Genomic DNA, 56,805 nt, shown 5'->3' with positions numbered 1-56,805 from the left:
GGCCCTCGGGGTCGACCAGGGCCTGGCAGTCCATGCGCTTCAAGCCGCGCACCAGGCACTCGGCCACGTCACAGTCGTCCGCGTGCGACTCGCCGATAGTCACCTGACAGGTGGGGCAGGTGCCGCGCAGCAGGTCGTGCACGGGTACCTCCGTGCTGGTCGGAAGGGCCGTCGCGCTGGCGGCGCGCACCGAGGGGGTGCGCGCCGCCGGCTGGTCGACCCGTGGGGTTCAGACTCACTCGTGGCCTTTGGCTGCGGGCTCCGCCGCGTCCAGGTCGGTCTCGGCGTCCAGGTCGGTCTCGGCGCACGGGTCCGGGTCGACCGACTCGGGCTCGACGTCGTGCTCGGGCAGGTGCACGTCGACGACCGCCCGCTCCTCGCCGTCCTCCTCGTACGCCAGGCGCTCGGCTTCCTCCTCTGCCTCGGCGCGCTTCCGCTCGGTCAGGTCGCCGAGGTTGCTCGGGTGCGCGACCAGCTTCCGCGGGTCGAGCTGGGCCAGGTACGGCGCGTTGTTTGCCGTCTTGGCTGCCGCTTTCTGGCGGCGGGCCTTCGTGGTTGCTGCCACTTCCCGTTTCTTTCCACGTGAACGTGTACGACTTTGGCCGTACATATTCATTGCATCAGTCAAGATCATCTGTCGTCCGTCCAGGAACGCGGCTGACCTGCGGATTTGCTCCGGACGGCGGTGCGGTCCACGATCGAACGCATGCCACTGCTGCGTAACCGCAGGCTCGAACAGCTCCTCGGCGGGCCGATCGACGAAACCCTGACCTACCAGCAGGTCAAGGGGCTCATCCCGGACACCACGGAGGGCCCTGACCTGGATTTCAAGCGCGACACCTACTCAGGCAGCGACCGGGACCGGAAGGCCGTCTGCGGCGACGTCGGCGCGCTGGCTAACGCGAACGGCGGGATCCTGATCCTTGGCATGGACGAGGACGACCAGGGCCGCGCCACCAACGACACTGGCGTCACCATCAGCGACGACGAGCGGCGCCGGCTCCGGCAGACCGTCGTAGCCAACGTGCATCCGACGCCGGCCTTCGATATCGTCCCAGTCGAGGATCCCGACCGGCGCGGTACCGGCTTCCTGGTCATCTGGGTCGCTCGGTCGACGACAGCACCACATGCATACGTCGCCCAAAACAAGTCGCTGCTCTATCCGAAGCGGATCGGCACCGAGACCGTCTGGCTGTCCGAGGCAGAGGTGGCCGAGGCATACCGGGCGCGGTTCGCCGGATTCAAGAACCGGATTGACGAGGCCGCCCGCATCGAAGTCGACCTTCTCCAACGTCTCGCGGCCGACGAGATGTTCCTGGTCGTCACCTTGGTCCCAGACCTGCCAGGCCGCTTTACCGTCGACGCCGCCGCGCTGAGCGCCTTTCAACTGAGCAATGCCCGACAGCCGCCAGCCGCATTCGGGATGCGAGTACGTAGCTTCGTGCGGTCCACCGTGCGGCATCGCCGCCTGGTCGGTGCCGCCACCCATGAAGCCAACAAGCCGTACTCGCGTGGTGCGTGCGAGCTGCACGAAAACGGGAGCGGCGTCTTCGCTACGGCAGTCGATTCGGGATTCTCGGAAAACCCGAACGGGCGTGGCAGCCTCGTGGACGGACCATCGCTCACCGTCGGCATCTGCGCGGCGCTGCGATTTCTTGCCCGCCACGCACGCGACCGCGCGGCCGCTGGTGGCCTCGCCACTATCCGAGCCACCCTCTGGCCGGTCACGCCCATCTACGAGGGCGGTCCGGTCCCCCCGGTCAAGTTGGTCTCCAGCGTTGGGGACCCAAACGAAGAACTCGGAACCCACACGCTGGCCGAGCGACCGGTCGCCGACATGGTCGCCGACATCGACGATCTCTGGGACGACGGTCCGGCACTGGTCGCGGCGACGTACCGGCTGGCCAGTGAGCTGTTTCAGGCGTTCGGCGCTCCCGAGGTGCCCGCGATCACACCGGACGGAGCCGTCCGCCTCAATTACTGGTATCCGGAGCAGCAGCGCTATATCGCCGAGTGGACCAAGGAGGCCGGCGTCGAGCTGCGCAGGGGGTAGCTCATCGAATCCCCATCTCTCTCGGCCCCGCAGATGTCCGGATCGGTTGACCGAGGGGCGACGCCACCACCGCCCGCCGGGACTCCTTCGACCGCAGGTACGTCACGCCGTGCACCAGGGCGTCCAGCCGGTCCGGAGAGTCGCCGGACTCCGGCGTCCAGGTCGTCAGCTGATTCTCCATCGCCGGAAACGCGCCGACGTGATGCACCCGCGGCGGGTCGACCTCGTACCGGGCGGCCACCGGGCTTGGCGCGCACCCGCTTCGACGCGCGGGCCTGCACCACATCCAGCGGCGGGTCGCCGCCAGGCAGCAGGCCCTCCTTCTGCTTGGCCACCTACGCATCGACGAGGATGTCCCGCATCCACGCCGACGAGCCCTCGTAGACCACCACGTCGGCGTCGACGTCCAGGTAGCACTGCCAGAACCGCCGGGCAGCAGCCATGCCGGCGATCTTCATGCTCCGGTCGGCCAACACGTAGTGCTCGCCATCCTCACCTCGGCCGACGGCCACGATGCCCGTCTCGTCACTCGTCTCCGACACGGTGTCCCCCGGGTCGACGCTGACGACGGTGCGGACCAACTTCGGCACGTCGTCCTTGTCGACGCGACCAGCCTCGATCCACGCCGACTTCCACAGCGCGCTCTCAACGTCGGTCAACAGCTCGGCGTCCAGCTCCTGCCAGCCGAGCCGGGTGCCGCCGTACTGCTCCAGCAGCTCCTCCAGCGCCTCCTGGCTGAGGTTCGCCGCGTTGTCCAGGGTCCGGCCTCGGGTGATGACCACGCGGGGCCGGCGGCTACGCGCCTTCTGCTTCGCCGCCCGGGCCAGCAGCTTCTTCACGTGCGGCCGCGGCTTTGGGGTCGTGCTGATGACCATGTGCGGGCTCTCGGCCTCGCGCATGCAGAACCAGAGCATGTCGAACACGCCCTGCGCCGTCTGCATGGGCCAGGCGGCGTACTCGTCGCACCACACGCCGTCGAAGTCGTAGCCGCGGAGCACGTCGGGATCCTGCGCGCTGAAGCCGCAGATGATCGCGCCGTTCTTGAACTCCAGTACGGCTCGCTCTTGTTGAACGTCTTCAAGTCCTTCGGCGGCACCACGGCCAGCAGGCCGGCACGCCGGGCCGTGAAGCAGACGTTGTACACCTCGCGGTGCGTCTTGGCGATCACCGCGTAGTGCTCGCCCGGCTTCGCCGTCGCCCACTTCCGGACCGTCTCGGCACCGGTGCGGGTCTTGCCGAAGCTACGGCCGGCCAGCAGCATCCAGATTCGGTACGCCCTGTTCGGCTCCAGCTGCTCAGGCCGGGCGTGCCGAGGCCAGTCGTACCGGACAAGGCCCTGGACCTCGGACACCTCGCGCGGGTAGGCGGCCAGCTCGGCGTCGCTCATCATCGCCGGGTGCGGGTAGGCCAGCAGCATCGTTAAGCGCCCGTTCCGCATCTCGGCCTCGCGGTCGCGCAGGTCAACGACCGCGCACCAGGCGAGCGCCAGCAGCACCGTGCACATCAGCGCCGGGCAGCCGAGGCCGGCGAGGCCGGCCCAGCGGACCGCCGCCCACAGCGTCAGGGCGGTCAGCGCGAACCAGCCCGACAGCAGCAGCCGCCACGCCCACGCCCGGCAGGTCAGCGTCCGCCGCTGCGCCCGCGTCGGACCGACACGTGCCCGGCCGACAGCCCGTTGGCTCGGCTTCATGTTCAGCGCCGCCCACGTCTGCGGGCCAACGCCGGGCCCGCCGGGTCGGTACGCCGGCTGCGCGGCGGTCAGCAGCCGCGTCGACCGCAGGCCCCGCCTCACCGCGCCACCGCGAGCACCACGGCGGCCGCGCCGGACGCGACGACCAGCAGCCCGCCGACGGCGATGCCCCACACGGCCCAGCGCGGCGCCCGCACCTGTTCGTCAGCCCTGTGTCGCCGGCTCACCAGCCGCATCCTCGTCGTCGCCTTCGTCGTCGGGGTCGTCGGGGTCGTCGGGGTCGCCCGCAGGCGCGGCCTGGCCGGCGCGGGCCACCGCCTCGGCCATCAGCGCCCGGAAGAAGTCGGCGCGCTGCTGCTCGCTCATCTGGTCGACCTCGGCGCGGATCGGGCCGCCGTCCGGGCCGGTGTGCGCGGTGGTCGAGTCGGGCAGGCCCAGCGCCAGGCGCTCGACGCGCGTCGACACTCCAGCCAGCGGGCGATGTCCCCGGGGCCGAGCTTCGACGGGTCGAGGTTCTGCAACCGGGTCACAAGCTTCGCTTGCAGCGCCGACGCGATCCGGGCATGCCGTCTGGCCATGTCGCGCCGGTGCTCGGCCAGGCCCTCGGTGTACAGCCGGTCCTCTTCGCGGTCCCACGTCCTCGCCCGCTGCACCCACCTCAAGGTGCTCGCCAGCTTGTGGAGGTAATCCCGGCTCTTGTTGACCTCGGTGGCGGCCTTGGCGACGGTGCGGGTGCGGCCCAGGTCGCGGTACAGCAGGAAGTACCCGTACGCCTTCTCGGGCTCTCGGCGCTGCCTGTCCCAGGGCAGGACCTCAGGCTCGCTCACGGTCACCTCCTCGTGCTGTCGTGCGTGGTGCGGGCGGCCCGGTCTGCGGGGAAGTCGGGCCGGGCCGCCCTGTCTCAGCGGTGTCCGGGGGCTCGTCCGCCAGGCATGGGAGGTCGGGCGATCGCCGCGTTGCCGTACATCAGGGCGTCGTCGAGGCTGGTCAGCACGAGGGACATCCCCCGGCCGGCGGGCAGGCTGCGCATCGCCTCGGCCATGAGCACCTTCACGGCGGTACGCCACGCCAGGTGGCGCTCGGCCTGCTCCAGGCTGTGCGGCGGGCGGTGGTCGCAGCGGCGGTCCAGCTCGTAGCGCTGCCGCTCGTCGAGGCCGGCGTACGGGACAGCGGAGTCGGACATCTCGTTCTCCATCGGGGGGTTCATTTCTTCGACTACGACTACGACGGTGGCCGCTGGGTCGGGCGGGACGCCTCCGGCGAGGAGCCCTTCGCCTCGGTGATCGCGGGAGTGCTGAGCGGTTGGAACCCCGAGCACGACGAGGTCGGCCAGCTGGTCGGCGGCACCCTGCACGTCGGCGACCGTGCAGTGCGGCTGGGACTGTGGGAGGGCGAGGTGATCTCGTACGCTGCCGGGCGTGGGTGACTTCCTCAAGACGACGCTGGCCCGGGTGCCGGACGGATTCGACCTGCCGGAGCCGCTGCGCCTGCTCTTCGCCTGGGTCGACGAGCAGGGTTTCGTGGTGAAAGGGCACGACGGGGATCTGTACGGCTCGTTGAGCGACAACGGCTGGGTGGGCACCTCGATCGAGTTGCGTGGCTACACCGCCGAGCAGACCCTGTCGTACGCACGGTCCTGGTTCGACGAGTCGGTCCCGGATGCGGCCGCACGGTTGTGGCCGTTCGCGCAGACCGGTGGCGAGGGTTCGATGGCCGCGCTGTGGCGCGACGGTCGAGGACAGGTGAGGATCGTTCATCTCGGTTCGGGCAGCGGCTCGATGATGACGTGTGTGCTCGCCGACGATGCGGTCGACTTTCTGCGGCTGCTGGCGATCGGTTACCGGGAGATCTGCTGGAACGAGGAGTTCAGCGCGCCGCCCGAGCCGTGGGACGCCGACCACGAGATCGTCAATGCGCCCTACCGGGACTGGCTGCACCGCACCTTCGGTGTCACCGCCCCGGCGACCGGGCTGGAGATCGTGGCGGAGCCCGCCGAGATGGGCGACGAGGACACCACGGACCCGTTTTGTCGCTGGGTCGACAATACGGAAGTCTGAGCCCGTCACCGGGTCAGGACGCCATGGCGATCGCCGGCTCCGAAACTCTTGCCGGAGCCAACTTCATGCAGAGGCAGATACGCGAGATGTGCAGAAGTTCCGCCGGCCAGGCGCTGGGGACGGCACGACGGCGGCGGATCGGCCACCAACGTCCGCCAACAATGAGTAACTGGTGGACGTGAGATGGCAGCACCCGGATCGCGGCAGGTGCGGATGTCAGCGGCGGCCAGGGCCCGGCGTGCGATAGTTGCGCGCGTGACGTTTCCGCTCGAAGCGCTGTCCGTTGCGGTTACGGCCCGTGCCGAGACTTGGGCGCGACTTGAGATGCACTGGCACGCTCGCCCGATCCAACCGAACTACGGCAAGCCGGTCGTGAGCGTCGACTTTGAGTCTTCGGCGTGGCTCGCTCAGGTCACGATCTGGCTCAGCGGCGAGGCGGACTTGGACACGGTCCGCCTGGCTGACGACAGGATCGTCAACAAGCACTACGAACTTACCGGCCACGACGATCTCGAAGTAATGCTCGACGAGTTCGTCGGTCTGCTCATCGGCGACAGGATTCCCGGCGCAGCATTCGTCGCCCAGTGGCCGGGAACGACTGCCTGACCGTGCGCGCCCGATGCACGCTCATCGGAATGTGCGGACACCGTTCTGCTGCCGCCGCGAGGCGTCAACGCTGACGCCTTCGGGTCCGCCGAAGAGTTCGCCAGCCTGAAAGGGCTGGTCATGCCGCCGCCCGTGGGATCGGTATCTCGAATGACAGAACCGGGCCCGCTCCACGGAGCACACCCGCAACTCCAAATCGATCCACAGCGCACCTACAGGCACGGCGTTAGACGACCCGAGACGCCGGCCGGCACCAGCCGTCCTGCGAACAGCGCCCCCTGACCACTTCGCCACTCACTGGGAGGTCACGCCGCACCACTCAGTCTCCATCAATGCAGGTCAAGGTCCATCGTCTCCGTCCGGCATCGCTGAGCGCTTCGGGCGCGGAGACCTCTTCGCCAACCTGCACCCAAATTGCTCCCAGTTGCAAGGCCCGGCCACCCAACGGCTCCTTACCGCCTTGAACTGCGCACACTCCACTGCCAGGCAACATAGAGCGTCGTCGACCGCCGTGCAGAACCGCAGAGCACTCCGCGGGAAACAGGACGCCGCACCGACTCTGACCTGCGGCAACGTGAAACCGCAGGTAGGGGCGGGTGCAGTTGAGCGCCGTTCGATGCCGTTGGACGCAGTTCACGGCCGTTCAGGGCAGCCCGCTGCTCCCAACCTGCTCCCCCAAACTGGGCTCGCACCGGACCGCCGACCGATCGTGAGCTCTGGCCCAGTGCTTTGGTTGGCGCCAGCGCTGGCTCCCGCAGCCGCATCGGTCGATCGGGGAGCACGCTCACGATCGACGCGCCTTGTCGGGCAGAACTCAGTCGGGGGTGCCTTCGATCTTGTCGGTCAAGTCGAGGATGTCAGGGACGGCACCCAGAACGGTGACCTCGACCAGGGCGCCATCGCGGCCGAACCGGCGGCGGCACTCGTCGTAGGGGTAGTCGGCGATCGGCACCCAGGATCGGCGTCCTCGCAAGGGGTGGTTCTTCTGCGTCACCGCCCCAGAGTTGAGCCGGCAGAGTTCGATCCGTGGGCCGTATCGCTCGACGAGGGCGCGGGTGTCGACGTGCAGGACAGGAATCCGCTGTCTACAAGCAGGACGACGCCGGTGTAGGTGTCGCCGTAGCTGATATCCGCCGAGACGGGCGCCACCGAGATGACCGGGGCGGGTGCCGCTTCCGCTCGGTCGACTGACAGGTAAACGGTCGCGCAACCGCAATGGCATCCACCGTCAACGGTGGCATGACGGGCCGAAGCCTTGATGCTCTAGGCCCGCAGGACGGATGATAGCCCTTCGATTTGCCGAACCAGCCATGGCTCCGTTAGGGGGCGCTCGAGCCTTTGCTGGCTGCGACCTCTACCTGGAGACTCAGATGTCTTATCTGTTCGAGGAGTTCTTTGGGTGATTTGGTGAGGTCAAGGTGGCGGGCATGGAGATGAACCTTGGCGATTGGAATCTGGTGGGTGCGGTGTTCGGGTGGTCCATGCGCGTAGATGAGCGTCGCCTCTGGCAGTCCGGTGGCGGTGGCGTAGGCGAGCAGTTGGTATAGGTCATCGCTATGCCCGGAACCGGTGTTCCGCTTGTACTTGACGTCGCCGACGAAGGAGCACTTACCACTGGGCCAGTAGCTGAGGTCAGGCTTAACCCGGACGCGGCGCAGCGCATCCAATGCCAGGGATGGGCAGTTGCCGCCCGAGGGAAATTGGGTGTCGCTGGCATGGAGTGCGTCGCGCAGGGCGGCGCGGACGAATGTCTCGAACAGGGCGGCCATGTCTATGGTCAAACTGGGAGTTTCGGTCGATCCGGCGGCGAGATCGGGGCTCTGCATCCGCAGCAACATCCGGGCAAGTTCTACGGCGGGTCGGTAGTGAAGGTTCAGCCGGGTCCAGGACACAGCGGGTATTGCGGCAGGGCGATACGTCAAGGCGGTGACGTTCTGCAGGCTATCAACGAGTCGGTGCAGTGAGCGGCGGAGGGCGTTGCCTCGTAGGGGCAGGTTGCCGACTTTGAGCGCTGCCGCGAGTAGCAGCTGGTTCTCGGTGATGTCCTCGTCGTGCTCGTCGAATCGGACGGCCAGCGGGACGTCTAGGCCGGGGCGAGTGCGGAGCTGTTCAGCTAGGTTGATGCGACCGCGGACGGTGGGCAGGTCGGCATCGACTGCGTGGTAGCTGGCGAGCATGCCTCGTCGGAGTGCCCGGTCGCAGAGCGTGGTGAACAGGGCGGCGACGCCGGGGACTAGATCCGCAGCTGCGGCGAGGGTGGCGTCGTCCTCGCGCCAGGCGCTGGGGTCGGCGGCGTAGCCGAGAAGGAACAGCACCCGGGAGATCGGGATCTTCGGTTCGACCAGGATGGTGGTGTCTCCCACCAGGGCAGCGCCGACGGTGTTGCCCGGTGTGATGTCGTAGCGGTCGGTGGTGCCGGATGTGGGCTGAATAGTTGCCCGCAGCACACTACGCAGGGCGTCGCGCTCGGGTGGGGTCAGAGCCAGGGCGTGGCTGGTGCTCCACTCACGAAGCCGGAGCATCTTCATTGGGGGCGTTCACCTCCGCCTGCAACAGGTCCAGGTCGAACTCGGCGAGCCGGTGCTCCTGGCCGTAGAAGTGATCTTCGAGAGTGGGTAGCACCGAGTGTTCCCAGGCCCGGCGAATCCAGGTCTCGTCCAGATCGTCTCGGATGAAATGGCTGGGTCCGATGGCCACCGTCGGGTCGTTGAGCAGTTTGTTCGCGCGGTCGACGGCAGCCGCCAACCAGGTCAGGTGCGGGTGGTTGCGGGCCAGGTAGCTGGCGAGCACCTGGGATACTGGCGTCTGATCAGCCCGGAAAGGCACGAAGTAGAAGCGGCGGCGTAGGGCGGTGTCCAGTAGAGCGATAGATCGGTCGGCGCTGTTCATGGTCCCGATGATGTGCAGGTTGGCCGGTAGCCGGAAGTCGTCGTGGGAGTACAGCAGCCGTGCCGGTTGGTCCCGGTACTCAAGCAGGAAGTACAGCTCACCGAACACGCGAGCAATGTTGCCTCGGTTGAGTTCATCGATGATCAGTACGTAGTCGTGGGTGCGGTCGCGGTCCGCGGCGCGGGCCATCTCCACCAGCGGGCCGTCGACAAGGTGAAAGCCGGGTTGGTCTGGGCGGGGGCGCAGCCCTTCGACAAAATCCTCGTAAGCGTAGGACGGGTGAAACTGGACCAGTCGGACCCGGGCTAGGTTGCCGGTCAGCCAAGCGGCGAGCCTCCGTGCCACGAAGGTCTTACCGGTGCCCGGTGGCCCGTAGAAGATGACCTGCCCCTTGTCGCGCAGAAGTTGAACCACTTCATCCAAGAACGGTTCGTCCAGGTGCAGGTCGTGTGCGAGATCTGCCAGGTCGATGGGGTTGTGCTCTGCGGCGGCCATAGCTTGGCCGGCGGCGGTGGTTTCGCTTCCGCCGTCTGTTGCGTGCCCGCTCTCTTCGATGGTGCTTGACTCTGGCGGGGGCTGCGTCCCCTTGCCGCTGCGCCAAGCGGTCAAAGCTTCCTGCTCGCTGGTAGTCCAGTCGGCGCTTGGCGGATAGTTGACCAAGGCCCACACGAGGCCCTCCGCGTCGAGCCGGTCCCGCAGCGCCAGCCCGCCCCTGCGCGCGATATCGCTGACCTGATCCAGGAAGTTGAGGAAGACCTCGTAACGCTCTCCCTCACTTGCCGTTGGTTGCGGCTTGGCGAAGCCGGCGAGCCGGTAGGCGGTATCTACCGTCGCGGCCCGCCATTGCGGAAAGACCTTGGGGTCAATGGAGCCGAGCAGGAACGAGGCGACGCTTAACCGGACTCCAGTGCCGTGCGCGGCCGTGTCCGGGACGTGGGCGAGGAACCGGTCGATGGCCGCCGGACCTGGGTCCCGCCACAGGTCGCGCAGTGCTTGGGCGGCCTGTTCCGGCTCGTCCGTTACCCACTGCATGAATGCCTGGTGCGCTTGGCGGGCAACCAAGTTCGAGTCCTTGCTGAAAGCGGTGCGCAGCAGGTCGGGCCAGTCCTCTGAAGCATCTCGTAGGGCGGCTGCGGCCTGACCGGTGCGTTCAGCCGCAGCAATTTTTTGCGGGCGCTCCATTTCCTCGAGATCTACGTGTTGACGCAGCCGTGTCGCCCACCGCCTGAACGTCTCCCACGGTTGCGTTGGCTCGGACCACTGCCACACGTAAGGGCTTCGGTATAGGTTGACCCACGGGGCACCGTCCCAGGTGATGTTCGGCTCCAGACCCGCTACCAGGCGCGCCATGCGTACCGGCTCGGGTGCGTCCGCCGGCCCAGCCAACCCCGGCCACTGGTCGAGAATGTCAGCACGATGGCCGCGGCTAACCACCGGAGGGAACACGTCCGGGAACAGCAGGTGTTCCAACGCATGACGCTGGATGAGCGCACCTTGGTCATCGACCTGATCGAGAACGGCCACGAACCGCTCCGGGTCTGTCAGCGCGATCCGCCGCTCGCCGTCGGAACGCTCCTTGAGGGCAGCCACGGCCTCAATGAGGTACCCGAACTGACGCCAGCGCCGCGAATTGAATGCCTGTCCGGGCCGCACGAGCCCGGCGTCCAGGGCGGACGCGAGGTCACGCGGAAGCGGGGCAGTGTCTGCGGCAAACCCTAGGACCCGATGCACGATCTCCCGCTTGCGGTAACCGCTCACGGCGTCGGCCCGGGCGATGAGAAGGTGCACGAAGAGCAGCTCAGCCGCCAGCTGCACCGCCGTAGCCGCCGACTTGCCGATCTGTCCGTGCAGCTTGGTGAGGAAGTCGTCCTTGCCTTCATCCGGCTGCTCAACGAAATCCCGGATCAAGACTTGGGCGTCCGCCAGACTAGATCCGGCTCGGTCGGCGAACAGCGAACGATCGTCCAGCAGGCAGCGATCTCGCCAGCTCGCGGCGGCCGTGTAGATGGGCTGAGCCGACGGGTAGGAAACGCGGGTCGCTGACATGGACCCATCCGATCGGAAGATCGGCCTGGGAGCAAGCACCGATCGGCGACTTTGCGAGTTACGGTTTGTAGTAGAGCTCGTACCTGAATTGCGTTGCCTGAAGCGCATCGTCGTTAGGCATCCAAGGGTCGTCGAGCCAGAGGTCGCCGCCGTGAACAGTCCAGGTCCCGTCAGCCCGCAGGGTCAGCTCAAGGTTATGAACGACGGCCAGGACCGTGCGGATGCCGTCTTCACGGGCGGCACGTACTTCACCGGCGGTGACGAAGACCGGGCTTGGGCCGCCGAGGGTGCCTTTGACCTCGACCCGGAGCTTTGGAGCGTGCTCCGGGCCGACCTCGTAGTCGTACGGGTGGTATGCCGATGTGTTCCGGATGCTGCGGCGGCTGTGTCCCTGGTTGATGAGCCACTGGTGGACCAGGGACATGGCCGCAAGCTCGACTTTGCGGCGCAGCAGTGGATCGTCGAGTCGGCCTTGCCCCCTCGTACCGGTACCGCGGACGCCAAGCGTGTCGGTCACACCCCAGCCGTTCCTGCCGATGCGGTGCGCGGGCGAGCGCGGCTGCATGATCCGCCGGACCGGTCGGTAGGTCCAGCCGAGGATCCACCCGGAGTCGGGGGCGTTGGTGGTGTATTCCATGTCTAGGAAGTCGGCCTTGGAAACGCCGAGACCCTGGATGAGTCGCGCGGCATGCTCGTGGTCGTCGTAGCGGTCCTTGACCACGTCGAGGACCTCGACCTCCCACGTCAGCATCCCGGCACTGGGGCCACCACCGCTGACGAGAACGACCCGGGTGCCAATGTCGAGTTGCTGGAAGGGCCGCAGACGCCGCTGCCACATGTTCCATTCGACTTCACGTTCGCTTACGTCCGGTTCGCCGCCGACGTTCCATGGCTGATGCTTAAGCAGGATCGCCATCGAATCACTGCCTCGCCCGCGTCCACAGCGCTACGTCCAAAACCCGCAGCGCCGGATCGTCGGCGGGCAGGTCGTCTAGAAGGCCACGTATCTGCTCGTCGCGCATCAGCTGCTGATAGATCTGCCAGTCCCGGCGGTAGGAGTACGGCCTCGGCATACCCAAGTACTGGCGGACCAGCCCGTCACGCACCGGTAGCAGCCAGGGACGCTTGCGGGCGGCCAACTTCACTGGCGCCACCCACGGGCCCGACCGTACGGCCCGCAAGTCCACGAACAGCCGCCGCAGCGTCTCGTAAAACCTGCCCGCCACGTCAAGCACGCCATCGTCGGCATCCTCCAGGTAAACATCCGTCGGCACCGCCCGCAGGTCCACGACAAGCTGTTCATCAGCCAGGACGCGCCGCGCAGCGCAGGCCCCGATGTCGGCGTTGAGCAGCGTCACGGCGAACAGGTCAGCAGCCGTCACCTCGGTCGGCACATTCGGGCCGATTGCCAGAAAGGAGCCGCCGGCGAAGTTGCCATCCGGGTCGTAATAGGCAGCGACACGCGATGCTGCGTCACCGGTCAGAGCATCCAGCGTCGCCGCACGGGCTCGGGCGAACTCGTCCACGCCGGCACGTTAGCGGATTCGTGCCGTTCAGAGCATTCGTTCATACGCCCGCTTCCCTGCCTCCGTTCGGTTGGCCGGAAGCTCAGCGAAGCAACGCTCTTCGTTCTCGTCGCTGTCCTCGTTCGGGTCGCTCTCGTCCTCCGCGTTGCTGGAGGCGCCGGTCTCGGCGTCCTGCCCGGTCGACGGATCGATGTCGTCGTTGATCGTGTTTGCGTCGTCCTCGTCGAGCCCTGCGGTGCGTTCGTCACTCAGCAGATCGGTCGGCTGGAGCAGGTCGCCGGTGTAGCTCGTGCTGGCGGCGGCGATGGCCGGGAAGCCGCCGAGCGAGAAGTGGAACATCGCTGTGCCGAGCCGGGTCTTGGCGTCGTCGCTGTACCGCAGCCAGTCCTCGGGGTCGGTGTCGAGCCTAGGCGTGCTGGTAGCTGCCTTCGACTCGCCGATCGGCGAGTCCGTGCCGCCGGCAGCCGGCAGGGCGATGCTGGCGCGAGCGGCGGCGAGCTGCCGGATCCCGCTCAGCCACCGGTCCGCCAGGCGCGCGTCGGTCAAGATCTCGACCGGTCCCTGCGAGTTGCCCCGCGGCTCGTCGCTCAGCCGGCGCATCGTCCGTTCCGGGAGCTCAACGTTCCCGCCGCCGGCAACCGGCTTGAGCAGGGCGGCCGCGGGCAGGTTGGGGCTCCCGGTGAGGGTCCAGCACGCACCGTCGTAGTCGATGGCCTCGACGAGCTTGCCATGCCGGTACGACCGATGCCGGTCCTCCACCACCTCGAGGCTGATGCCGAGGTCCTCGATCAGCCGTGCTATCGCGTTAGGCTGCACGACCGTGCGGTGGTCGGACTGTACCGCGAGCGTGACACGTGCCGGGGCGAGGCGCACCACTAGCTCTTGAATCGCCTCGGCCCGCTCATCGTGAAACGGTGCATAGAGCCGTAGGTGCTCCACGGACGTATCCGGAAGCTGGTCGACGATGGGAGCGTCCAACGTGTCTACCAGCCGGTGGCCCGTATCGACCAACTCGCCGCCGCTCAGCGCATCGAGCGCGGCTGCGGTGCGGCCAATCGCGTCCGCAGCAGGCGGGCTGATCGTGCAGAGCTCCACGACTCTACGCAGCCACTCGGCCGCGTCGAAAATCAGCCGGAGACACCTCTCCCGATCCGCTGCGGCGATCGTCCAGGTCTCGGCGTTGAGGTGCCAGCCACCGACCGACAGGTTGCCCGAGCCGATCGCCACCAGCGCCCGTGCGGGCCCCACGATGACAGTGAGCTTGGGGTGGACGGCGCTCCCGGCCGGGGTAACGGCGAGCCCGTGTACATAGCGGGTACCCGCATTCCGAGCGGCACGGGGTCCGGGTTGGACACCCGCAGGTCACCGACGACCGCCACGCGAGCGCCGGTCGCCTGGGTGACGCCGAGCACCGCCCGCTCGAAGAAGCCGAGATCCGCATTGAACGTGCAGAAAAGCGCCTCACGGGCCTGCCGATCGGCCTGCTTCTCCTCCGCAAAGACGTGCAGTTGGAGGCCGTTCAGCGCACCCTGTTTCTCCCCACCTGCTCCCCCGACGCTGGGCTCCTGAGCGGGCTGCCGCAGCCAGTAGACAAGGGAGCAAAGCTTCTGGAGAGCAGTTGGTAGCCAGTTGACTGCTGACGTCCGTTCGGCGAGTCGCACGCGACGCATTCTTGACGCGAGCTCTAATCAGCGTGGATCTTCTCAAGCAGCGTCTCGACGGCGCCGGCGCGGGTCAGCCGCTTGGACAGCTCGAGGCGCAGCTCTTCGGCTTTGGCGAAGGCGGCCACAGAGTCGAGCAGCACTCGCTCGACCGAGCGAGCCCACGTCTCGGCGTCTCGGCCGGTGTCACCGACCATCGGCACGACCCAGGGCGCCGCCCGCTCCGCGCCGAGCAGATCGATTAGCAGCTCACCCAGACCGCTCTTCTCGCTGATCAGAACCGGCGTGCCCGCGACGATGGCTTCTAGCCCGACCAGCCCGAAGCCCTCGGCGCGGGACGGCATGAGAAACAGGCTCGATCGTTGAAGATCTTCGGTAAGCCGCTCGGCCTCGGGCGTGTACATGCGTGGAACGACGGTGAGGTTGGTGTTGCCTGCCCACTTAGTCAATTGGGCCTGCATCCTTCCGCCACTGCCCGCTGGTGTGCCGCGGACCACTAGTTCAATCGGGCGCAACCGCTGGTCGTGCCGCCAACTGGCGACCTGACCGCACGCCCGCGCGGCGATATCCAGGCCCTTGAGATGCGCGTCCTCCATCCGCCCGAGCGTAAGTACAGCCATCGGCGTGCCGGCCGGCACCTTACGCGGGCGGGGATCGAGCAGGTCGAAACCTGGATTGAACAGCAGCGGCTCGTGATCGTCGTGGCCGGTGAAATAGCCGAGGAAGCGACCGTGCAGCCGCGGCCCAACGGCGACCACCCGGTCGGCGCTTCGGCCCAGCTGAAGCTCGATTCGGGTGCGGATCTCTGCGGCTTCGGCGACATCGTCGTCCCGGTCGAGCTTGAGAAATTCGATCTCGTCCGGGGCCATGTGGATGAAGTGGAGCTTCGTCGATCGGGGGAAGTAGTCCTCGCCCTGTACCAGCGCGGCCGGACCGGTGACCCGGCCGTGCCCGATGACGAGGGTCGGCACAACACCGTCGGGCAGTTCCGGTCGCCGGAAGAGCCGGTGCTCATCAGGGGCGCCGGCAACCGGCTTACGGCGGAGCAAAGTCACTCCCGCCTCACCGGCCTCGGCCACTTCCCTGTCGGTGGCGTCGAGCACCATGCAGAACACCCGGACCTCTTGATCGGCGAGGCCCAGGCACAGCTGCCGGTTCAAGGTGCTTAGTCCGCCGTGCCGCGAGTCCCACTCGGTGGCGACTATTAGGGCGACGCCCCGGTCCGGCTTTTTCGCCGACAGGGCCGGTACCCGGCGGGTCAGTAGATAGCGGCCGAACTCTCTGGAGAAGAGCGTCACGCGGTCGGCGCCCTGCTCCACCACCCCCGTGGCGATTAGATTCTGCGCCTCCATCGAGTCCGACATGGGGTCAGCACCGCGGGCAATCTCGATCAGCGCGGTTCTGCCGCTGCCGTCCGAGTCCGCGTCGATGTCATACAGCAGGCGGTCGTAGTAATCGCCGAAGTCCGCACGCTGCAACTCGTAGGCGTCCGCCACGTCTACGGCGCCAGTTTCCAGATATCGGTCGACGATCCGAGCGCACAGCGCGGAAAGCAGATACGGATGGCGGCCGACCATGTCGGTAATCTCCGCGGCCACACCGGACAAGTCGACGACGGGACGAGCCCGGCCGATCAGTTCGGCGGCCTCCCCGGCGGTGAACATGCCGACGTAACACCGCGTGCCGAGCACCCCGTCGAGCCGGGACCCACCGGCGGCGTCGGTCTCGATGTCGATCACCGCGCGGCGGGAGACGGTGATAAGCCCGACCGGATACTCGGGCTCGCTCGCCAGGGATCGGAGCAGTTGGAAGGCGGAGAGGTCGGCCAGAACGAAAGGCGCGCGGTCGAACTCGTCGAGCACGAGAAGCACATACTGGTGGTGGCGGCCAACCTCCTTGAAGAGGGCGGTTACCGCGTTACTCAGGTCGTACCAATCGCGGGCAGCTCGCACCGAGTCGACGACCGCAGCGAGGTCGGGAAGATCGGTGAGCTGCTCAGCGATCGACCGGAAAAAATCGAAGGCGGAGCCGTGGATGACGACGTTGATCCGCGCCACGGTCAAATCGGTGCGCTCCATCAGCCGCAGCGCGTGCAGCATCAGGCTGGTCTTGCCGGTCCGGAGGTTTCCGATGATGCTCAAGTTGCCTGGCCGTCCCGGCTCCTCCCACACCTCAGTCACCCGGCGAACCAGGGCGGGCCGGTCCACGAAATCCAATCCGGCCGCGGGGCGGCTGGCGAAGCGGTAGGGGTTAACGGACATCGGTACCTCTTCCGAAGTTCCGCCGGAGCCATTTCTCGTAAAGACCGACCACGATGCGGTCCTCTCCTGAGTCGACGGCGGCGAGCAGGCGGCGCGCCTCAGCGGCGTCCGCGACAGGTTCCAGGCTGTCGAAGTCAGCGGCGGTCATCTTGGCCAGCATCGCATCGGCGACCAGCGCAACGTCGGCCTCGGTGACCAGGGAGGCGCGCTGGTCATTCATGTAGTCGACAAGTCCGGCGCAGAGCCGTTGAACGTAGTACGGGCTACCACCGCTTAGCCGCAGGATGTCGTCAACCGCCCGGCCGCGGTATCGCGTCTCGCCGTCCGCCGCCCGGATCGGCCGCTGGACCAACGCGCGGGCGTCCTCCTCAGCTAGGTAGGTCACCCGTTCCAGACCGAACACGCCGAACGTGTTTGGGTCGTCCTTGATCAGTTGCTCCAGCTCGGACTGGCCGACGAGCACCAGGTGGAAGAGTTGGCGCTCAACGATAGCCTTGAATGCTTGCAGGAAGGACGCAGGGATTAGCCTCATCCTAATCCACTGCTCTAGGTATTGAAACTCATCCATCATCACCACCCAGGGCGGGCGACGCGGCTGGTCCAAGAAAATGCGGCTGAAGTCCTGGACCGGGTCGGGGCTGGCGATCAGCGATTGCCGGTCGAAGCCCTCGGGGATGAGCCGTGGCCCGTCGGTGACGGCCTGGTCGGCTCCAGTCAGAATCCGCCACAGCAGCACGCCGAGCAGCTTGTCGGTGCTCTGCTGCGGGGTGAGTTCGCCGAGGTTGCCGACATCGACGACCGACAGGCCGTCGTCTTCCGCGAGGCAGCGGCGCAGCTGCACCCGGATCGAGGATTTCCCGGTGCGCTTCCGGCCAAAGATCGCGATGCCCGCGCCGGGTGAGGCGACCTCGCGCAGCCGTTGCCGAATACGGGTGATCAGGTCGTCCCGGCCGTAGAACATCTGTGGGTCGTCGACCGGGCGCCCCAGGGCACCTGCCGCGAAGGGGTTTGGCTTGATCCGCTCGAAGCTTCGACTAATCGGGATCGTCAGGCGCTCGGTGAGCAGCTCAGTACCATTCCCGTGGGTCAGCGCGACGTCGATCTCGGCGGTATCCTGGTCGTCGCGGGTGTCCAGCCGGACGAGGATCGTCTCCGAGGTACCGCCGCGCAGGGGAGAGGACAGCTCGATCCGACTCTCCGGCACGTGGAAGAGTGCCGGGTCGGCGGTGACGTCCACCATCGCCAGCTCCATCGGGGCGCGGTCGTCTGCGTTGCCGATCCGGATCTGCACGGTCGCGACGCCGTCCCGAAAGCTCACGATCGGCAGCGCGGCGGTGATCTCGGGTTTCGGTGGGTGGCCGGCGGCCAACTCTCGGCGCTTCTCGCGGGCCAGTTCCTCGATGCGCTCGGCGGCTGGGTAGGCGAGCTGGGCGCCGAGCGCGGTCGGCGCAGCGCGAACCTCGGCCCTAGCCGCGCCAGCGAGACGCTCAGCCTTGCGCAACGCCGCGTCCTTCTCGTCGAAGTGCCACTCGTTGAGCGCCGTGCGAAAAACAGCAATGGCCTCGGCGAGGTCGTCCAGGCTATCGGTGGCCGCAGTGTTCAGCCGGTAGTCCGAGAGCAAGTCCTCCGCCTCCCGGAGCGACTCCGGGTCGGCTTCGAGCCGGTCAAGGATGGTGAGCTGGTGGATGAGGCGCCGACGATCGCGGCGCCACCGCTCGATGACCCTCGCCCAATCGTCACTCGCGCCACGGCGGGTGCCAAGAAAGGCGCGGGCCTTGGTGGCGAGCTGCTTGTCGGCGCGGATCGTGTCGAGGATGAGCCGTGCCGCCGCCTCGCTCGTCGCAAGCAGTGGCACAATCTCCTCCAAGCCGGCGGTGCTCACCCCGCCTACCAGCGCCCGCAGGGCCGAGCCGACCAGGCCCATCCCTTTGTGCTGCTGAGGGACTCCCAGGTAGACGAGCACGGCGAACTTAACGTCCGTGTCTCTCGGCTCGCCAGCGCCGATCTCTCGCAGCGCGGCGAGGCACAGTTCGCGAGTGGACTCGTTACTTTGTCCACGCATGGCTAGGGCCAGCGCGATCAGCGCGTTGAATCGATGCCGCCGGGCTTGTTCCTCCCGCCCGGACTTGGCGTATCGCTCGGCCGCCCCGAACTGGGCCGCCGCCTCTGCCTTCCACCGCTCGGCATTGCTGGTTCGCCGAGCGCGATCAAGCAGCGTGTCGAGCCCGTCGTCAACGCCGAGCAGCAAGGGCTGATCGCCGCGTTCACCGAGCGTCCGCTCTACAAACGCCGTCAGCAGGGCCGGTCCGCCGGACGTGTCCGTCTCGGTGATCAAACGCCGATTCTCCCTGAGGGAGTGGCGCAGGCGGTCGGCCCGCACGCTGTTGACCATCGACAAATCCACATCAGGCCCGAGAGGTCCGTCGAGATCCAGCCGCTTCTGCACCCATCTCATGTCGGTGGCGAGGGCCTCGGCGTCGCCTCCGCGGCCGGCTTCGAGGAGATGCCAGATCAGGTGCTCACGGATGTACGGCACCGACGGCAGGAGCTCCCACCATGCGACGCCGTGAAAGGATTCCGAGACAGCTTCGAGGAAGCGCCGATTCAGGTGCCTCAGCGCCTCGGCGTCGAGGCGCCCACGAAGGTGGCTACGCACAACGTCGTTTAGGACAAGGTCGCCGTCGCCGTGCAAAGCAAGTAGACCCAAATCGGCCAGCCGCGTGGAGAGGCGGCGAGCCGCGAATTCGCCGAGATTGCCGGTCTTACGCCACAGAGTCGCGGCCATGGTGAATGGAGTGATGTCGTCCTCGGGAAAGATTGCCAGCTCGAGGAACCGCTTCTGGTCGTCGGCTCCGAGCAGATCTAGGCCAGCCTCGATGGTCTCGGCGATGGATTGGCTCCGCGCGACTGGGCTAGCGAAGTCCAAGCCCGCAGGGCCGTGTCGCTGAAGCCGCTCGAGAAGAAGTTCAACGGCCCGAGCGGCGTCGACTCCGGACGCGGTGCTCTGCAGCAACGCCCGGTTCAGCAGATGAAGAAGCAATGGCCAGCCACCGGTACGCGACATCAGCTGGCCGATCAGGTCGTCCGGCAGGTTCGGAAGATTGTTAGTGAGCAGCTGGCGCGCCTGGAGGATCGACAATCCATCGATTTGTACGATGGTGTAGTCCTCTCCGGCGACTGAGGCAACCCTCGTCGTCACCAACCGGGCCGAGCTGCCCGCCACAGGGAAGGCGGCCAGCTGGTCGTCGAACCACACGTCGTCGAGGACCAGCAGACGGCGGGGACTCTCGCTGAGCAACGCCGCAAGTTGCGCCGAAGCCTGCTCGAGATCGTTGGTGAACGGATACGCTCGGCCGGGAGCAATCCGCTGGGTCAGATCTTTTACCAGTTGCAGCAGAGCTGGGCCTCGGGCGTCCCTGCCAACGGTGATCCAATACACCCGTCCGTGGAACCGGCGAAGCAGCCGACGATCCGAGACCACCAGCCGGGCGATCGTCGTCTTGCCGAATCCGCCAGCGCCGTTTGCGACAACCGTCGCCGGGTAACGACGCACCAATGCGTCAACAATGAGTGCCACCTCTTCGGGCCGATCCACCAGCCCCTGACCCTGGCGCAGCTGCACAGGCAGGCGGTTGGCCAACCTGGCGTCGTACGTCCTCTGAGCCCGCCGTAGCAGCAGCGAAGTCGCGACCGTGGCTAGCGTAGAGCCGACCACCCACCACCACGGGATCGCCTGGAGAGAGATCGGCAGCCACGACGGCATACTCCCAGCAGCCAAGTTGATCGCCAGGGCAGCGGCCGCAGTGAAGAACATGGACAGGAGCAAATAGGCGATCCCTGCTTGATAACACCGCCGCCGCATGATCAGCTTTATCCTCTTTCAACGAAGGACCACCCATCAAACCGCATCGGCCGCCCTACGTCATCAGCCGATCGAGTGGATGGCGCGGCCGATAGCGCGGAATCGCTCGGACGAGGCAGAACGATGCCCGGACGTGCGCTCGCGCCCTTCCAATTCCGGGTAGCACCGACCAGGCACATAGACAAGTGAGCTGGGCATCGACGCGCAGCGTCTTCATCGGTTACTTCTGCCGAACAGCTTATTTTTATCAGCGCCACTGCCGCGCGTCAGTTGGTGATGGGTGTGGGTCAATGCTAGGGCGCAAACGACGGGTCCGATCAGACCGGGTCTCCGACTCATTCGCAAAGCACGCACCCCTCCCGCTCGGCCCAGGTCTCGCGGTCGAGATCACCTGGTTTGAGCAGGTTCTGGCCGAGCTCTACTCGCGCGGTGACCCGGAATGTCCACAGTGCCTCGGCGAATCGGTGGTACACGTCGTGGAACTCGCGGGTGGACAGCATGACGCCAGACCTAACTGCGTTGCGGATATCGATCAGCCTGCCAAAGGCCGCCTCGCCTGCCGTAACCAGGGCCGGGCTTGCTGACATGAGCAGGCGTTCCCGCACGCCGTACAGGCCGGACTCATGCACGGCGTACGACGCCGCAGTCTTTCGGTCGGCATCGCCGGGTTGAACGCGGGCGACGTCCCGCAGGGCAGCATGAGCAGCGTCGAGGGCCAGGGTGAAGTCGATGTACGTGTTGAGGCGGTCCGTCTCCCGATCCCGGCCGCGCTGAGCGCGATCGTTGCGTGCACCAGACAAAAGCGCGCCGCCCAGGGCGATGACCGCGCCTAGCGCGGTACTGGCGAACGGAATCCAGTTAGTGTCGGCCATGCCCGCATCATCGCCTACGAGCGACTTAGAGGGCGTTTCACATTTGGTTCGGGCGGGTGCGTTGAAGGTGCGCCGTTGTGGGCGGGTGGAGGGTGTTCCTCGAGTCAGGCGGTGCAGCATGGCGAGGTCGGACAGGTGGGCTGCGGGGGCTGGCGCCCGGCACCTGATCGATGACTTCGCTGGCGCCCGCGACATCCTCCTCGGCCCGGAGCCCGATAACGACCCGGTGCCGCTCCGATTTCTTCACCCCCGACGCGCTGGCCACACCCTGAATGAGCGTGGCAGCAAGCGCCCACTCGATCTGGAAACTCACCCCCATGCGGCCGATCGACCTCAGGCAGCGGTGTACTTGAAGCCAGGGTCCGATCGCTTGACGAATGCCTCGGCCTGCTCGCCGACGCCGACGCCGGCGGCGGGGCCGTCTGCCGTCATGCCTGTCACCTGCTGGGTCGCCGTGTAGAGGCGTCCAGCCTCCTCGGCGCTCGTCAACGAGGAGGCTTCGACAAGTAGGTTCGCCCGGTGGTCGCCCGCGGTGCGCATCTCGAACAGGCACGATGAGCCCTGCCGCGCCAGCGGCAGCTTCGGATCGGTACGAGTGACCCTCACCGATAGATCCGCCAGGGGCGCAAAGTTGGTGCGCCGGCACAGGTCGAGGTTGGTGGCGTCGTACACGGAGTCAACAGCGAGTGACGGGCTACTCGTGGCGGGAGCACCAACGATCGGCGACGTGGTGACGGCACGCGGCCTCGCTGATCCGCCGTCGTCACACCCTCCGGTAACCGCGAGCGTTATCAGAAGGCCGACAACCAGCGCCCGATTGCGGACCGAGCTTCCACGCCGTGGACCATACCGTCAGCTGCGCCAGGCAATTGCCCGTGCTGGTTGCCCTTATCGTCGAGGCATGCCCCGCGAGACCAATGAATCTGTCGCTCACTCCCGCGTCATCACCGCAGCGGCGGTTCTGCAGCAACTGGTCGATTTACGCGCCTACCCTCACCGGCATCTTGCGGTGGTCGCCTACGCCGCTGGCGGAGACAGCATCAGCCAGGCCCTCGCCGCCGCCGACTACCTCGGCCACACAGGATGGGAACTCGTCACCGTGACGCAGTTTGGGGGCGGCAGGACGCTGCAGGCGATTATGCGACGCAGGTGAGCCAGCAGGGCAAGGACAGCGCACCCGGCTCTTCGGCCGTCGCGAGCAGCCCGGCACCGAGTGCGGATCCACGACTTATTTGGGTGTTATCGCGGATTGTCTTCTTGGGCCAGCGCTGCCGCAGCCGGAATGCGGATCCTCGGCTTCAGAGATCATCGGGCCACCAGTGTGGGTCGAGGCTTTTGCCGTGGCCTCGAGGGCATCGCCCGTAACCGGTGCTGGAGACGTTCCAGCGGTGGTAGCAGTACGGGGCGTCGCACTGGCCGCAGAATCCGGCGTCGTCGTAGAAGCCCGCGGAGGTTACGGCGGCGTAGCGGTACGGCTGGGCAAAGGCGTCAGCGATTTGTTGTGCCTCTGCCAGGTCCACCGGTCGGCCGGAGCCGTTGCCCGCCACGGTCCCGGAAAACAGCAGCCACCATTGCTGGCCGCCGTGACGCTGTCGTGCGGCGGTGTAGGCGTCGCGCTGCGGCGGTGACCACCGCTGCCAGTCCCCAGGTTGGGAGGTGGGTGCGACGAGTTCGACGTGGGCTGCCGGTCGCCCACACACCGCGCACGGTGGTTCCGCGACGAGGGCCTGAAGCATGACTCTCATCCTCCCCTGTTCGGTTAGGCGACCACGCGCAGTCGTCGGACCGTATCGCCGGCACGGTCGGGCTGGGTGGTTTCCCATCGACGTTGCAGCGCGTCGACGACGGCGGCGATCATCGGCTCGGTGACGTGGCTGTAGATACCCCGCACACCGGGCAGGCGGTGACCGAGGCGGCGGGCTTGGGCGATCTCGGGGATGCCGTCCTCGATGAGCCACGTCTTGTGAGTGTGACGCAGGTCGTGGAAGTGCATGCCGGGCAGGACCGGTGGCATGCCCCGTCCTGGTTTGCCGACGACGGCAGGCGTCCAGGCGCGGCGGTTGAAGTTGGAGCACCGCTAATGGTGACCGCGGGCCCCGGGGAACACGATGTCGTGGGGTTGTTCGGCGAGGTGGACGGCGAGCAGGGTGGTCAGGAAGCGGGGCAGCCGGATGTGGCGCACGGAGTCGTTGGTCTTGGGTGGGCCGAGGAACAGCTTGCCTTCGACCTCGTGCAGGGCGCCGACGTCGGGGTGGACGTGGATGCTGCCGGTGGTGAGGTCGACGTTGTCGCGGGTGAGGCCGGTGAGTTCTCCCCACCGCATGCCGGTGTAGGCGGCGGTGAGGATGAGCAGCCCGTCGCTGCGGCGGGCTTGGCGGGCGACGATCGCGACGACCTGCTCGGCGGTGGCATGCGGTCGCTCAGCGCGGATGCCTTTCGGGATGCGGATTCCTCGGCAGGGGTTGAAGGGCAGACGTCGGTCTTCGACGGCTTCTTGAAGGACCATCGACAGGACCATGATCACGTCGGCGACCGATCGTGGTGACAGGTGTCTGCCGAGGGTGACGGCGAGGGTTTTGACGTGTTGGCGGCGGATGTCGACCAGGGGCAGCGGGCCGAGGGCGGGCAGGATGTGCAGCCGTAGGTGACTGCGGTAGGCGGCCCAGGTGGCGGGGCCCGCTTGGTGAGTTGTTTCCCAGATCGGGACCCAGTCGGCGAGGGGATGCGTCCGCCGCGGGGGTCGATGTAGGTGTCGCGGGCCGCTTCGACGTCGATCTCCTTGGCGCGGATGACGGCGTCGGCGCGCAGGTCGTGGGATGAGTCGGTGGTGACGGTGCCGTCGGGCATGCGCAGGCGGACGCGGTATCGGATGCCGCGTTTTTCTACCCAGGCCATGGTGTGCTCTCCCTCCGGTCGGTGTCGGGGATGGTGATTGACGCGTGGCTGTCGGGGTGGGGCAAGTCGCCGGTGGGGTGCCGGCGTCGTCGGGTACCGCGCCGACCGGTGGGGGGTTGTGCGGCGGCGGCGATGATGGCGGCGAGGTCGGCGGATGAGAAGCGCAGGTGTTTGCCGAGGAAGGTGCAAGGAATCTGGCGGCGGCCCGCGCGTCGGCGCAGCCATGACTCCGGGACGCGTAGTCGGGCGGCGGCCTCGGCTGGGGTGTAGAGCTGCGGGTCCTGCTCGTCGTGGCCGGCGGTGCTGCGGTCGAGGGTGGGGGCGGCCGGCGGTGGTCGGCGTCGGGCTCGGGGCAGGTTGGCAGGCATGGGTGGACTCCCGGACGTCGTAGTTTCTGGCGACTGGACACCGGTGGTGGCTCGTCGCGGACGGTGTGTGGATGCGCCCGCGACGAGCCACCGTGGGCTGGCAGTGGCTAGGTGTGCTGGCAGAGCAGCAGTCGCAGGGCGGTCGCCGCTTGGGCGGGGACGACGCCGTTGCCGAGGACCCGCAGTGCGGTGGTGCGGGGCAGCCCGAGGGCGGGGTCGGTGACCCAGTGCTCGGGCAGGCCCATGAGCCATTCCACGAACGGCGGCGCGAGGACGGGTTTGCCGTGCCGGCCGGTTTGCGTGGGTTCGGGTGCGGGGCGGCCGAGCAGCAGCTCCCAGCGGGCGACCGCAGGGGCGTAGCCGCCCCACCGCTGCTCGTCGGGCTGTCCGAGTGCGGCGATGGTGGTGCGCAGGTCCGCGCCGCCGTCGCCGTGGCGCCCAGGGCCGCGCCCGTCGGACGCGCGCGGGGTGGGCAGGATCCGGGCCGGGACCCGTACCGCCGCGGAGGGGAGGGTGAGGTCTCCGTGCGAGCCGCGCTGCCCTGGGCAGCCCTTTTCGCCGTCGGTGGCCCTCGGGGTGGGCAGCAGTACCTCAGACAGCGGGGGCCGGAAGCCGGCGCCCGCGCGTCGTCCGGGCGTGCCGGTGTCGCTCGCCCTGGGGGTGGGCAGTAGCCGTGCGCCGTCGGGGCGCGTGTGCCCGTGCTGACCGGTGCTAGCAAGGCGCTCTGCGGTGGTGGGTAGGAGGCCGTGGGTGGAGCCCGACGGTTCGATGAGGTCGGGCAGGCCGTGCTGGTGGCCGGGTCCTTTGCCGTCACGCGCGCATGGTGTCGGCAGCGTCCGCACCTCCACCGGGTCGTGGGGTGGGTGCGGCCAGCAGGAACAGCCGGTCGCGGCGGTGGGTGGCGCCGATGTCGGACGCGCGTAGGCATAGCCAGCGCGTGTCGTACCCGATCTTGGCCAGGTCGGCTTCGACGACGTCGAAGCCTCGCCGCAGGAGGGCGGCGACGTTCTCCACGAACACGAGCGGCGGTCGAAGGACGCGAACGGCGTCGGCGATCGAACTCCAGAGGCTGGAGTGCGTCCCGGTGATGCCGGCGCGCTTGCCGGCGTTGGAGATGTCCTGGCACGGGAACCCGGCGGTGAGGACGTCGACGGGCTCGACGCGGGTCCAGTCGACGGTGCGGATGTCTCCGAGGTTGGGCACAGCGGGCCAGTGTTGGGCGCAGACGGTGCGGGCGTGCCGGTCGGTTTCGGCGTACCAGGTGACATGGCCGCCGAGCACCAGCTCGACGGCCATGTCGAGGCCGCCGTAGCCGGTGCACAGCGATCCGATGCGGGGGGCGGTGGTGTGGGCAATGCTCACGTCACCTCCCCGCGCCCGGCCTCGCCTGTCACCGGCTCGCCGTGTGGGCAGGACCAGGGGCCGCAGCCAGGCGCTTGTGTGGGTTGCGGACGTGGACGCAGATGTACTTTGTCGAGTGGCACTCGCTGCCGCTGCAGGAAGAATTGGCCGCGCGATGGGTGTCCGTCCGCGGTGGCCCGGGCGGAGCCGTTGCGGATGGACCGGTCGAAGGCGACGGCGTCCGCCCACTCCCGCGGGCTGTGCTCGCGCAGGGTGAACCAGAAGCCGTCGTCGTGGAACGGGCACGTTATTGCGAGTTTCCGGTAACGATCGGCAGGCGGGCGAGCTGCAGCGCCCCGGCGAGCCCGGCATTGAGAATTGAGTGCCTGCCGTAGGAGCGGCACTCGTACTCTCTCTGGGTGAGCGAGAGCAATGACTACGTGAGGCTGCGAGAAACTTTCAACGAGGACGCTGAACGGTATGACCGTGCGCGGCCCCGGTACCCGGCACAGATGTTCGATGATCTCGCTGCGGCCGGCGTAGCGCCCGGTGCAAGGGTGTTGGAGATCGGCTGTGGCACCGGGCAGGCGACCGTGCCGCTGGCGGAACGGGGCTACCGGATCGTGGCCGTCGAGTTGGGCGCAGACATGGCTGCTGTGGCTCGGCGAAACCTTGCCGGCTCCGACTCGGTGGAGGTGGTGACGGCAGCGTTCGAGGAGTGGCCCTTGCCTGCGGAACCGTTCGACGTGGTGCTCTCCGCGACGGCGTTTCACTGGATCGATCCGGCCGTGCGGGTGTCGAAGTCTGCTGACGCCTTGCGTCTCGGTGGTCTGCTGGCCACCGTGGGAACCCGCCACATCGCCGGTGGCACCTGGACCGAGGCGTTCTTCGTTGAGATTCAGAAGCTTTACGAGCGCTTCGATCCGTCGACCCCACCGGGTCTGCGTCTTGAAGGTGCTCCAGACATTCCGGAGGACGATCGGGAGCTGACCTCGTCGGAGCGGTTCGGGCCTGCGAGCTTCTACCGATACGAGTGGGAGTTGCCGTACTCGACAGCGGACTACCTGGATCTGCTGTTGACCTACTCCGGCCACCGTGCCTTGCCGGACGCGCAGCGAAGCGCATTGCTGAACTCCATCGCGCGGCTCATCGACGTCAACTACGGGGGCCAAGTCGTCAAGCGCTACCTGACTGAGCTGAGGCTCGCCGAACGTGTCCGGTGAATCGCTTCTGTCGGTAGCGGTCGTCGGATTATTCAGCAGAGTGCACGTGCATTCGGCCGAGTCCTGGTTGAACGGCGACGAAGACGCCCCGTGCACTTCGCCTTGTTCGGCTGCGCGGGGCGCCCAAGTTTCTGTGGGTCGCGGTCTGGTCATGGAGACCCCTTCCGAAGGCTCGTAGCCCAGTCGGGGCCGCACCTCAGCCTTGATGGGTTTGATCTTGTATTCGGAGGTGCACTGTCGGCGGGCCATACCTCGCTCACCGTTCGGGCCGAGGGTGAACAGGGGCATGGAGGCGAACCGGTGGCGTGGGTCGAGCGCATCAGCTGGGATGTCACCGGCGCTGACGCGCACCACCTCGATTCCGGCCTGCTCGGCGATGCAGGTCAGGCGGTCCAGGTGCCGGTAGACCGCCGCCGGCTCCCAGGAGGTGTCGGCGAAGATCGCCGCTTCGAACCCGGGGATCGTGCCCTGGGCGGCGAGCAGCAGGAGCGTGCAGCTCTGCACGTCGGCGCCCAGGGACAGGTAGCGGTGAGTGGGTGGCCTCACGCGACCACCCCGGATCCGTCCTCAGGCGTGTGCGTCTTGGTGAAGATCAGAACGTCTTCGTGGGCGATGAGGTGCATCGGCACCCCGGACGTGCGGGCCTTGCGGACCTGTTGGAGTTGGAAGAACGACGGGCGGGCGACGAGCTGCCCGTGACGGACGGCGGCGAGGAGGGCGACGCACCGCTCGGTCGGCACGAGTCCGGCGCGCAGGCCGGCGGCGATGACGGCGCTGGGCAGGTCGACCAGTTCGCCGCGTTTGCGCCAGGGGCGGGCGGTGACCACGACGGCGCCGCCGGGTCGTAGCAGGGTGGCGCAGCCGCGCAGGATCTCAGCGAAGCCGTCGGTGAGGCCGGTCAGGTCGCGGTAGGCGAGGTTGCCCTTGTCTTCGCCGTCGTTGTACCGGTCGTCGTACTTGACGACCCCGTGTTCGCCGGGGCGGACGAGGCCGTGGACGGTGGGCCCGTACGGCGGTGAGGTGACCACGAGCGCCACCTGTCCGGTGAGGGCCTTCGGCACCAGCGACATCAGTCGGGTCGCGTCGCCGCGGATGACGGATGCGCGTCCGCTGGCGCCCTGGTCGTGGGCGTGGCGGATGTTGGCGTCGGCGATGTTCGACCATTGCGGCTCGTATTCGATGCCGAAGGCGTCGCGGCCGGCGTGGGCGGCCTCGACCAGGGTGGTGCCGATGCCGCACATCGGGTCCAGGACCAGATCGCCGGGCTGGGTGTAGGCGGCGATCGCGTGGGCGGCGATCGCGGGCAGCATCCGGGCGGGATGCTTGACCGATTCCGGCACGTACCGGCCGCGTCGCTGGACGGGGCCGGTCGACTGGGCGGTGGCCCAGACGGACAGGCCCTCAGGATTGGCGCGGTGGCGGCCTTCGTACTCGCGGTGCCGGCCCGGGTAGTCCTCGCCCACTGCGGAGCTGTTGGTGTCCGGCTCGCTCGCGCCGGAAGATCCTGCAGTGGTGTGCTCAGCCACGGCGCTCACCGCCGTCGCGGCCACGGCGCCGTCCCACCCTAGGCGCTGGAGTCGAGTGCGGGGTGAAGACCATCAGGTCGGCGTGCACCCGCAGGTGGGCGACCGACCACTGCTCGGGGTTAGCGTGGGCCAGGGTGAGCAGTTCCTCGCCCGGGCCGTGGTAGTAGATGAACTGGTCGCCGTCGGTGTCGGCCTCGACGGCGACGATGTGCTGCAGGTAGCCCAGTCCCGCCGCGGAGGCGGCGGCCACGAGCGGCCCGAAGTCCTCCGGCGTGGGCTGCGTGCCGGCGGGGACGCCGACGACGAGGACGAGGCAGCCGCCGGGGCGCAGCAGCCGCGCGCAGGCAGCGAGGAGCCAGGCGAGGCGGACCCGGGCGGTCGTGCCGGCCTCCTGCAGCGGCCAGGTAGCGACCGCCAGGCTGATAGCCGCGTCCAGCGGGCCGTCGTCGGGCGCCCGGACGACCGGGGCGTCGGCGCCGGGCAGGTCGGGGTCGGTGAGGTCGTCGCCGAACCAGTCGATCAGCGCGGGCGGGTCCTGCGCGTCACCGGCCTCCGGCTCGCCGGGCCCGATGAGCGGGCTGGTTGCGGTCGTGGGCGCCGGCGGGCCGGCGATGGCGGGTCCGATGACCAGGCTGGAGCTGTCGGTGAACCAGGCGCGGTGGTGCTGGCGACCGCCCTGGGCGCAGATCGGAGCCAGGACATGGTCGGTGGTGAGGTCGACCACCGCTTCCCCGGGCCGGCTGTAGGCGGCGACGAGGCGGTAGGCCAGACGGGTGGGCAGGCTGGTGCGCGGGTCGGCGTCGGTCCGGGCCGTGCGCCAGACCGTGATCGGTACCGGCGGGTCACCGGCGATCAGGTCGATGAGAGTGGAGTCGGCCGGCTCGCTGTGGTCGGCCTGCTGGTGTGGCGGCGGCGTGTGCTCGCTCATGTGCTGTCGGCTCCGCGCCGCGCCGTGAAGCGCTGACATCTCCAAACCGCGCTTTGTGAGCCTCGGCGAACACTTGCCGAACCCACAACCGCTCACAACGCCTGACCCGGCAGCGGCCTATTCCGATGTTCGTCGTCCTGTCTGGTGCGCGCGACGTAACGGCAGCCATCCGCAGGCGCCCTACCGCGACGGGACCGGCTTCGTCCCTACCCACTTCTGTCAGTGACGCTGGGTCACTGACAGCAGGCGCTGACGGTGCCGACGTCGGTCAAGAAGGACGCTTCGAGCGTCGAGGTGGACATGAGCGTTGACCGGCGCTGTGAGACATGGCCGAGCGTAGTGCTCCGGGCCGTTGTCATCGGCGCGGTGCCGCCTGTCACAGGGTGCGGGATGTCCAGCGGTGACAGCGCGCCCGCCACTGTCATGGGTACGTCGGCAGTCCGCGCGGGCCGTCCCCGACGAGCGGTGACAGTGGCGCTGTGAGCCAAGACGGTTGTCACAGCGGGACGGGCAAGTCTCCTGTGAGGTCGTCCGCGCCGTCTCGCGGGTTCCGACGTGAGCCTGTGCCACCAGCTCCGAACAGCGCGGTCACAGGCTCTGTCAGGGTGTCACAGGGCAGTTCAAGCGACCTTTGTCAGACTCTTAGCCAACGATCAGCGGCCATGGCGCGCCGTGCGGGCGGGCCACTGACAGAGGCGCGGGTCGAGGGCGACGAACAGCGCCCTGAGCGGCTCTGTCAGGACCTTGTGAGCCCTCTGTGGCGCAATCGATGCCACCGATCGCCGTGACAACGCCGGCGACGGCACTCGCATCCTTTCGGTGTCACAGGAGTGTTGACATGAGCGCGTCCGACGCTACGAACTGGCCGACTTCCGCCCTCGACGCGGCAGCGACCGCCTACGCCGCGCTGACCTGCGACCCGGCGCCGCTGGCTCTCGACTGCACGGCGTTCTTCTCCGACGCGCGTCTGCCGCAGCCGGTGATGCCGCTGCCCGCGCTGCGGGACTGGCTGTTGCGACACCCCCGCGCCTACACGGCGCGTGACGAGGTGTGGCGGGAGCTGATCCGACGCGCCCGGCTCGACGGGCCGCACTGGGTCGTCGCCGCGGTCGGCATGGCGATGCCGGCGCTGCAGCAATACGCGGCGCACTTGTGTGAGGGCTACACCGGTGACCCTGCGGATATCGACGCCGAGATCCTGACCGGTTTCCTGACCGCGCTCCGCGATCGGGCGGACCTGACCAAACCCGCGCCGTACGCGAGCCTGTGCAAGGCGGCGTGGCGAGCCGGGCGGGACCTGCGGCTGCAGCAGCATGAGTACCTGCCGGTGCAGAACATCGAGCACCTCGTTTCCGGCTCCCGCACCCCGCCGGCGCCGTACGGGCATCCGGACCTCCTGGTCCGCCGCGCGGTGACCCTCGGGATCCTCGACCCCGAGGACGAGCAGCCCTACATCGACGTGCGGCTCGGTCGACGGGCGATCGAGCCCATCGCCGCAAGGAATGGCGTCAGCGTCGACGCCCTGCGCATGCGGCTGTCCCGCATCGACAGCCGCGTCGCCGAGGCCCTCGCGGACGGGCTGCTGACCGGGATCGCGTCGCCGGAGACCACGGCGCGACTGCGGCAACAGGCCGAGCAGCGCGGCGGTCGTCGCGCAGGACGTGCCGCGGCCGCCCGCCGCGAAGCCGCCCGCCAGCACGCTGCGGCAGCAGCCGCCTGACAACCAACCGGCACGGCTGTGGCCCGACATACCACGTCGGGCCACAGCCGTTTCCGCGTGCCGAGCGCCCGTCCCAGCAGAGCTGTTCCGGAGGCAGCGCGCTGCACTGGCAGAAGAGAACCGACGCAGAATTGCCAGCCGACCTGCCCCGCCGGCACGTTTTGCGGCGCAGGCGCCGCTTAGCCGTCCCCCTCCGCTCCGACGATCAGAACCTCTCCGCCATCGTCCTAAGTGCCCTGGAACGGGCGAACCGATGCGGCCTTGTCAAGAACTGTGAGCCCCAGCGGCACTCACACCGCTCGAACACAGCCCGTTCCGATCCGGCTGTGAGTCCTCGCCCGCAGGCAACGCCGTCGACAGTGAAAGGCCCTGACCTGCCCTGTGAGCCCTGCCTGGACCGGGTGAGCGCGGCAAGTGTTCGCCAGGGCTCACAAATCCTGGTTTGGGGGTGCGGGACTTTCAGCGAGCCATACCGCTCGCCGGTCCCGCCCGCCGCCGGGCGACACGAGCAGCCGCGATCCGCGCGCCTCGGGTGCCGCGCCAATTGATGCGCTGACACCACATTGATGACCGCAACCCACCCCTGAGGGAGGACGAGCTCCCCCCGGGGCTCACGCGGTTCGTGGCGCTGCTCGCCTGCGCCCGGCGGCGGTCCCATCGGACCGCTTCGAGCAATTGCCGCCCCCGGTCACACGTCTTTGTGGCCGGAGCGGCGGGAGGTGAACGCAATGTCCCGCACCCCACAGCACACACTCCGATTCCCGCGACTCGTTCGTCTCGCACTCCGTGCGGCCGTACCGCTGGTCGGCGTCGGCCTGTCACTCGCCGTCCCGGCCGCCGCGTACGCCGATCCGGGCGGCGCCGTCTACCTGGCGGCGAACTCCCTGCCGGTGGTGATCGCCAACCTGCAGGCCTGGGTCATGGGCATCCTGGCCGCCATCGCGACCCTCTTCCTCGTCCTGTCCGGCGTGTACTGGGCCACCGCCGGTGGTGACCCGTCGCAGGTCGAGAAAGCCAAGCTCGCCCTGCGCAACGCGTTGGTCGGCTATGGCCTGGCCGTTCTGGCCCCGATCTTGCTGCAGGTCGTCCAGGGCATCGTCGGGGGTTGACGTCGTGGGATGGGTCCTCGACCAGGTTCTTGATTGGCTCACCACGGCGATCCTGGCCTGCCTCAACGCGATCTTCGACCTCATCACCAGCATTCTGCTCACCACACCGAAGGTCACCGTGCTGCCGCAGGTGCAGGCGCTCACCGGCCGGTCGGTCTGGATCGTGGACACCGTCTTCGTGTTGGCGTTCGTCGCCGCCGGCGTGCTCGTCATGGTCGCCGGCGGCGACGAACAATCCCGCTACACGGTCAAGGACCTCCTCCCGAGACTGGTCGTCGGGTCCACCGCCGCGCACTTCTCCCAGTTGGCCTGCGACCAGCTCATCGATGTGGCCAACGCCCTGACCGCGGCGATCAGCGAGGGCGGCTACGACGGCGACGGCGCGTTCACCGCGATCCGCACCCACCTCGCGGCGGCACAGGACCGCACCGTCCCGCTGTTGTTCCTGATCCTGATCCTGCTCATCACCGTCCTGGTCGTGACGGCGGCGTTTCAGCTGATCGGCCGGTTCGTGGCGCTGCTGGTGATGACGAGCATCGCGCCGCTGGCGCTGGCCTGCCACGCGCTGCCGCAGACCGACGGTCTCGCGCGGCTGTGGTGGCGCGCCTACGCCGGATGCCTGGCGATCCCCGTGGCGCAGGCGTTCTTCCTCACCGCGGGGCAGCAGACACTGCTCGACCCGGTGACCATGCTGCCCGTGTTCGGCCTGCCCGTCGACCCGGGCGGCACGCTGAACCTCCTGGTCGTGGTGGTGCTGCTCTGGACCACCGTCAAGATCCCCACACTGTTGGCCCGCTGGGCGGGCCAGACCGGACGTGGCACGAGCACGATGCTCGGCGCGGTGGTCCGCGTCGTCGTGGTGCAGCAGCTCGCCCGCACCGTCCCCGGCCTGAACACCCTTCGGAGGACCATCAAATGACCCGGCCTGATCCCGAAGCGCCGTTGAGGGCGCGGATGCCCGCCGACGTGGACGCCCCCGACAAGGTCGCCTACGGGCTGACGTTCCACCAGCTGGCGATCGTCGCCGTCGGCGCGCTCTGCTTCTACGCCGCGTGGCGCACGCTGCGCGATGTCGTGCCGGCGCCGGTGTTCATCGGTGCTGGTGTGGTGCTCGGCGGGCTGGTTTTCGGCCTGGCGCTGGGCCGCCGCGACGGCCTGTCCATGGATGTGTGGCTGCTGCACGCGATCCGCCACACCCGCATCCCCCGGTCGCTGTCCACCGCCACCGTCGCGGCGGATACCGGGTCTCCGGATTGGGTCGACACGCCCCAGAGCGGCCGGGTGCCGCTGCCGGCGCCGCTGCGGCTGCCCGCCGACGCCATCGACGACGACGGGGAGATTAGCCTCGGTGGCGCGCGGGCGGCGATCGTCGGCACCACCACGGTGAACCTCGCGCTGCGCACACCGGGCGAGCAGGCGGCCCTGATCGAGGGGTGGGGTCGGTGGCTCAACAGCCTGTCGACGCCGACGCAGATCGTCGTGTCCGCGCAACCGGTTGACCTGGCCTCCCACAGCCGGGCTCTCGCCGCGGCCGTGGACGCCCAGCCGCATCCGCGGCTGCGTGCGGCGTGCGCTGATCACGCGGAGTTCCTCGGCGACCTGGCCGCCCGCCGGGACCCGCTGCGTCGGCAGGTCCTGGTCGTGACCCGCGCGGCGGCCGGCGAGCGCCCGCATGCCGCGCGGCGGCGAGCCGATGACACGGTGCGGGCGTTGGCCGGCCTCGGCGTCAGCCCGCGGGTGCTGGACGGCTCGGCGGTCACTGCCGCTCTGGCCGGCGCCGCCGACCCGTACCGGCCGCCGCGGCCGGGCGGCCTGGCCGCGCCGGACACCGTCATCACCGCGGCCGCCCCCACCCGCAGGACAAGGAGCCAACGATGATCAGGAAGAGACTATTCGGCGACGACAAGGCGCAGTCGCAGCCGGACTCGCTGGCGTCGGCGGTCGCGCCAGCCACGGTCGAGGTCACACCCCGGTGGCTGCGCGTGGGCGACGGCTTCGCCGCCACCCTCGTCGTGACCGGATACCCGGCCGAGGTCGGCCCAGCGTGGCTGGAGCCGCTGCTGTCCTGGCCGGGCCGGCTCGACCTCGCATTGCACATCGAGCCGCTGCCGGCCCCGATCGCCGCCGACCGGCTCCGAAGACAACGAGCACGGCTGGAGTCCTCCCGGCGGGCCGACTCCGAACGCGGCAAGCTCGCCGACCCCTACGTCGACGCCGCCGCCCACGACGCCGGTGACCTGGCCGAGCGGCTGGCCCGAGGGGCGGCGAAGCTGTTCCGCGTCGGCCTGTACCTGACCGTGCACGCCCGCACCGAAGACGAACTCCTGCAGGCGTGCGCGCAGGTCCGGGCCGCCGCCGCGTCCACCCTGCTGGAGGTGCAGCCCGCGACGTGGCGGCAGCTTGCCGGCTGGACCAGCACCCTGCCCCTCGCCTGCGATGGGCTGCGGATGCTGCGCACCATGGACACCCAGGCGCTCGCGGCCGCGTTTCCGCTGTCGAGCCCGGACCTGCCCGCTCCGCTGCCCGGTGACCCGCCGGCCACCGGCGGTGTGCTCTACGGGATCAACCCCGCCAGTTCGGGGATTGTCTGGTGGGACCGCTGGACGCAGGAGAACCACAACTCGATCGTCCTGGCCCGCTCCGGGGCTGGGAAGTCGTACTTCGTGAAGCTGGAGATCCTGCGCAACCTCTACCAGGGTGTGCAGGTCGCGGTGGTGGACCCCGAGGACGAGTACCTGCGACTGGCCGACGCGGTCGGCGGCAGCATCGTCCGGTTGGGCCTGCCCGGCGTGAAGATCAACCCCCTGGACCTGCCGGTCGATGACCGGCGTCCGGACACGTTGACCCGCCGCGCTCTGTTCCTGCACACGCTCATCAGCGTGCTGCTCGGCCACCAGCCGCCACCGGCGGAGCGAGCCGCACTGGACCGGGCCATTCTCGCCGTCTACCGGGCCGCCGGGATCACCGCCGACCCGGCCACGCACCACCGGCCCGCGCCGCTGCTGCGCGACCTGGCCGCCACGCTACGCGCCGACGACGACCCGGCCGCCGCGACGCTGGCCGCCCGGCTCGCACCGTGGGTGCAGGGCAGCTTCGCCGACCTGTTCGACGCACCCACCACCCAGGCACCGGTCGGACACCTGGTCGTGTGGTCGCTGCGGCATTTGCCCGATGAACTGCGCACCGTCGGCACCCTGCTCGCGCTGGACTCGATCTGGCGCACCGTCGACGCCCCACAACGCCCGTCGCGGCGGCGGCTTGTGGTGGTCGACGAGGCGTGGCTGCTGATGCGAGACGGCGAAGGCGCCCGCTTCCTGTTCCGCATGTCGAAGGCGGCACGTAAGCGCAACGCCGGGCTGACCGTCATCACCCAGGACGCCGCCGACGTGCTGGGCACCGATCTCGGCCAGGCAGTGGTGTCCAACGCCTCCACCCAGGTGCTGCTGCGGCAGGCGCCGCAGGCCATCGACGCCGTCGGCGAGGCGTTCGGGCTCACCGACGGTGAGCGGCGGCTGCTGCTCTCGACTCGCCGCGGCCAAGGGCTGCTGATCTCCGGGGCGAGCAGGACCAGCTTCGAGTCGATCGCCTCCGATGCGGAGCACGCCCTGTGCACCACTGACTCGGTCGAACTGGCCGACCTCGACGAGGAGGGCGATCTGTGACACTGCCGACCGAAGCCCTCGGCTCAGCGCTCGTGTCACCGGCACCGAGCCCCACCAGCGGGCCGGGCGCCGGCCCCATCCCGCCCCCTACCGGAGCAGCGGACGCGCTGCTTGACGCGGCCGTGTGGGCCACACAGCGGCCGTGGCTGGCGGCGGTCGCCGCCGGCGGGCTGATCGTGTGGATCGCGGCCCGCAACCTGGTCGAGATCGGGCGGCACCGCCACCACGCCCGCGGCGCGCGCCTCGTGACGATCGCGCCGCCGCCGGAGGTCGACCCGCACAGCGCGCCAGCGTTGTGGGCGAACCTGGCAGGCGTGCTGACCCCGTCACGGCGGCGGCACCTGCTCCACGGCGCCCCGCACGTGGTGTGGCAGTACACGTGGTCCGGACGGCAACTACTGATCTCGATCTGGGTTCCCGGCACCGTCCCTCCGGGGGCGGTCGAGGCTGCGGTGCGGGCGGCGTGGCCCAGCTCGGCCACCACCACCGACGACAACCCGCCGCCGCCGATCCCCCTGGACGCCCATCCCGCAGCCGGTGGGCACCTGCTGCCCGTGTACGCGGAGTGGCTGCCGCTGGCCACCGACCATGACACCGACCCGCTGCGCCCGCTGATGGCCGCCGGCGCGCAGCTCAAACCCAGCGAGTACGCCTGCGTGCAGATCCTCGCCCGCCCGGCCACACCCCGGCGGGTAACGCGGGTCCGCCGCGCGGCCGGGCGGCTCCGGGCCGGCACCACCGCCGTACCGACGATCAACCCGGCCGCGCCGGTGCTGTGGCTGCTGGACGCGTTCCTGCCCGGCAGCGGCAACACCGGCCGCGCTACGGTGCCCGCGTCCCGTCGGGATCCCACCGTGGAGCGCGACGTCCGGGCGATCCTGGACAAGACGGCGCACCCGCTGTGGCAGACCGGCATCCGGTACGCCGTCGCCACCACCAACCGGCGCGGCGGCGCTGACCCGAACGGCCGGTTGCAGGGCATCGCCGACACTCTCGCCTCGGCGTTCGCCATCCACACCGGCCGTAACCGGCTCACCCACCGCACCCGGATGCCCGCACCGGTGGCCGTCCTCGCCGCCCGGCGGCTCGGCCCCGGATTCCTCACCTCCGCCCCGGAACTCGCCGCCCTCGCCGCGTTGCCGCAGGACCTTGCCGTGCCCGGTCTCGACCGGGCGCGGGCCGCGTCCATGCCGGCGCCGGTCGCCGTCCCCGGCGGCGGACGTGGGGTGAAGATGCTCGGCGACGCCGAAATCGGTGGCCACAGTGCCGGCCTGTCGGTGGCGGACGCGAGGTATCACATGCATGTGATCGGTTCCACGGGCTCCGGCAAGACCACCCTGCTGGTCAACATGGCCCTCGACGACATCAAGGCCGGCCGCGGCACCGTCGTCATCGACCCGCACGGCGACCTCGTCCTGGACATCCTCGACCGGCTCCCCGCAGGCGTCGCCGACCGCGTCGTGCTCTTCGACCCCGACCAGGACAACCCGCCGACGCTGAATCCCCTCGAAGGCGACGACCCCGACCTGGTCGTCGACAACCTCGTGTCGATCTTCGGGAATATCTTCGCCAAGGCGTGGGGACCTCGGATGGATGACGTCATGCGGGTGGCCTGCCTGACCCTGCTGCGCCACAACAACGTCACCCTGCAACACATCCCACCGCTGCTCAACAGCCCCCAGTTCCGCTCGGCGATGACGGTGGACCTGGACGACCCGGCCGGGCTCAGCGGCTTCTGGCAGTGGTACGACAGCCTCAACGACAGCCTCCGCTCGCAGGTCATCGGACCGGTCCTCGCCCGGCTGCGCGCGTTCCTGCTGCGCGACTTCGTCAAACGCACCATGCGCTACCCCCGCTCGAGCTTCGACATGGGCCGCGTCCTCGACGGCGGCGTGCTACTCGTCCGCATCCCCAAGGGAGTGCTCGGCGAGGACACCAGCCGGCTACTCGGCTCCCTGCTCCTCGCCCAGGTATGGCAAGCCACCACCGCCCGCGCCGGCGTCGAACCCGACCGGCGCCGCGACGCGACCCTGATCATCGACGAGGCCCAGAACTTCCTGACCCTGGCCAACTCCCTGGACACGATGCTCGCCGAAGCCCGCAAGTACCGGCTGTCACTCGTACTCGCCCACCAGGACCTGGCCCAGTTCCCCCGCGACCTGCTCGCCGCAGCGTCGGCCAACGCCCGCAACAAGATCTACTTCACCGTCGCGCCGGAAGACGCGAAAGTCCTGTCCCGGCACACCCTGCCGGAACTGGGCGAGCACGACCTCGCCCACCTCGACGCATACACCGCCGCCGCGCGGCTGGTCGTCAACGGCCGCCAAACCCCGGCGTTCACGATGAAGACCCGGCCGCCGAAGCCGATCGTCGGAGAGGCGACCGCCATCCGCCAGGCCGCCGCCGCAGCGGTACCGAGCCAGGACACCAGCGCCGTCGACGACCTCGTCGAACGGCTCAGCCGCAGACCCGACGACCGTCGACCCCGTCCGAAGAGCGACCGGGCCTGAGGAGTCTCTGTCAGACGGTGGCGTTGCCCGGGTCGCGCACCGGCTCGCCACCGGGATCGTCACCGGTGACCGCCGAGCATCCGCAGCACAGTGCTGACCTGGGCTGTCAGTGCCGCACACACCCCGTGACAGGCCCTCCGCACCGACCTCCCTCGTCCCAGACACCCCTCCCGATCGGGAGGGGAACCCCATCCTGCCCAGGAGCAACCGTCGTGTACTCCCGTGTACCCCCCGCCTCCCGCAACCCCGATCCCCTAGCCGTCTTCGGTCGCATCGTCCCCCGCGACCACGCCCTCCTGACCCTGCTCGCCGAGCACTACCTGCTGTCCACCGACCAAATCACCAGCGCCCTATTCGACACCCGGCGCACCGCCCAACGACGGCTGACGATCCTGCACCGCCTCGACGTGCTGCACCGATTCGGCCGCAGCGGCGCCCACGGCCGCTATGGATCACTGCTCTACACCCTCGGCCCCGTCGGACTGCAGCTACACCCAACCGTCTACCACGACCCCACCGGCACCAGCGGCAAAACGCCGCGCAGCTCCCTGGAACGCGCCAAGCGGATCGCCGCCAGCGGCCAGGTCAACCACCTGCTCGGCGTCAACCAGTTCTTCACCGACCTCATCGCCACCGCCCGCCACACACCCGACGCCCAATTGTCGCGCTGGTGGTCTGAACAGCACGCCACCACCGTCTACGCCCAAGCGGGCATCCGCCCCGACGGGCACGGCGTCTGGACCGTCGGCGACACCTCGACCGGCTTCTTCCTCGAACACGATAACGACACCGAAAACCTCGCCCGGGTCGTGGCCAAACTGCGCGGCTACGAACGCCTCACCACCTTCGGACCCCGCTACCCCGTGCTGTTCTGGGTCCCCAGCCGGCGCCGCCAGGCCAGCCTCCTCGCAGTGCTCGCCGGACTGCGCACCGCCAGCCCGATCGCCACCGCCATCCACGGCCCCGACCCGGCCGGTCGGGTGTGGACCCTCGTCTCGGACCCCGCCCACCGGCGATACCTGCACGAGCTGCCCTGCGACCACGGCCCCGACACGGTCACCAACCCGCAGCGCTTCGATGACCTGTAGAGACTCACACCGCAGGCCAGTTGTGGGCTACCACCGATAGGTGGCACCTCCCATCCGGCGTTCGCACCTCATCACACCGGCGAACCCGTCACGCCCGCTCAGCAATAGGCAAAAGGTGCCGTAACCGGACCTCACTCGAACCGGACTGCACAGGGGGCGAGACATACCGGGACAGCAAGACCACCAGTGCGTCATGAAGTTCGACAACGGCCTTTAGCACCAGGCGTGCGTCCCGAAACGCGCCCTTCCCGCGGTGAGACACGTTCGAACGAACTTGGTAGTAGTACCGAGCGGCACCGGTGAAGTCCTGCTTGAACGTGACCTTGTCAGAGGGGTCTCGGCTGTCCACAACACTGCCGGGCTCCGCGTTCACGGTCCGGAGCGCGTCTTGAAACGCGAGGTCGCTGTCCAACCGACAAACGCGAGGCCAGGGATCTAGCGCTGGCCCGTAGCGGAGCGCCGTGTACCGTTCGACGGCGCTCCACAGCAAGAGGTAGGACGCTTGGAGGCGGAAGTGCTGGCGCCAGAGATCGGGGGCATCCGATTGCGCCGGCACGCCATTCGGCGCCGCCTCCAACACAAGCCTTCGAACCTCGGCCAGTCCCTCACTAAGCACTGGATCGTGACTGACCGACCATTCGTGTACTGGATCTCCAGAAACTCCGCTCTGCAGCTTGGCACCAGCGGAAACGTTGGCATCGGTGCTCCGGCCATCTTCAGTCATGGCTTTGGTGGTCCTCCACCTGTACTGGGTACCTGGCTCAAAGCTGGCCACGATCTGCCAGGCCTCATCGACCTTGCCCGTAGGAAAGTAGAGAAGAGAGCCGTGGACATGCCCGGTAGCCGAGGGATCCAACAACGGCAGGCCGTCACGCATTCTGATCACACCGGCTGCGGTGGCCTCAACGTGCCAGCTGACGAGTGGCTCGATCAGACTGAACGCTAGCTCGCCCGGCCTCAGCAAACCATAGGTAAACAGCGGCAGATCTCGATCCTGCGGCGACCCGAGCGATGGCATTCAGCGATTATCTCTCGTGGTACCAAGCGTCTGGGGCCCAGGAATGTCCGTGGAACGATCGGCGCGTCAACGGGCAACCGACAAGCCCGGTCGACACACGGCCGCCTTCAGTCAGCACCTCCGGCAGGCCACCTGTCGTCGACGTCTGTCAGCAAACAGGATCATCTGTGAGCGCCGTGAAGGCTCACAGCGTCCGCGCCGAGGACGGCTGCCGTGAGCCGGAGTGTCTCACAGCGCAGGTCAATCCCACTTTCCGGCGATCAACTCGTCGGATCGGCCTGACAGAACGGGCCGCTACCGTTCACGGCACAACACCCCCTCATAATCTCCACCCCGGTCCGGTCCCACCTCGGTACCACCGCCGCACCTACCGGTGCGCCTCGCCCACCCGCCCCTTCCGGGGCCGGTCGGCGCCGCGCCGCGCGGCGACCCCAGGTCGCACCGCACCAACCCGCACCCGCACCTCTTCCGCAACCGATTCACCCACCCAGTGGGCCGGTCATCTCCGCGCGCCCTAACGCGCCCACCCCCAAGGAGGACCACTCATGCCTAAGAACCCGACCCGGAAAGCAACCTCGCCTGCTGTCACATTGACGGCGACGATCCGCACCATGATCGTCTGTGTGCCGGGCGACCTGCCCCGCGAGTCGCTGACCGCACACCAGCTCGACCGCAACTTCGGTGTGCAGGGCACGTTGTCGCCCCGTTTCTGGGCCAGCCCCGCCCTGCGCCTGTGGCAGCGCGGCCAGATGTTCGGACTGCGCAAGGGCCGCCCGGCCTACTGCGCCGGCGGACCAGCGCGACTGCTCGACCTGACCGGTATGCGCCAAGCCGCCGGTGTCGGGGCGGGCATCCGCCACCAACTGTTCAGCCGCGCGGTGCACGGCACCCGCAACGCCACTGCGTGGCACGTCTACGAGGCCCGCCACCTGGCGGACCCGCAGCAGTACCCGTGGGACACGGCCGTCGCGGACTTCACCCATCAGCCCCGGGTCAACGCCATCCGGATGCACAACGCCGCCACCTACGGCGCCGGGCAGATCCGCCTCAGCGAACTGGAGATGTACCAGGCCGGCTGCATGGCCTACCAGCACCACAGCGCCCTGACCGCCCTGGCGGGCGACGCGCTGATCACCGCCGAAGGGGCGAAGCTGGCCCCGGCCAGCGACGCCATGGCCGACCGGGTGACCTACCTCGAACAGGCCAACCGGCTGCTCGACGCCATCGACCCCGACCAGCGACTGCTCGCGGTCGCGCTCTGACGGAGCCCGCCAAGAAGGAGAACACGCCCGACGGGCCCGCCATGTTCCCGCCCGACGAGGTCGAGCGCCTCGCCGCCACCTGCGTCCGCGCCCCGCGACGCAGCGCCGCGAACCCCTAACCATCCACGCGCACCTCACCGCGCAGCTTCGGGTCGCCGAGCACTGGCGCACCACCCTGCTCACCATCCTGGCGACCGGCTCACGGTGTCGGCAGATACCCGCGAGCCGCCGCATCTCGCCCCGGCGTGCCAGCCGCCCCTGGCAGGGGCGCTGACTGCGCTGCCGGCCAGCGAGAGGGCCGCCCTTTCCCTCTTGCGCGCCGGCGAGCGCCGGCACCAACCCCTACGCACCGCCCCGAGCCGTCGGCGACCAGGCCCGGGTCGCCGTCATCACCCTGTCTGAAGGGACACCGCTACATGATTCACCTTCCGATCTGCCCCGTCTGCGATGAGCCGGTGGCAGACCAACCCGCCACGCACTGGACCAACGCCTACCGCGGGGGCATCCCGTGGTGGCATCTGGCGGACAACAGCCCCATCTGCGCGGCTGCCGACGGCCAACACTCCCAGCCGGCGCTCGTCGCCGACCCGCTTCCGGTCGACAGTCAGACCAACACCTGGCTCGACGAGATGAGCCGCCTGTTCGCCGTCGACGGTCCCTACGAACCCGCCCGACTGGGTAGCGCCATCACCGCCGCCGAGCACCTCAGCCGCTGGCTGCACACGGCCACCGGCCCGTTCAGCGCGCTGCTCACCCTGCCGGCACCCTCCGACGTCGCATCCCTGATCGGGCACCTACACCGCAGCACCCGGCTGCTCGCCCGGGTGCACGCACAGACCGGCTCCTATCTCCTCGACCAGGCCCGCCAGGCACACCTCACCAGCCTCGGTGACAGCGAAGGGCGCAGCGAGGTCATCGACGCCGTCGAAGACATCCGCGCATGGTTGCAGGACGCGGCCGACTGGCTCGCCCAGTCGGCGCAGGCATCAGGGGTCGCTTGGTCCAGCGCCCGCACGGTCACGGCCACGAGCCACCCCGGCGCCTCCCCCACCGCTTGCGGTACCGACCGGCAGGAGGGCCAGCGGTGACGACGCCTGACTACACGCCGCGTCAGGGCAGCACAGCCGTCTTCTCCGGTCGGTGGCTGCGCTACGAACCGGTGCCTGGCTTCCACCGCTATCACGAGGGCTACCTCGCGACGGTGACCGGTTGGTGGAACGGCAGCTTCGAGCTCACCCTCGACCACGAGGCCGTGACCGCCCTTACCCAGACGTTCAGCGCGATGGCCACCTACGTCGGCGGTGACTGGCGCACCGTCGGCTTCGACGGACACACCCTCACCATCGCCCGTCCGGTGTCCCTCGGCGGCGGCGTCCACCTCGTCGAGCCCACCGGCGGGCGGTACCGGATCGGCTGGGGCCTGCCGTGGTTACCGGTCGAGCCGAGTCGCTGCGACCACGTCTTCGGCCAGCCATAGCCCCACCGCCCACAGCACGGGGCCTGGCAGGTTCCGCCCGAGCGTCGACGGCATCCCGAGATCCGGTCAGCGCACTTGATTACGAGGCGCTGTCGAAGCGTGGATCAGTGCACGCCCCCATCCCGGCAGACGCAACAGCAGGCACAGGGAGGACTCATGGACAAGACGACCGACCAGACCGGAGTGCCAAGCGCCCTCGACAAGGTCGCCGCCGCTCTGGCAGCACTTGGCCAGGACACGGCCGCCGCGATTGCGCAGCGCGCCGGCGTCGGCTACTCGACGGCCACCAAACGACTTCGCACCCTGGCAGAAGCAGGCCAGGCCGAACCGTTGCGCGCCGACGACGGCCGCACGCTCTGGCGGCACCTGCCGAACCCGGCGACCAACACCGACAGCGGCGACCCGCCGGCGACCACGACCGACGCCAGGCGCGACCCGCCCCCCGCACTGACGAACGACAACGGCGACGAGGCTCACGCACCGGACGAGGCCCCCGGACCGGCAGAGGCGGCGAACACCGCCATGGCGGCGAGCCCGGACGACGAGTCGACCAGTCTCCAGCCGGACGGCGGACGCCCACCAGCGCCGGACAGCGACGTGAGCCGGCCAGCCCTACAGGACCCACCCGCCAAGCCGGACCACGTCCCCGACGCACCGACCACAACGGAGGCGAGCGAGGCTTCCCCGGCCGACGCCGAGAATCCGCCCGCGGCCGACGCGTCTGGTCAGACAGAACCCGGGCCCAGTCTGGACCCGACAGACAGCGACGAACCCATTGCGCCCAGCAGGCCGTCCGAGGCACCGAGCGCGTCAGGTGGCGGGAAGCCGCGCCGGTCCAAGGGCAGCCTGCGCGGGGCCATCCTCGACGTCCTCGAAGCCCATCCCGGGCAGCCGTTCAAGACCAGCGAACTGTGCAAGGCCATCGACCAGGCGAACGAGGGCACCGACTCGGCCAAGGCCAGCGCGGGCGCGGTCGTCAACGCCGTGCACAAGCTCGTCGCCGACGGTGTCGCCGTTCAGGTCGCCGAGAGGCCAGCGACGTTCCAACTCGCCCCGGCAACCACCTAGCAGACCCCTTACCGCTGGTAGCCCGGGGCGGGCGTCGAACTTGGCGGAACCACGCCCGCCCCGGTGCTCCTTAACAGACAAGGAGCGACGTCAAGTGTGTCACCTGAGCTCGTACCTCACGGCGGCCGGCGGAGTCCTCGCCGGTCTCGCCGTCGCCGCGGCACTGTTCTCCCGGCAGCGGCACATCATTCACCATCAGCGGCAGGCGTTGGCTGCCCGCGACCGTGACCGGTCCTACTGGCACCGGCTGGCCACGCACAACGACACGAGCGACCTGCCGAACCGGCGGGCCCTGTGGAACAACCTTGAGGCCACGTTCTCGCTCGGGGAACCGCTCGGGCTCGTCCTCATCGACCTGGATCGGTTCAAGCAGGTCAACGACACCTACGGCCATGAGCACGGCAATGACCTGCTGCGCGAGGTCGGGCGCCGCCTGAGGGCCCTCGGGCCGTCGGTAGCCCTGGCCGCGCATCTCGCCGGTGACGAGTTCGCCCTCGTCGTGCACGGCGACGACGGCGAGGTCGAGATTGCCGCCGAGGCCGCCCACCGGCGCATCTCGGAGCTCCCGTACGAGATCGCCGGGCAGCAGGTGATCGTCACCGCCAGCGTCGGCTACGCGCTCGCCGAGCCGGACATGCTGCCCCGCGACCTCCTGCACGCGGCCGACCAGGCCATGTACCTGGCCAAACGCATACGTTGCGGCGTCCGCGCCCACGACCCGGACCACGCCACGCCGCCGGGAGCCGTCATCCGCTACCGCGACCTGCGCTAACACGCCCCCGGCGCCAACCGCACCACGTCCCCGCACGCACCAGAAGCCCCGCAGGCCGATCCGGCCTGCGGGGCTTCGCGTATGTCAAGGAGCCCGATCCCCGTGATGTCCTTTCACACCGTCCACACCCTGACCGGCTGCCTGCTGCACCTTGAGGCCAGCGCCGACCTGCTCGGCTGGGGCCGCCCGCCGCTCCTGCTGCTTGTCCAGGACCGGCCGGCCCCAACCGCACTGCACGGCACGAGACGCCAGATCCGCGCCGTGCACCTACCGCTCAACGACACCCGGATGGGCCGCTACCGCGCCGGACTCGCCGACCTCCTGCCGGACCTCGCCACCGCGCTCGACAGCAACCAGCCGGTCGCCCGGCCCACCCTCGCGGCCTGCGTCGACATCGGCCTGATCACGAACCTCCTCGCCGAGCCCACCCCCGGACTGCGCCTGCTGGCCTGGGCCGTCTGCTACGAGGACGTCCTCGTCGAGTCCGACGACCTGCACGAGATCCGCCGCGTTGACGCGGTCGACGTCGACGGCCGCGGCTACCGGATCACGAGGCTGCGGGGCGAACCGCACCCCGTGGTCCGCGTTGACGACCACGTCGACCACGACGCAGCGGCCACTCGCTCCGCACTGGCGCGTCTCGTCCAGACCACCAGCAGTCCCGGCCGAATCACGCCGGCGGCCTCCTGACGGCCGCCGTTGCCCCGCCGGAGTGCGGGGTTCCGACCTCACCCGCGCCCCGCACACCGTGCCCTACGGCACCACCCCAGGCAGACGACTTGACCTTCATCGAGAGAGAAGCGTCGATCAATCAGGTCATTGTCCGGGGCGGCCATCAGGCATAACACGACCGGCCCCGACCGGACGGTGACCCCTGCCCACAACAGCGACGGAAGGTCACCCGCCATGTCTGACCGCAGCCGAACCCGACCGTCCCACCGCGCTCTCCTCCCCCGTGACGTCACCGACCCCCTGCTGTGGCGGCTGGCCGTGGACGTCCTCACCGCCCACCAACCCGGACCCGGCAACCGGTGCGCCAACCTGCAGTGCGCCGACCAGAGCGGGCCGTGTTCGGCCGCAAGGCAGGCACAACGGGCGATGCGCGCCGCGCGAGCCACACAACCGCCACAGCCGGCACCCACTCGTGAACCCACACCACAACGGCCGGCCCGCGACTCCCTCGGATTCGTCGGCTGGTTCGCCAACGGTCTCGCCGCCGCTGCCACGCATTTACTGCCGCGGGTCCCGCAGCGGCTTCCCCGCCGCGTCCCCGGCGCGACCCTGACCGCCGCCTACGCCGCGTAGCCGCGCCCACACGCAACGACCAAACGCCGCCCGGCCCGAACCAAGGAACCTCACGACCTTCGACCGCGTGGCCCACCACGGCCGCGCGGTCATCGCCGTACCCGAACAAGCCGCACGACGAGGAGACACGACCCGTGGGAACCATTTGCTACGTCAGCGCCATCGATCCCGCCCAGCCGAACACCGTCCACGCCCGCTACGTCCACTTCGACGGCTACCCCCTGGCGCTCATCGCGCAACTACGCAGCATCTGGGCCACCACCGCCCGCCGCGAGACCCAAGCCCTCATCGACGCGGTCCTCGCCCACGACTGGTACTACCTCGGATCCGACGTCACCCCCGACACCCGGTCGTTGCCCCACCAGCACCCCGTCGGCGGTGTCGGCGTGACGTTCGACGACACCGAGCCGGAGCCCGCCACCGTCTTCCCGCTCAGCCGCGCCGGTGACCTCGACGCCTCGTGGATCTACGTGATCAGCCCGGCCGACGACACCGTCACCGTGCACACCGGCGACGGCGATCCGGTCGGTGTCCACAGCCTCGGCTAGCCGGCAACCAGGAGGACCAGTCATGCCCGGCCACGCCTCTCCCCTCGTCCAGCGCCACTTGACGCCTTGCCGCGCTCCCTACCTCACCTATCCCCTCGGCCGCTGGGGGCCGACGTGAAGCTCCGATCTCTGGTGTCAGTCGCGGTGGCGCTCGTCGCCGTGTTCATCCTCTGCGCCGGTGGGCTCGGCGGATTCCTCGCCGGCGGCTCGGCCACCGCCGGATGCGTCCCTATGGTCACCTCTCTCGGGTCCACGTCAGACAGCACGGCGTCGCCAACCGGGCCGCCGATCCTGTGGCCGGCGATCGGTGACTGGGACAGCGACCAGGTCGGCAACGCCGCTGCGACCGTCACCACCGGCGCTCGCCTCGGGCTACCAGCGCGCGGCTGGGTGATCGCGGTCGCCACCGCCATGCAGGAGAGCAGCCTGCGGAACCTGGCCGGCGGCGACCGGGATTCGGTCGGGTTGTTCCAGCAGCGCCCCAGCCAAGGGTGGGGCACTCCCGCTCAGCTTCAGGACCCCGTCTACGCGTCGGAGAAGTTCTTCGACGAGCTGGCCACGATCCGCGGCTGGCAGGCGATGCCGCTCACCGAGGCCGCCCAGGCCGTGCAGGTCAGTGCCTTCCCCGACGCCTACGCGATATGGGAGGGACCGGCCACCCAGCTGGTCGCCGCGATCGCCGACACCGCCGGCCTACCCACCGACGGCCTGGCCGGGTGCGGGGCCACCGGTCCGTGGACGCAGCCGGTCCTCGCCCCTGTCGGGTCGGGCTTTCGTAGCTTGGAGCGGCCCGGTCACGACGGCGTCGACCTCGGCGCTTCGCGCGGCACCATCATCCGCGCCGCGTCCGCCGGGACCGTCCGCACCGTGCGCTGCAACGCCGTCTACGCCGACACCGGCGCCGATTGGGGCTGTGACCGCGACGGCGACCCCGCTCGCACGCGCGGGTGCGGCTGGTACGTCGACATCGACCACGCTGGCGGCCTGCTCAGCCGCTACTGCCACATGGACCAACTCCCGATGGTGACGGTCGGGCAGCCGGTCGCCGTCGGGCAGCCCGTCGGCGTCGTCGGCTCCACCGGCCACAGCTCCGGCCCGCACCTGCATTACGAGGTGCACCACAACGGCGATGCCAGTCCGAACGGCGCGATCGACCCGGTGCCCTTCATGGCCGCTCAGAACGTCCCGCTTGGGCGGGCAGACGGTGATGGGGCGCCGATCAGGGGCGGTCGTGCAGGAACCATGCGTCGCCTCGGGTAAGGGCGATCGCGAGTTGCCACTGTTCGCATTGCAAGCTGCCACCGACGGCCATCAGTTGCCCGGCGAGCTCCCACGCCTGCGGGCCGGGCTGCGGGCGGCGTTGCGCGGTGAGCTGCAGCATGGTTCCCCAGGCGGCGATGAGGGCGGCGCCCCATCGCTGATCCCACTGCCACATGGCCGCTGCCAACGCTGGAATGCCGTTGTCGCGGGCGGCTCCGAAGTAGGGCACCCAGGCGGGGGCCAGCCACTGCGACGTCGTGGGCAGCAGCACCAGCTGCTCCTCGGGCCAGGTGTGCCATCGGGCGGTGCCGACGAGGTATTCGCACCCGCTGAAGGCTCGGGAGGCGAGCTCCGGCTCGGCGAGGAGGGTGTCATAGGTCCACCGCTGTAGAGCTGTCGCGGTGGTGGGCAGGGCCAGCTGCTCGAGAGCCGAGGCCGCCATGTCGTCACCCAGAAACGCCCGAACATAGCGTTCCACGTCTCCGTGGTCCTGGGCGTCCTCGCGGCCGTATCGCTGATACACCGACCACGGATCCAGTGTCCGAGCCACCCGGTCCAGTTCGGCGAGCTCATCAGCATCCGGTTCGTGGTCGAGGTCGCCCGGCAACGTGAAGACGGGCCAGCGACCGGTAGCCGGCGTGGCCGCATGAGCAGCCTGCCACGCATCGAGTAGCCGAGCAGGATCGACCTGCTCCACCAGGAAGGTGCCGCCGAGCCGTTCGCCCACGGGGTGGCCCTGAAGAGCAGTCCCCCGCAGGGCAGCCGCGATGTCGCTGGCGTCGTCCATCCGTGCAGCCATACGAGCACGGTAATTCCCTGCACCGACATGCCCGCCTCAGCCGCAGCCTTCTGTCACCGGAGGTGGCCGCTGGGAGGAACACCGCGCGGTTCGAGTACTGCGGTCATCCGCGACGGCCGCGAGCAGTACCGGCGGGTCCATGCCATCCAAGTCCGGCGGTCGTCCCACCCGGGACGACCGCGTAACCCCACGTCCTTTGAGGAGGAGATGCACGTGAGCACACCCGCGCTGATCGGTGTGGCCGCGTTTCGCGGCAGGTACACCGCCCGGTCCATCCAGCTCGGCGAGGACCCGGAGGTCCTGATGCCGCTGCTGCGCCGGATCTGGACCGACACGTTCGGCCGCGACACCGTGGCCATGGCCGCCGCGCTGCTGGCCCGCAACTGGTGGAGCCTCGCCGTCAACCCCAAGCCCCGGCGATGGCACCGACAGCCGCCCGTAGCGGGGCTGGGCTACCCGGCCGTCACCGGAAACGGCACCATCCGGCAGGGCTCGCTGCGGGAGGACCTCGACGGGTTCGACGAGTGGATGTACCTGCTGCGCCCCGACCAGCGGCTGCTGGTGGTGTACGAGGCGACGGTCCACGGCCGCTGGCTGCGGCACAGCGTCCACCACCTCGACCCGATCGAGGACCTGTTCGTCACCGCACCCGCCCTCGACGAGGGCGGCCCGGAGATGACCGTGTGCACCGTCTGCGGTGCCGTCGACGAGATCGACCACGTCGAGGTGCCGTCCATGGCCGGCTACGGCCACGACACCGCCACCAGCTGCACCCGCTGCGGCTCCTCGGTCGCCACCGACCCGATGTTCGGTGCCCACCTCACCCGCAAGCCCTGGCCACCGCACGCCCCCACGACGGGTGACACGAAAGGCGGCACCCGATGAGGACTCCCGCCCCAATGCCACCGCCGCCCACCGGCGGCGACGGCCTGTCCACTCACCGATCGGAGAGCACCATGACCTACCAGCCCGGCCAGCGCGTCGCCCTGGTCCACACCAGCGACCCGCACACCCGGCTGCGGCCCGGCGACACCGGCACCGTCCGCCGCCACGACCAGCAACAGAACATCGTCGAGGTCACCTGGGACAGCGGCTCGGCCCTGTCGATGTGCCTCGACGCCGGCGACCGCATCCAACCGGTCACCACCACACCGCCGCCCACCGGTGGGCCCGTCGACGAGGCCGCCGGATGGGCCGCCGCACTGCAGCGGATGCGCGCCGGCGGCACCGAGGCCGGCCGAACCGCCGCCGAATGGTGGGCTCAAGACACCATTGGCGCCCGAGTCACCGGCGACACCCGCCTGGCCGCCCGCCGGGTCCGCGCCGGCATTGACGATGGGGATCCCGCCGTCCTCGACGCCCTGCCCCGCTTCGCCTTCGCCGCAGAGGCGGTCGACACCGCCGGATGGGAGCTGTTCGCCGACGCTACCGGCGACGTCTGCGGCTGGTTCGGGCTGCGCATCCAGCAGCGCGACGAGGCGATGACCGTCTACCGCGACGCCTTCGACACCGCCGCCACCGACCGGATCGCCGACCTGTGTCGCCTCGCGGCCAGCCCCACCGGCTCCGATGTATCCCACCTGCGCCCCGACCGGGTCCGTATCGGCGACGTCGGCGTGTTCGCAGGCGACTGGGCGCGCACCGCCGACCCCGACGGCAGGGACCGCATTGAGGTGGGGTTCGTTGGCACCCTGATCGAGCACTGGAACGGGTGGGCGGTGTTCTCCTGCACCCGCTTGGTGGCCGAGGCGATCGTCGCCGACCAGCAGCGGCATCGCGACCAGTACCGCGACAGCCTCCGGGACGAGGGCGTGCCGGCAGACGAACTGGACTGTCGTGTCGACGGCGCGCTGGCCAACCTGTCCTTCGACGGCGACGTGATCATCGCCGACCAACGCGCCATGTTCGACGACCCCGACGCCATCGAACGCATTACCCCGGACGGCGACGGCCGGTACGTGGTGATGGGCCGCAGCTGGTGCTGGGACGCCGTCGACCCGTACGCCTGCGACCGGGTAGTCGGCGACCTGCCCGACCCCGATCAGGCGTAGGCCGGCCCGCAGACCAAGCCCCACCGCGTCACCGGAAGCCGGGCCGGCATCGGCCGCGGCGACCCGGCCACGACAGGTGAGACCTTCAGGAAGGGATGCCAGTGACCATGCGCGCCCAAGATGAAATCGTCACCCGGGTCTGGGCTCTCCGGGCCAACCGCTGGGACATCTTCGGTTTTCGGGAGGAGGTGCTCGTGGAGGCGCTCGATCTCGACCACGCCCGCCAGGTCCTCACCCCCCGCCGCCCGGGTGAGTGGACCCAGCGGGTCGACCACGAGTCCTACGCCCGGGACTACCTGCGATTCGCCATCGGGAAGATCATCGACCACCGGGGCAACTCGGCGAGCCGGTCGGTGGACAAGCTCGGCGAACTCGCCTGGCTTCTCGGCCGCGACGACATCGTGGCGGCGATGGATCGCGCCGGATACCCGATGTACGGGGCGCCCAAGGTCAAGGCGTTCGCCGACGGGTTCGACTGGCCGTTTCTCGACGAACTCGACGGCGACGACAGGCCGGCCCTGGCCCGGATGGCCAAGGGACAGCAGTGCGACCCACAGGGCTGCGAACGGGGCTGCGCCGACTGACCACGACCGCACCGCACGCATCGCTCCCGGCCCTCACGGTGCACACGTAGTTGGCCGGCGCTCCCGGTAATCCCACACCCGCCAACCCATCCAACTTGATCGATTGGGGTGACGGGGGTTCCATCGTCGGCGCCGACACCGCCCGCGCGGCCTCGACACCGACCAGCACGTACCAGCGGCGACCCGACGTGTCGCCGTAACCCTTCAGCACCACCGGGGTGTGGTCGCCCACCTGCACGACCCGACCAGGCCGGCAGGGGTTGGCCCCACCCGTCTCCGCTGTGCGGTACCCGCCGCCCGCGCACCCGGAGACGGGTGCGCGGGCACAACCCTTGGAATCGAGGCAACCCATGACCACACCACATACGCCGGTCCCGCCGGCCGGTCCGCCGCAGAACGGCCCGGCCCCTGCCGGCACCGGCGAGGCGCCCATGACCGATGCCGCCTCCGGCCGGTCCGGCTACCTCTACCGCAAAGTGGCCCTGCACCTGGCCGACCACCACGACACCATCCTCAAGGTCGGGGAGATCACCCGGGCGATCGGCGCACCGTCCTCCGGGGCGGTGTTCGAGGCATTGAAGAAGATGGCGGCCGCCGGGCACGCCACCCACCACCGCGACCCGCACCACCGCTTCCAGATCACCCAGCCCGGCGTCGACGCCGCCGGCACCCTGCCACCCGCCGCACCCCGCACCCGCTCCGGCGGCAGTACTGGTGGTGGGCGGCAGGCGCGGCCCGCGCCGGTACCGCGACCGAACGGGACGCTGTACCACCCGCGGCGGCTCGGCAAGGGCTGGGACGTCGAGGAACTGCGACGACTCCGCACCCAGCAAGTACCGGTGCTGCTATACGGGCCGCCCGGCACCGGCAAGACCGCCATGGTCGAGGCCGCGTTCCCCGACCTGCTCACCGTCGCCGGCACCGGCGACACCGTCGTCGACGACTTCCTCGGCTCCTACAACCCGATCCCCGGCGGCGGCTACGAGTTCGTCCACGGGCCCCTCGTCACCGCCATGCGCGACGGGCGGGTGCTGCTGGTCGACGACGCCACCCTCATCCCGCCCCGCGTCCTGGCCGTGCTGTACCCGGCCATGGACGGCCGCGGGGTCATCACCATCCCCGCCAACGGCAACGAGACCGTGCAGGCCGTCGACGGGTTCTACATCGTCGCCGGCCACAACCCGGGCGTGCACGGCGCGGTGCTCACCGAGGCCCTGGCCTCCCGGTTCACCGTCCACCTGCACGTCACCACCGACTGGGACCTCGCCCGCCAACTCGGCGTCCCCAGGCAGGTCGTGGCCGCGGCGATCGACCTCAACGCCGACCTGACCGCGGGCAAGACCGTGTGGGCGCCCCAGTTACGCGAACTGCTCGGCTTCGTCACAGTCCGCGACCACCTGGGCATGACCGCCGCCCTGGCCAACCTGGCCGGCATCGCCCCCGAGGACGCCCGCGACGACGTCACCGCCGCCCTGTCCCGGCACACCGGCACGCCCATCACCGCGCTCGCCCTCGGCAAGCGCTGACCCCCATCCACCTCAGATTCGTGGAAGGAGCCAACCCCGTGTCACACCCCAGCACCCACCTACAGCAGTGCGCACCGCCGACGCCGGCCGGCGCCAGCGACTGGCATGACTGGTCCGCAGCGTGGACCAAACAGGTCCCGCTGCTGACCGGCCGTACCGACCTCACCGTCCTCGTCGCCCCCGGCGCCGCTGGCGACGCACCCGAATGCTTCTACCCGGACCTCAACCGCATCGAGGTCGACGCCACCTACATCGCCGAGCGCCCTGACATCACCGACCCGACGAAGGCCCGGCACAAGCGCCTCGTGCCCACCGGCTACGGGCTGCTCGTACACGGCGCCGCGCACGCCGCGCACAGCCGCTGGACCACCCCGCTCGGCACCCCGCCGATCCTCGCCGACGTCGCCCACATGCTCGAGGAATCCCGGGCCGAAGGACGCCACCGTGGTCGCCGCCGCAGCGACCGCCGTTGGCTGCGCCACGTCGTGACAACCCTCGTCGCACCTGACGACGCGGCCGTCGACGACCCGTGGCACGCTGGGCAACTCGCCGCCCTGCTGCTGGCCCGCGTCGACGCCCGCATCGTCACCAGCAAAGACGTCCGCCCCGTCCGCGCTGCCGTCACCGGCGTCCTCGGACGCGAACGCCTGCGCCAACTGCGTGACATCTGGCGCGAGGCCCAGATCTGCGACGACACCGACGCCGACACCATGATCTGCCTGGCCCGCCGCTGGTGTCAGGTCCTCGGCATCAAGCCCGAGCAGCAGTACGACACCCCCGTACCGGACGCCGGCCTGTTCCCCGGCCGCCTCGCCGCGGCCCTCGTCGACTACCTCGCCGTCGCCGCCGGCGTCACCCCGGCCGAGTACGCCGCATCGATGCTGGCCCGCCGGCACAGCCCACCCTCAGAGTGGGACCGCCGGGACCCGACCGAGCAGGAACACCGCGCGGCCCGCGACCTCGCCAACCGGCTACGGCAGGCCCGCACCAGCCACCCCGAACCCGGCCGGCGGCCCTCCGCGATCCCACCCGGCCGGCTACGCACCCGCCACGCCATCACCGCCGACGCGCAAACCGCCGCCGGGCAACTGCCAACGGCCGCCCCGTGGCAGCAACGCGCCCACCTACCGCCCGAGAAACCCCGTCTGCACCTGGCGATCCTGGTCGACCTGTCCGGCTCGATGGACCGCTACACCGAGGCGATGTCCTCCGCGGCGTGGATCTTCGCCCACGCCGCCCGCCGCGCCGACGCGACGACCACCACCATCGGCTTCGGCGACCGCACTACCGTCCTGGTACCTCCACGCACCTTCCCGAAGCAGGTGTTGCACATGCGCACCGACTTCGCCACCGCCACCTTCCCCGAAGCGGTCAAGGTCGCCGACCACCTTCTCGACCTGCGCCACGGCCGCACCCTACGGATGCTCGCCGTCGTCTCCGACGGCTACCTCGACGACATCCCCGCCGGCCAACGCCTCGTCACCACCCTGCACCGCGCCGGCTGCGCTGTGCTGTGGCTCCACCCCGCCGAGCCGCCCACCGCGGGCGAGGCAACCGACCCGGACCAGATCTGGGGAAACACCTTCACGCACACCACCACCCTGACCGTCACCGACCCGATCAACGCCATCACCGCGATCGCCGACGCCGCCGTCACCGCGCTCGCCCAGGCCTGAACCCCGGCCAGACCCGACCCGTCCGGGCGGCAAACCAATCCCACCCCGGCGTGCGGCGCTGCACCGAGCTGCGGCCGGGCAGCGCCGCGCGCTGCGTCTCACGACGTACCCCAGCCACGGGATCGGACGGCCCGCCGCCGGCTTCCCGCCGCCGGTCCGCGACTTGACCATCCCGCCTCATCGAAGCGTGGATACGTCGCGTCCCCGACTGGCCCTGACCGACCGGGCTCGGACGCGATACGACGACGCCCATCACAAGGAGTTCCACCCCATGCGCTACGGCACCGACAGCGAATACCCCTTCGACACCGACAATCGCGCCTGGCGACGCCTCGGCGACGTCGCCAGCGAACACTTCGACGTCATCACCTGGAACCGGGACCATGACGGCCGGCCCGTCATGCTCACCTTGGCCGACCTGCACACCGGCGACACGATCACCCTCGCGATCCTCGACTCACTCGAGATCCGCGACCCGTACACGCTGCTCGCCGTCCACACCGGCGGCGACCTCGCCGCGCACGGCCCCACCAACGGCCCCACCGCGGCCGACTCCCACGCGGCGACGCTCGCGCTCGGCAGCACCACCCTCGCCGCGACCAGGCCCACACCGCTGCACGACCCCGCCGCCACGGCCCTGCCCGCCACCTGCTGGGTCGACCTGCCCACCGACCTCGCCGCGGCCCTACGGCCCGCACTCGACGACGCCCGCACCGCCGTCCTCGTGCTGCTCGACCGCACCGGTGGCCGGCTCGCCGCCGTCGGCCCGTTCCCCACCCACGCCGCCGCCGACACCTGGCAACCCGACGACGGACCCGGCCGCACCGCCGACCGGCTCATCGTGCCCCTGCACCCGGTCACCATCCAGGAAGCCCGGCCGTGACCAGCACCCCACCGCTGGCCCGCCCCACCCTCGCACCGATCGTGGCCGTCGACGTCGACGGCGTGCTCAACCCCGGCAACCCCACCCACGCCACGGCGCTCGGCTACCAGCCGCACCGCTACGACGGGCCCGGCCCCGAAGGCCGGCACGTCACCGGCACCGTCTGGCTCCACCCCGACCACGGGCCGTGGCTGCGGGAACTGGCCAACCACGCCCAGCCGGTGTGGTGCACCAGCTGGAACCACCTCGCCGCCGAATGGATCGCGCCACGGCTGGGCCTACCGGCCACCTGGCAGCACGTCCCCGTCCACGCCGGCGGTATCCGCTTCGGCCACCAGAGCAAACTCGGCCCCCTCTACGCCTGGGCCGCGCGGCGGCCACTCGCCGTCCTCGACGACGAGTTCGGCGGCAAGGACCGCTTCGCCGCCGACCTGCGCACCGCCGGCGGCGCGCCCACCCTGCTCCGCCCGGTCAACCCGTACCACGGGCTACGCCGCGCCGACATCGACGCGGTGCTGACCTGGCTGAGGCAGCTCTGACAACCGCACCGGCGCCCACCCGGCGCCGGGCCATCCCGTTCACCCGGACTCGCGGGGGCCCCCTCCCCCGGGGGGGGGCCCCCCCCCGCAAACCCAAAGAGTTTTAGAAGTGAGAGAAGTAGGGACACCCGGGCGAGACCGCCC

At 69.5% G+C, this 56,805-nt stretch carries 56 protein-coding genes and 1 pseudogene; 30 read left to right on the top strand and 27 right to left on the bottom strand.

All coding sequences use genetic code 11. The features are described from left to right. Positions 1-235: 235 nt before the first annotated feature. On the bottom strand, positions 236-565 hold the full coding sequence (locus tag ABZ794_RS01040) for a hypothetical protein (RefSeq protein WP_357513643.1): 330 nt from the start codon (positions 563-565) through the stop codon (positions 236-238). Between the two features lie 141 nt (positions 566-706). On the opposite strand from ABZ794_RS01040, the gene ABZ794_RS01035 reads away from it, so the two are divergent. Continuing rightward, the gene (locus ABZ794_RS01035) at positions 707-2,053 is read left to right on the top strand and encodes an ATP-binding protein (protein ID WP_357513641.1); all 1,347 of its coding nucleotides are present in this window, start codon (positions 707-709) and stop codon (positions 2,051-2,053) included. A 1-nt stretch (position 2,054) separates the two neighbouring features. Here ABZ794_RS01035 and ABZ794_RS01030 read toward each other — a convergent pair whose 3' ends face one another. The 6 genes from ABZ794_RS01030 to ABZ794_RS01005 all read right to left on the bottom strand — a co-directional run bounded on the left by ABZ794_RS01030 (position 2,055) and on the right by ABZ794_RS01005 (position 4,926). Continuing rightward, a complete protein-coding gene (locus ABZ794_RS01030) occupies positions 2,055-2,234 on the bottom strand; it encodes a hypothetical protein (RefSeq protein ID WP_357513640.1) in 180 nt (59 codons plus the stop codon). 154 nt (positions 2,235-2,388) lie between these two features. After that, the gene (locus tag ABZ794_RS01025; protein ID WP_357513638.1) at positions 2,389-3,255 is read right to left on the bottom strand and encodes a terminase family protein; all 867 of its coding nucleotides are present in this window, start codon (positions 3,253-3,255) and stop codon (positions 2,389-2,391) included. Positions 3,256-3,841: 586 nt separating this feature from the next. Then, positions 3,842-3,970, bottom strand: coding sequence for a hypothetical protein (locus ABZ794_RS01020; protein ID WP_357513636.1), 129 nt, complete (start codon positions 3,968-3,970; stop codon positions 3,842-3,844). Then, positions 3,948-4,109 carry a hypothetical protein gene (locus ABZ794_RS01015; RefSeq protein WP_357513634.1) on the bottom strand — a complete coding sequence of 54 codons (162 nt, stop codon included), beginning with the start codon at positions 4,107-4,109 and terminating at the stop codon, positions 3,948-3,950. Before ABZ794_RS01015 ends, ABZ794_RS01020 begins: the two co-directional genes overlap by 23 nt. Further along, a complete protein-coding gene (locus ABZ794_RS01010) occupies positions 4,106-4,570 on the bottom strand; it encodes a hypothetical protein (RefSeq protein ID WP_357513632.1) in 465 nt (154 codons plus the stop codon). The genes ABZ794_RS01015 and ABZ794_RS01010 overlap by 4 nt, the downstream gene beginning before the upstream one ends. A gap of 74 nt (positions 4,571-4,644) precedes the next feature. Next, positions 4,645-4,926 (bottom strand): hypothetical protein, encoded by a 282-nt coding sequence (locus tag ABZ794_RS01005; RefSeq protein WP_357513630.1) that lies wholly within the window; start codon positions 4,924-4,926, stop codon positions 4,645-4,647. 96 nt (positions 4,927-5,022) lie between these two features. Between ABZ794_RS01005 and ABZ794_RS01000 the strand changes: the two genes are divergently transcribed. The 3 genes from ABZ794_RS01000 (at position 5,023) to ABZ794_RS00990 (ending at position 6,406) form a co-directional block, all read left to right on the top strand. Then, positions 5,023-5,169, top strand: a complete 147-nt coding sequence (locus ABZ794_RS01000) for a hypothetical protein (RefSeq protein ID WP_357513629.1) — start codon at positions 5,023-5,025, stop codon at positions 5,167-5,169. After that, the gene (locus ABZ794_RS00995; protein WP_357513627.1) at positions 5,162-5,800 is read left to right on the top strand and encodes a hypothetical protein; all 639 of its coding nucleotides are present in this window, start codon (positions 5,162-5,164) and stop codon (positions 5,798-5,800) included. The genes ABZ794_RS01000 and ABZ794_RS00995 overlap by 8 nt, the downstream gene beginning before the upstream one ends. Positions 5,801-6,055: 255 nt before the next feature. Beyond that, entirely contained in the window at positions 6,056-6,406 is a 351-nt protein-coding gene (locus ABZ794_RS00990; protein WP_357513625.1) for a hypothetical protein, read from the top strand. An 814-nt stretch (positions 6,407-7,220) separates the two neighbouring features. Here ABZ794_RS00990 and ABZ794_RS00985 read toward each other — a convergent pair. The 10 genes from ABZ794_RS00985 to ABZ794_RS00940 form a co-directional block, all read right to left on the bottom strand. Next, positions 7,221-7,358 (bottom strand): hypothetical protein, encoded by a 138-nt coding sequence (locus ABZ794_RS00985; protein WP_357513623.1) that lies wholly within the window; start codon positions 7,356-7,358, stop codon positions 7,221-7,223. A gap of 367 nt (positions 7,359-7,725) precedes the next feature. Beyond that, positions 7,726-8,934: a hypothetical protein gene (locus tag ABZ794_RS00980; protein ID WP_357513622.1), complete on the bottom strand. Its 1,209-nt coding sequence runs from the start codon at positions 8,932-8,934 to the stop codon at positions 7,726-7,728. Beyond that, a complete protein-coding gene (locus tag ABZ794_RS00975) occupies positions 8,912-11,341 on the bottom strand; it encodes an AAA family ATPase (RefSeq protein ID WP_357513620.1) in 2,430 nt (809 codons plus the stop codon). Before ABZ794_RS00975 ends, ABZ794_RS00980 begins: the two co-directional genes overlap by 23 nt. Positions 11,342-11,399: 58 nt before the next feature. Then, the gene (locus ABZ794_RS00970) at positions 11,400-12,257 is read right to left on the bottom strand and encodes a DUF3883 domain-containing protein (RefSeq protein ID WP_357513618.1); all 858 of its coding nucleotides are present in this window, start codon (positions 12,255-12,257) and stop codon (positions 11,400-11,402) included. Between the two features lie 4 nt (positions 12,258-12,261). Continuing rightward, on the bottom strand, positions 12,262-12,867 hold the full coding sequence (locus ABZ794_RS00965; RefSeq protein ID WP_357513616.1) for a DUF6308 family protein: 606 nt from the start codon (positions 12,865-12,867) through the stop codon (positions 12,262-12,264). Positions 12,868-12,894: 27 nt separating this feature from the next. After that, positions 12,895-14,094 (bottom strand): hypothetical protein, encoded by a 1,200-nt coding sequence (locus ABZ794_RS00960; RefSeq protein ID WP_357513614.1) that lies wholly within the window; start codon positions 14,092-14,094, stop codon positions 12,895-12,897. 457 nt (positions 14,095-14,551) lie between these two features. Continuing rightward, positions 14,552-16,789, bottom strand: coding sequence for a glycosyltransferase (locus ABZ794_RS00955; RefSeq protein WP_357513612.1), 2,238 nt, complete (start codon positions 16,787-16,789; stop codon positions 14,552-14,554). Then, entirely contained in the window at positions 16,779-20,603 is a 3,825-nt protein-coding gene (locus tag ABZ794_RS00950; protein WP_357513610.1) for an NB-ARC domain-containing protein, read from the bottom strand. The genes ABZ794_RS00955 and ABZ794_RS00950 overlap by 11 nt, the downstream gene beginning before the upstream one ends. Before the next feature lie 383 nt (positions 20,604-20,986). Then, the gene (locus ABZ794_RS00945) at positions 20,987-21,523 is read right to left on the bottom strand and encodes a hypothetical protein (RefSeq protein ID WP_357513608.1); all 537 of its coding nucleotides are present in this window, start codon (positions 21,521-21,523) and stop codon (positions 20,987-20,989) included. 333 nt (positions 21,524-21,856) lie between these two features. Continuing rightward, positions 21,857-22,195 carry a hypothetical protein gene (locus ABZ794_RS00940; protein ID WP_357513606.1) on the bottom strand — a complete coding sequence of 113 codons (339 nt, stop codon included), beginning with the start codon at positions 22,193-22,195 and terminating at the stop codon, positions 21,857-21,859. Positions 22,196-22,424: 229 nt separating this feature from the next. Between ABZ794_RS00940 and ABZ794_RS00935 the strand changes: the two genes are divergently transcribed. Continuing rightward, a complete protein-coding gene (locus ABZ794_RS00935) occupies positions 22,425-22,676 on the top strand; it encodes a transcriptional regulator (RefSeq protein ID WP_357513604.1) in 252 nt (83 codons plus the stop codon). 145 nt (positions 22,677-22,821) lie between these two features. Here ABZ794_RS00935 and ABZ794_RS00930 read toward each other — a convergent pair whose 3' ends face one another. Both ABZ794_RS00930 and ABZ794_RS00925 read right to left on the bottom strand, forming a co-directional pair. After that, complete coding sequence (locus ABZ794_RS00930) at positions 22,822-23,259, bottom strand: hypothetical protein (RefSeq protein WP_357513602.1); 438 nt, start codon at positions 23,257-23,259, stop codon at positions 22,822-22,824. A gap of 23 nt (positions 23,260-23,282) precedes the next feature. Further along, positions 23,283-23,537: a tyrosine-type recombinase/integrase gene (locus ABZ794_RS00925; protein WP_357513600.1), complete on the bottom strand. Its 255-nt coding sequence runs from the start codon at positions 23,535-23,537 to the stop codon at positions 23,283-23,285. 66 nt (positions 23,538-23,603) lie between these two features. Here ABZ794_RS00925 and ABZ794_RS00920 point away from each other — a divergent pair, with 66 nt between their 5' ends. Continuing rightward, complete coding sequence (locus ABZ794_RS00920) at positions 23,604-24,068, top strand: hypothetical protein (protein WP_357513598.1); 465 nt, start codon at positions 23,604-23,606, stop codon at positions 24,066-24,068. A gap of 87 nt (positions 24,069-24,155) precedes the next feature. Here the strand turns inward: ABZ794_RS00920 and ABZ794_RS00915 are convergent. The 4 genes and pseudogenes from ABZ794_RS00915 to ABZ794_RS00900 all read right to left on the bottom strand — a co-directional run. After that, positions 24,156-24,224, bottom strand: a pseudogene (locus ABZ794_RS00915) (hypothetical protein); the annotation flags it as partial. A 181-nt stretch (positions 24,225-24,405) separates the two neighbouring features. Continuing rightward, positions 24,406-24,786 (bottom strand): helix-turn-helix domain-containing protein, encoded by a 381-nt coding sequence (locus tag ABZ794_RS00910; protein WP_357513596.1) that lies wholly within the window; start codon positions 24,784-24,786, stop codon positions 24,406-24,408. 107 nt (positions 24,787-24,893) lie between these two features. Beyond that, positions 24,894-25,634: a hypothetical protein gene (locus ABZ794_RS00905; protein ID WP_357513594.1), complete on the bottom strand. Its 741-nt coding sequence runs from the start codon at positions 25,632-25,634 to the stop codon at positions 24,894-24,896. Beyond that, the gene (locus ABZ794_RS00900) at positions 25,597-26,148 is read right to left on the bottom strand and encodes a DNA cytosine methyltransferase (protein ID WP_357513593.1); all 552 of its coding nucleotides are present in this window, start codon (positions 26,146-26,148) and stop codon (positions 25,597-25,599) included. The genes ABZ794_RS00905 and ABZ794_RS00900 overlap by 38 nt, the downstream gene beginning before the upstream one ends. Before the next feature lie 398 nt (positions 26,149-26,546). Here ABZ794_RS00900 and ABZ794_RS00895 point away from each other — a divergent pair, with 398 nt between their 5' ends. Then, complete coding sequence (locus ABZ794_RS00895) at positions 26,547-27,350, top strand: class I SAM-dependent methyltransferase (RefSeq protein WP_357513591.1); 804 nt, start codon at positions 26,547-26,549, stop codon at positions 27,348-27,350. A 542-nt stretch (positions 27,351-27,892) separates the two neighbouring features. Here the strand turns inward: ABZ794_RS00895 and ABZ794_RS00890 are convergent. Next, positions 27,893-28,876 carry a DNA methyltransferase gene (locus ABZ794_RS00890; RefSeq protein ID WP_357513589.1) on the bottom strand — a complete coding sequence of 328 codons (984 nt, stop codon included), beginning with the start codon at positions 28,874-28,876 and terminating at the stop codon, positions 27,893-27,895. Beyond that, positions 28,869-29,804 (bottom strand): hypothetical protein, encoded by a 936-nt coding sequence (locus tag ABZ794_RS00885; RefSeq protein ID WP_357513587.1) that lies wholly within the window; start codon positions 29,802-29,804, stop codon positions 28,869-28,871. Before ABZ794_RS00885 ends, ABZ794_RS00890 begins: the two co-directional genes overlap by 8 nt. Before the next feature lie 838 nt (positions 29,805-30,642). Between ABZ794_RS00885 and ABZ794_RS00880 the strand changes: the two genes are divergently transcribed. From ABZ794_RS00880 to ABZ794_RS00850, 7 genes are all read left to right on the top strand, one after another. Continuing rightward, the gene (locus ABZ794_RS00880; RefSeq protein WP_357513585.1) at positions 30,643-31,524 is read left to right on the top strand and encodes a hypothetical protein; all 882 of its coding nucleotides are present in this window, start codon (positions 30,643-30,645) and stop codon (positions 31,522-31,524) included. Positions 31,525-32,252: 728 nt separating this feature from the next. Continuing rightward, entirely contained in the window at positions 32,253-32,633 is a 381-nt protein-coding gene (locus tag ABZ794_RS00875; protein ID WP_357513583.1) for a pilin, read from the top strand. Between the two features lie 4 nt (positions 32,634-32,637). Next, a complete protein-coding gene (locus ABZ794_RS00870; RefSeq protein WP_357513581.1) occupies positions 32,638-33,552 on the top strand; it encodes a conjugal transfer protein TrbL family protein in 915 nt (304 codons plus the stop codon). 35 nt (positions 33,553-33,587) lie between these two features. Further along, complete coding sequence (locus tag ABZ794_RS00865; RefSeq protein ID WP_357514191.1) at positions 33,588-34,511, top strand: PrgI family protein; 924 nt, start codon at positions 33,588-33,590, stop codon at positions 34,509-34,511. Continuing rightward, complete coding sequence (locus tag ABZ794_RS00860; protein ID WP_357513579.1) at positions 34,508-36,295, top strand: DUF87 domain-containing protein; 1,788 nt, start codon at positions 34,508-34,510, stop codon at positions 36,293-36,295. The genes ABZ794_RS00865 and ABZ794_RS00860 overlap by 4 nt, the downstream gene beginning before the upstream one ends. Before the next feature lie 77 nt (positions 36,296-36,372). Continuing rightward, positions 36,373-38,805, top strand: a complete 2,433-nt coding sequence (locus ABZ794_RS00855; protein ID WP_357514190.1) for an ATP-binding protein — start codon at positions 36,373-36,375, stop codon at positions 38,803-38,805. Positions 38,806-39,017: 212 nt separating this feature from the next. Continuing rightward, positions 39,018-39,893: a replication-relaxation family protein gene (locus tag ABZ794_RS00850; protein ID WP_357513577.1), complete on the top strand. Its 876-nt coding sequence runs from the start codon at positions 39,018-39,020 to the stop codon at positions 39,891-39,893. Between the two features lie 88 nt (positions 39,894-39,981). Here ABZ794_RS00850 and ABZ794_RS00845 read toward each other — a convergent pair whose 3' ends face one another. Continuing rightward, on the bottom strand, positions 39,982-40,911 hold the full coding sequence (locus ABZ794_RS00845) for a hypothetical protein (protein WP_357513575.1): 930 nt from the start codon (positions 40,909-40,911) through the stop codon (positions 39,982-39,984). Positions 40,912-41,456: 545 nt separating this feature from the next. On the opposite strand from ABZ794_RS00845, the gene ABZ794_RS00840 reads away from it, so the two are divergent. From ABZ794_RS00840 to ABZ794_RS00800, 9 genes are all read left to right on the top strand, one after another. Continuing rightward, positions 41,457-42,173 (top strand): hypothetical protein, encoded by a 717-nt coding sequence (locus ABZ794_RS00840; protein ID WP_357513573.1) that lies wholly within the window; start codon positions 41,457-41,459, stop codon positions 42,171-42,173. 455 nt (positions 42,174-42,628) lie between these two features. Next, complete coding sequence (locus ABZ794_RS00835; protein WP_357513571.1) at positions 42,629-43,261, top strand: hypothetical protein; 633 nt, start codon at positions 42,629-42,631, stop codon at positions 43,259-43,261. Then, entirely contained in the window at positions 43,258-43,650 is a 393-nt protein-coding gene (locus tag ABZ794_RS00830; protein WP_357513568.1) for a hypothetical protein, read from the top strand. Before ABZ794_RS00835 ends, ABZ794_RS00830 begins: the two co-directional genes overlap by 4 nt. A gap of 156 nt (positions 43,651-43,806) precedes the next feature. Beyond that, positions 43,807-44,718, top strand: a complete 912-nt coding sequence (locus tag ABZ794_RS00825) for a MarR family transcriptional regulator (protein ID WP_357513566.1) — start codon at positions 43,807-43,809, stop codon at positions 44,716-44,718. 94 nt (positions 44,719-44,812) lie between these two features. After that, the gene (locus ABZ794_RS00820; RefSeq protein WP_357513564.1) at positions 44,813-45,490 is read left to right on the top strand and encodes a GGDEF domain-containing protein; all 678 of its coding nucleotides are present in this window, start codon (positions 44,813-44,815) and stop codon (positions 45,488-45,490) included. Between the two features lie 105 nt (positions 45,491-45,595). Beyond that, positions 45,596-46,180 carry a hypothetical protein gene (locus ABZ794_RS00815; protein ID WP_357513562.1) on the top strand — a complete coding sequence of 195 codons (585 nt, stop codon included), beginning with the start codon at positions 45,596-45,598 and terminating at the stop codon, positions 46,178-46,180. A 216-nt stretch (positions 46,181-46,396) separates the two neighbouring features. After that, positions 46,397-46,795 (top strand): hypothetical protein, encoded by a 399-nt coding sequence (locus ABZ794_RS00810; protein WP_357513561.1) that lies wholly within the window; start codon positions 46,397-46,399, stop codon positions 46,793-46,795. Between the two features lie 134 nt (positions 46,796-46,929). Next, entirely contained in the window at positions 46,930-47,343 is a 414-nt protein-coding gene (locus tag ABZ794_RS00805; RefSeq protein ID WP_357513559.1) for a hypothetical protein, read from the top strand. 114 nt (positions 47,344-47,457) lie between these two features. Then, positions 47,458-48,603: a M23 family metallopeptidase gene (locus tag ABZ794_RS00800; protein WP_357513557.1), complete on the top strand. Its 1,146-nt coding sequence runs from the start codon at positions 47,458-47,460 to the stop codon at positions 48,601-48,603. Here the strand turns inward: ABZ794_RS00800 and ABZ794_RS00795 are convergent. Next, positions 48,563-49,402 (bottom strand): DUF4253 domain-containing protein, encoded by an 840-nt coding sequence (locus tag ABZ794_RS00795; protein ID WP_357513555.1) that lies wholly within the window; start codon positions 49,400-49,402, stop codon positions 48,563-48,565. The two genes, ABZ794_RS00800 and ABZ794_RS00795, sit on opposite strands and share 41 nt — an antisense overlap. Before the next feature lie 213 nt (positions 49,403-49,615). Between ABZ794_RS00795 and ABZ794_RS00790 the strand changes: the two genes are divergently transcribed. The 7 genes from ABZ794_RS00790 to ABZ794_RS00760 all read left to right on the top strand — a co-directional run bounded on the left by ABZ794_RS00790 (position 49,616) and on the right by ABZ794_RS00760 (position 56,661). Further along, positions 49,616-50,287 carry a hypothetical protein gene (locus ABZ794_RS00790; RefSeq protein ID WP_357513553.1) on the top strand — a complete coding sequence of 224 codons (672 nt, stop codon included), beginning with the start codon at positions 49,616-49,618 and terminating at the stop codon, positions 50,285-50,287. 71 nt (positions 50,288-50,358) lie between these two features. Then, positions 50,359-51,453, top strand: a complete 1,095-nt coding sequence (locus ABZ794_RS00785) for a DUF4314 domain-containing protein (RefSeq protein WP_357513552.1) — start codon at positions 50,359-50,361, stop codon at positions 51,451-51,453. A 107-nt stretch (positions 51,454-51,560) separates the two neighbouring features. After that, positions 51,561-52,037 (top strand): hypothetical protein, encoded by a 477-nt coding sequence (locus tag ABZ794_RS00780; RefSeq protein ID WP_357513550.1) that lies wholly within the window; start codon positions 51,561-51,563, stop codon positions 52,035-52,037. 350 nt (positions 52,038-52,387) lie between these two features. Continuing rightward, positions 52,388-53,563, top strand: coding sequence for an AAA family ATPase (locus tag ABZ794_RS00775; RefSeq protein ID WP_357513548.1), 1,176 nt, complete (start codon positions 52,388-52,390; stop codon positions 53,561-53,563). 38 nt (positions 53,564-53,601) lie between these two features. Further along, positions 53,602-55,239 carry a VWA domain-containing protein gene (locus ABZ794_RS00770; RefSeq protein WP_357513546.1) on the top strand — a complete coding sequence of 546 codons (1,638 nt, stop codon included), beginning with the start codon at positions 53,602-53,604 and terminating at the stop codon, positions 55,237-55,239. Positions 55,240-55,426: 187 nt separating this feature from the next. After that, positions 55,427-56,122, top strand: coding sequence for a hypothetical protein (locus ABZ794_RS00765; RefSeq protein ID WP_357513544.1), 696 nt, complete (start codon positions 55,427-55,429; stop codon positions 56,120-56,122). After that, entirely contained in the window at positions 56,119-56,661 is a 543-nt protein-coding gene (locus tag ABZ794_RS00760; RefSeq protein ID WP_357513542.1) for a hypothetical protein, read from the top strand. Before ABZ794_RS00765 ends, ABZ794_RS00760 begins: the two co-directional genes overlap by 4 nt. Positions 56,662-56,805 lie beyond the last annotated feature (144 nt).

Origin of the sequence: Micromonospora sp. NPDC047187 (genome assembly GCF_040643355.1) — a bacterium.
Lineage (GTDB): Bacteria > Actinomycetota > Actinomycetes > Mycobacteriales > Micromonosporaceae > Micromonospora > Micromonospora salmantinae.
This window is presented reverse-complemented; position numbering and strand designations above follow the sequence as displayed.

Bases quoted from the DNA above. Each gene is read 5' to 3' on its own strand.
- ABZ794_RS01035 (WP_357513641.1), top strand. From the start codon at position 707: ATGCCACTGCTGCGTAACCGCAGGCTCGAACAGCTCCTCGGCGGGCCG.
- ABZ794_RS01030 (WP_357513640.1), bottom strand. From the start codon at position 2,234: ATGGAGAATCAGCTGACGACCTGGACGCCGGAGTCCGGCGACTCTCCG.
- ABZ794_RS01015 (WP_357513634.1), bottom strand. From the start codon at position 4,109: ATGAGCGAGCAGCAGCGCGCCGACTTCTTCCGGGCGCTGATGGCCGAG.
- ABZ794_RS01005 (WP_357513630.1), bottom strand. From the start codon at position 4,926: ATGTCCGACTCCGCTGTCCCGTACGCCGGCCTCGACGAGCGGCAGCGC.
- ABZ794_RS00980 (WP_357513622.1), bottom strand. From the start codon at position 8,934: ATGAAGATGCTCCGGCTTCGTGAGTGGAGCACCAGCCACGCCCTGGCT.
- ABZ794_RS00975 (WP_357513620.1), bottom strand. From the start codon at position 11,341: ATGTCAGCGACCCGCGTTTCCTACCCGTCGGCTCAGCCCATCTACACG.
- ABZ794_RS00970 (WP_357513618.1), bottom strand. From the start codon at position 12,257: ATGGCGATCCTGCTTAAGCATCAGCCATGGAACGTCGGCGGCGAACCG.
- ABZ794_RS00955 (WP_357513612.1), bottom strand. From the start codon at position 16,789: ATGTCCGTTAACCCCTACCGCTTCGCCAGCCGCCCCGCGGCCGGATTG.
- ABZ794_RS00950 (WP_357513610.1), bottom strand. From the start codon at position 20,603: ATGTTCTTCACTGCGGCCGCTGCCCTGGCGATCAACTTGGCTGCTGGG.
- ABZ794_RS00945 (WP_357513608.1), bottom strand. From the start codon at position 21,523: ATGGCCGACACTAACTGGATTCCGTTCGCCAGTACCGCGCTAGGCGCG.
- ABZ794_RS00935 (WP_357513604.1), top strand. From the start codon at position 22,425: ATGCCCCGCGAGACCAATGAATCTGTCGCTCACTCCCGCGTCATCACC.
- ABZ794_RS00930 (WP_357513602.1), bottom strand. From the start codon at position 23,259: ATGCTTCAGGCCCTCGTCGCGGAACCACCGTGCGCGGTGTGTGGGCGA.
- ABZ794_RS00925 (WP_357513600.1), bottom strand. From the start codon at position 23,537: ATGCCACCGGTCCTGCCCGGCATGCACTTCCACGACCTGCGTCACACT.
- ABZ794_RS00920 (WP_357513598.1), top strand. From the start codon at position 23,604: ATGGTGACCGCGGGCCCCGGGGAACACGATGTCGTGGGGTTGTTCGGC.
- ABZ794_RS00910 (WP_357513596.1), bottom strand. From the start codon at position 24,786: ATGCCTGCCAACCTGCCCCGAGCCCGACGCCGACCACCGCCGGCCGCC.
- ABZ794_RS00885 (WP_357513587.1), bottom strand. From the start codon at position 29,804: ATGAGCGAGCACACGCCGCCGCCACACCAGCAGGCCGACCACAGCGAG.
- ABZ794_RS00880 (WP_357513585.1), top strand. From the start codon at position 30,643: ATGAGCGCGTCCGACGCTACGAACTGGCCGACTTCCGCCCTCGACGCG.
- ABZ794_RS00875 (WP_357513583.1), top strand. From the start codon at position 32,253: ATGTCCCGCACCCCACAGCACACACTCCGATTCCCGCGACTCGTTCGT.
- ABZ794_RS00865 (WP_357514191.1), top strand. From the start codon at position 33,588: ATGCCCGCCGACGTGGACGCCCCCGACAAGGTCGCCTACGGGCTGACG.
- ABZ794_RS00860 (WP_357513579.1), top strand. From the start codon at position 34,508: ATGATCAGGAAGAGACTATTCGGCGACGACAAGGCGCAGTCGCAGCCG.
- ABZ794_RS00845 (WP_357513575.1), bottom strand. From the start codon at position 40,911: ATGCCATCGCTCGGGTCGCCGCAGGATCGAGATCTGCCGCTGTTTACC.
- ABZ794_RS00840 (WP_357513573.1), top strand. From the start codon at position 41,457: ATGCCTAAGAACCCGACCCGGAAAGCAACCTCGCCTGCTGTCACATTG.
- ABZ794_RS00825 (WP_357513566.1), top strand. From the start codon at position 43,807: ATGGACAAGACGACCGACCAGACCGGAGTGCCAAGCGCCCTCGACAAG.
- ABZ794_RS00815 (WP_357513562.1), top strand. From the start codon at position 45,596: ATGTCCTTTCACACCGTCCACACCCTGACCGGCTGCCTGCTGCACCTT.
- ABZ794_RS00810 (WP_357513561.1), top strand. From the start codon at position 46,397: ATGTCTGACCGCAGCCGAACCCGACCGTCCCACCGCGCTCTCCTCCCC.
- ABZ794_RS00795 (WP_357513555.1), bottom strand. From the start codon at position 49,402: ATGGCTGCACGGATGGACGACGCCAGCGACATCGCGGCTGCCCTGCGG.
- ABZ794_RS00785 (WP_357513552.1), top strand. From the start codon at position 50,359: ATGACCTACCAGCCCGGCCAGCGCGTCGCCCTGGTCCACACCAGCGAC.
- ABZ794_RS00780 (WP_357513550.1), top strand. From the start codon at position 51,561: ATGCGCGCCCAAGATGAAATCGTCACCCGGGTCTGGGCTCTCCGGGCC.
- ABZ794_RS00775 (WP_357513548.1), top strand. From the start codon at position 52,388: ATGACCACACCACATACGCCGGTCCCGCCGGCCGGTCCGCCGCAGAAC.